This window comes from Massilia sp. LC238 (genome assembly GCF_000735635.1).
In the GTDB taxonomy this organism is placed as follows: Bacteria; Pseudomonadota; Gammaproteobacteria; order Burkholderiales; family Burkholderiaceae_D; genus Telluria; species Telluria varians.
On the sequence record NZ_JNNN01000080.1, the window covers coordinates 54,701 to 111,487 of the forward strand.

Below are 56,787 nucleotides of genomic sequence, written 5' to 3' on the forward strand. Positions count from 1 at the left end.
GATGTGGAAGATCGCCCAGATCGAGCCAGCAATCACGTGGCCGACGAAACCGAAGACAGTAGCGGTCGAGCCCAGCAGAGCGATCAATAGGAACAGCAGCTCGCCGGCGAACATGTTGCCGAACAGTCGCATACCGAGCGACACCATTTTTGCTGCGTATTCGATGATGTTCAGGAGCAAATTGAACGGCGCCATGGCGATGCCGAACGGTGCTGCGAACAGTTCGTGAATCCAGCCGCCCAGGCCCTTGACCTTGATGCTGTAGTAGAACATCAGGAGCAGCACGCCCAGCGAAATGCCGATGGTGCCGTTCAGGTCGGCGGTAGGAACGACGCGGTGATACGGGAAGATGTGCTCCACGCCCAGGGCGCTGAAGGCCAATGCGAACATGTCGACCGGCAGGAAGTCCAGCGAGTTCATCAGGGCGACCCAGACGAACACGGTGAGCGCCAGCGGGGCGATGAAGCTGCGGTCGCCGTGGACGATCGACTTCGACTGGTCTTCAACCATCTCGACCAGCATCTCGACGGCAGCCTGGAAGCGGCCCGGCACGCCCGAGGTGGCTTTACGCGCGGCCATCCACATGATCAGGCAGCCGAGAACGCCCATGGCGATCGACCAGAAAATCGTGTCGTAGTGCAGGATCGAGAAGTCGACCGGGCTGTCCTGGTGGTGGTTCGACAGATGCCCCAGGTGGTGCTTGATGTATTCTGAAGCGGTGGGCGCGTGCGCTGCGCCGTCGGTTGGAGTCGCCATTTTTCAGTGCCTAAATAATAAGAATATGTAACTTTTCAGCGCCACGACAAACCCGGCAAGTAGCGCCAGCCAGTTCAGATCGTGGTACAGCCACGCGGTAGCGCCCAAGAGCGCCAGCGTGAGAGCAATCTTTATAAATTCCCAGATGAAGAATGTTGCAGGACTGGCGCCTCCGGCCCGGTGGGCGTTGGCGAACAGCCTTATTGCCATGATTCCGTTGGGCACTACACAACACAAACCGCCCAGTACTGCCGAAAACATCGCAGACCATCCCCCCAGTAGAGCGGCGATGGCGCCTGCGACTACTGTTGCAATCAATTGCAGGGAGACGATGCGCAACATTTTTGTTCTGGTTTCTCGCCGCGCAATCGGACAGTTACGATGTGGTAATTACATGAATCAGCGGGATTATAAGTGGTTATACGGACGCGAGTCAAACGATTCCGCGCTTATAACTGCCTTGTAAAGATGTGATGGGAGCAACATGACGATTAATAGATTCCCCATATTTTCAAGTACTTAACCGGTGAGTCAGTACTGACTTTCGTAGGGTGGGCGGGTTCCCCGCCCACGCGTTCAAACACTCTTCGCACTGAGCAAACGTGGCATGCATACGTCACTTGAACGCGTGGGCGGGAGCCCCCCCCCGCCCTAGGAAAAACGTTAAATCGGGGGCACTGGTCAGCTGCGCAAGCGCGCCAGCACGCCGTCCAGGATGTCGAGGTCGGCAAAGTCGATGATCAGCTGCCCCTTGCCCTTCGCCCCCATCTTGAACATCACCGGCGTGGCAAGCTTGTCCGACAGCTCCTCTTCCAGGCGCACGATGTCGCCCGGCTTGTCCTTGGCGCGCGCCGGGGTTGCCGGGCTCGACTGCTCCTCGAGCGCGCGGGCCACCAGCTTCTCGGTCTCGCGCACCGACAGGCGCTTGGCGATCACGTGGTTGGCCAGGGTGATCTGGTTCGCGCTCTCCACCGCCAGCAGGGCACGGGCATGGCCCATGTCGATGTCGCCGGCCATCAGCATGGTCTGCACCGGCTGGGCCAGGTTGATCAGGCGCAGCAGGTTCGACACGGCGCTGCGCGAACGGCCGACGCTGGCTGCCGCCTGCTCGTGGGTGAAGTTGAAGTCGTTGATCAGGCGCTGGATGCCCTGCGCTTCTTCGAGCGGGTTCAGGTCTTCGCGCTGGATGTTCTCGATCAGGGCCATGGCCGCGGCCGACTGGTCGTCGACCTCGCGCACCAGCACCGGGATCTCGTCCAGGCCGGCCATCTGGGCGGCGCGGAAGCGGCGCTCGCCGGCGATGATCTCGTACGGCACCGGTGCGCCGTCGGGACTGGCGCCCGACTCCAGCGGACGCACCAGCACCGGCTGCATGATGCCCTGGGTCTTGATCGAGGCCGCCAGCTCGCTCAGCGAGGTTTCGTCCATGCGGGTACGCGGCTGGTACTTGCCGGCCTGGATCTGGGTGATCGGCAGCGACGAGGGCGCTTTACTAGGCGCCGGCTGGCTGTCGCCGCCGAGCAGTGCGTCGAGGCCGCGCCCCAAACCTTTGAGTTTTTTGGTTGCCATAGTTATGTCAGCTAGTTTTGTAATCACATGGTCTTGATGCGCTCGACCATCTCGGCACCGAAGGCGATGTACGCCTGCGCGCCCTTCGAGGACGGATCGAACACCACGCCCGGCATGCCATACGAGGGGGCCTCGGCCAGGCGCACGTTGCGCGGAATGATGGTCTTGAACACCTTGTCGCCGAAGTGCTGCTCGAGCTGGCTCGACACCTGCTGCGACAGCGTCATGCGCGGATCGAACATCACCCGTAGCAGGCCGATGATGCGCAGGTCGGTGTTCAGGTTGGCGTGCACCTTCTTGATCGTGTTGACCAGGTCGGACAGGCCCTCCAGCGCGTAGTACTCGCACTGCATCGGGATGATCACGCCGTGCGCCGCGCACAGGCCATTGAGCGTGAGCAGCGACAGCGCCGGCGGGCAGTCGACCAGGATGAAGTCGTAGTCCTTGTCCACCGCCGCCAGCGCCTCCTTCAGGCGGCGCTCGCGGTTCTCGAGCGCCACCATCTCGACTTCGGCGCCGGCCAGCTCGCGGTTGGCCGGCAGCACGTCGAAGCGCCCCGACTCGGAACGCAGGCGCGCCGTGGGCACATCGAGCTCACCCAGCAGCACCTGGTAGATCGATCCTTCGAGCGAGGCCTTGTTGATGCCCGCGCCCATGGTGGCATTGCCCTGCGGGTCGAGGTCGACCAGCAGCACGCGCTGGTCCAGCTTGGCCAGGCCTGCCGCCAGGTTCACACTGGTGGTGGTCTTGCCGACCCCGCCCTTCTGGTTCGCTACGCAAAAAATCTTCGCCATCTATTCTTGTCCGTGGAAGCCAAGGTGGTATATCGTTCATATCGTACAAACAATTTAAACGGTTTGTACTTTATAAACTATATAAACTGTTTATACGGTTTATTCTGTTTATGCCGATCTCTCGACAAGTATGAGGTGACGCTCCGCGCCCAGCCTTGGAACCTGCAATGGCTGTAAACCGCTTATTTTCCATTCCGCCGGTATGCGCTCCTGCTCTTCCGCCGGCGCCGTGCCTTTCAAGGCGATGAATTTTCCGCCCTCGGCCAGCAGGTGCCCTGACCAGTTCAGGAAATCCGTGAGGTCGGCAAACGCGCGGGAAGTAATCACGTCGAATTTGTCGCTCACTTCGAGTTCCTGCACCTTCATGGTGTGCACGGTGACGTTGGCCAGCTCGAGTTCCGCTTTCACCTGCTTGAGGAAGGCGGTTTTCTTGTGGACCGTGTCGATCATCGACAATTTCATGTCTGGCCTGCAGATGGCCAGCACCACGCCCGGCAATCCGCCCCCTGCCCCGACGTCCAGCACATTGCGGGCGTCCGTAAAGGCCGGCACCGCCGCGAGCGAATCGAGCAGGTGGTGGGTCACCATCTGCATCGGGTCGCGCAGCGAGGTCAGGTTGTAGACGCTGTTCCACTTGTTCATCAGCGCCAGGTAATCGAGCAGCTTGTCCTGCTGTGTTGCCGATACGTCGAGATGCATGTCCTTGATGCCGTCAGCCAGCACCTGCGCCAGGGCGGCGCGATCGAAATATTTCATTCAGCCTGCTCCGCCGGCGCGTTGGTAAAGCCCTTGGCGCCGCGCTTTTTCAGGTGCACCAGCAGCAGCGAGATCGCCGCCGGGGTGACGCCCGAAATGCGCGAAGCCTGGCCCAGGGTTTCCGGACGCTGCTTGTCGAGCTTCTGGCGCACCTCGAAGGACAGGGCCTGGATATCCAGGTAATTCAGGTTTTCCGGCAGCTTCAGGTTCTCGTAGTGGTCGTGACGCTCGACTTCGCGCGCCTGGCGGTCGATGTAGCCGGCGTACTTCAGCTGGATCTCGATCTGCTCCTTCACGGCCGGGTCTTCCACGCCGGGGCCGGCCAGCGCCTGGCCTTCGATCCCGGTCATGCTCATCAGGGTGTCATACTGTACGCCCGGGCGGCGCAGCAGGTCGGCCAGGTTGTACTCGCGTTCGATCGCCTGCCCCACCACACGCTCGGATTCGGCGGCGGCCAGGATGCGCGGGTTGACCCAGGTCGAGCGCAGGCGCTCGAGTTCGCGGGCCACCGATTCGCGCTTGTTCTCGAAGGCGGCCCATTGGGCGTCGCCGACGATGCCGAGCTTGCGGCCGATCTCGGTCAGGCGCATGTCGGCATTGTCCTCGCGCAGCGACAGGCGGTATTCCGCACGGCTGGTGAACATGCGATAAGGCTCGGCCACGCCCTGGGTGGTGAGGTCGTCGACCAGCACGCCGAGGTAGGCTTCCGAGCGGCCCGGCGTCCAGGCATCCTTGCCCTGGGTCTGCAGCGCGGCGTTCAAGCCGGCCAGCAGGCCTTGCGCGGCTGCTTCTTCGTAGCCGGTGGTGCCGTTGATCTGGCCGGCAAAAAACAGACCCTTGATCGCCCTGGTTTCCAGCGATGCCTTCAGGCCGCGCGGATCGTAGTAGTCGTACTCGATCGCATAGCCGGGGCGCAGGATGAAAGCGTTCTCCATGCCGCGCATCGAGCGCACCAGCTCCAGCTGCACGTCGAACGGCAGGCTGGTCGAGATTCCGTTCGGGTAGAACTCATTGGTCGTCAAGCCTTCCGGTTCCAGGAAGATCTGGTGCGACTCTTTCGAGGCGAAGCGGTGGATCTTGTCTTCGATCGACGGGCAGTAGCGCGGGCCCACGCCTTCGATCACGCCGGTGTACATCGGGCTGCGATCCAGGCCGTTGCGGATGATCTCGTGGGTCTTCTCGTTGGTGTGGGTAACCCAGCACGGCACCTGGCGCGGGTGCATGGCGGCGTTGCCCATGACCGAGAACACCGGCACCGGATCGAGGTCGCCCGGCTGTTCCGACAACACCGAGAAATCGATGCTGCGGCCGTCGATGCGCGGCGGCGTGCCGGTTTTCAGGCGGCCTTGCGGCAGCTTGAGTTCCTTCAGGCGGCTCGACAGCGAGACCGCGGGCGGATCGCCGGCGCGGCCGCCCGAGTAGTTCTGCAGGCCGACGTGGATCTTCCCGTCCAGGAAAGTGCCGGCGGTGAGGACCACGGCGCGGGCACGGAACTTCAGTCCGACCTGGGTGACGGCGCCGACCACGCGATCGCCTTCCAGCATCAGGTCTTCCACGGCCTGCTGGAACAGCCACAGGTTCGGCTGGTTTTCCAGGCGCGAGCGGATCGCCTGCTTGTACAGCATGCGGTCGGCCTGGGCGCGGGTGGCGCGCACGGCCGGGCCCTTGGACGAGTTCAGGATGCGGAATTGGATACCCGACTCGTCGGTGGCAATTGCCATGGCGCCGCTGAGGGCGTCGACTTCCTTGACGAGGTGGCCCTTGCCGATGCCGCCAATCGATGGATTGCACGACATGGCGCCGAGGGTTTCGATGTTGTGGGTCAGCAGCAGAGTCTTCTGACCCGTGCGTGCGGACGCAAGTGCGGCCTCGGTACCGGCATGGCCGCCGCCGACGACGATGACGTCGAATTCAGTAGGAAATAGCATGATGGAGAGTGAGGCGAGGAGTCTAATGCGCGATTATAGATTCTTTTTTCTTGCGGAAGCTTTTAGGGGGCTGAAAACGACAGATTTTGTTTCACGTGGAACATTCAGCCGGACCGTCGTCGGAGTGTTTCACGTGGAACAAAAACAAAAAGCCGGGGGCGAACCCGGCTTTGCTGTTTCACGTGGAACAATCACCAACCGATCTTGGTGAAGGCATCGTAAGCGGTTTTCAGGATCAGTCCCGACACGACAACCAGGAACAGCTTGCGGACAAACCCGCTGCCATGTTTCAGCGCCAGCCTGGTGCCGATCAGCGAACCGGCGACCTGGCACGCCGCCATCATCAATCCGAGCTGCCATAGCAGGTGACCGCTGTAGCCGAACCACAGCAGGGCCGAGAAGTTGCAGGCGACGTTGACGATCTTCGCCGCCGCGGACGCGCTCAGGAAATCGAAGCCGAAGAAGCGCACGAACAGGAAGATCAGGAAGCTGCCGGTGCCCGGTCCAAAGAAACCGTCATAGAAGCCGATCGCGGCGCCGATGCCGATGGCCCAGTAGCGCTCTGCGAGTCCGCTGTGCACCGGTGCATGCACCGAACCGAGGTCCTTCTTCTTGAAGGTGTAAACGGCCACCGCCACCAGGATGATCGGCAAGAGCGTACGTACAAAGTCCGCCGGCACTCGCGTCACGGTCCAGGCGCCGGCGAAGGACAGCGCGAAGGCCGCCAGCGCGGCCGGCGCTGCGGTGCTCCACGCCACCCTCACCCGCCGCGCGTAATTCACGGCGGCGGCACTGGTGCCGAAGATGCTAGCGAACTTGTTGGTTCCCAGCAGCGTCGCGGGAACCTCTTTCGGCAGTACGGAGAAAATTGCGGGAATCTGGATCAGGCCGCCGCCGCCGACGACGGCATCGACCAGCCCGGCGGTGAAGGCAGCAACGCCGAGCCAAGCAAAATCAATCATGGGGAAAACGTGGAGGAATGCTGAGGCTGCATTGTACGGCAGTGGAATGAGAATGGATGGGGTAAGCTTGTGCGATAAAAACACAGGAAACACGCCATGACCGCCTTCGCCTTCAGCACCGTCCCCAGCATCCTGTCCGAACCGGGCCTTACGCATCGTCTCGGCGCGATCATCGCGGAGCGCTTCCCGCAGGTCCGCCGCCCCTTCATCGTCAGCGACGCCGGCTTCCTGCGCACCGGCCTGCTCGCGCTGCCGACGCTCAGCCTGGAGCAGGAAAGCATGAGGTCCGCGATCTTCTCCGCCGTGGTCGCAGACCCGCCCGAGGCGGTGGTCCTGGACGCGGTCGACGCGGCACGCCGCCATGAAGCTGACCTCATCCTTGGTTTCGGCGGGGGCAGTTCAATGGATGTGGCCAAGCTCGTTGCGGTCCTGGCCGGCTCGCGGCAGCCAATCGGTGAGATCTATGGCATCGGCAAAGTCAGCGCTCAGCGCTTGCCCCTGGTGCAGGTACCGACCACGGCCGGCACCGGATCGGAGGTGACCAATATCGCCATCGTCACCACCGGCGCCACCACCAAGAGCGGGATCGTCGCACCCCAGCTGTACGCCGACCTCGCCATCCTCGATGCGGCCCTGACCCTGGGGCTGCCGCCGACGGTCACGGCCGCGACCGGCATCGATGCGATGGTGCATGCCATCGAGGCCTACACGAGCAGGCACAAGAAGAATCCGCTATCCGATGCGCTGGCCCGCGAAGCGCTGTCACTGCTGTCGCGAAACCTGCTGCGCGCCTGCGAGCAGGGCAGCGACATCGGCGCGCGGCAGGCCATGCTGCTCGGCGCCTGCCTGGCGGGCCAGGCCTTTTCGAACGCGCCAGTCGCCGCCGTGCATGCGCTGGCTTACCCGATCGGCGGCATTTTCCACGTGCCGCATGGCCTGTCGAATTCGCTCGTCCTGCCGCACATGCTGCGTTTTAACCTGCCTCAGGCGAGCCGGCTGTATGCCGAACTGGCGGGCATCGTTGTGCCCCATGCGAGCGGCAGCGAGGAAGCCCGGGCCGAAGCGCTCATTGTTGCGACGCAACAAATGGCCAAGATGACGGGGATCGAAACGAGCTTGCACCAGGTCGGCATCACGGAAGCCGACCTCGAGCGTCTGGCCGACGAGGCCATGCTGCAAACCAGACTGCTCGGCAACAACCCACGGGAAGTCACGCGCGCCGATGCGCGTGCCATCTACGCCGCTGCTTTATGAAGTCCGCAGGAAGTCGAGCAGCAGGGCGTTGAGGCGCTCCGTCGCCGACAGCTGCATCCAGTGCCCCGCCCCGCTCAGGCGCTCGTAGCGGAAGCCCGCGCGGCAGTGGTGAACCGAATCCAGCATCTGTTTCTCCCCCAGCGCCGGGTCGCGGTCGCTCCAGACGCCCATCACCGGCACTTCGACCGGACGCCAGTGGTGCGGGCGGCCCAGCTTGAGGTTGGCGCGGTAGTAGTTCAGCGCCGCCGTCAGGCGCCCTTCCGGCTCCAGCGCGGCCCGCCAGATCGCCACCTGTTCCGGACGGCGCGTCATCTGGCGCAGGAAGAACCAGTCGTTGGCGCGGATCGCGTGTTCGGCCACCACCGGCATCAGGAAACCCAGGATGTACCAGAAGCGCATCTGCTGGGTGACGCCGGCATTGGCGATCGCCGCCGGGTGTCCGGTGGACAGGGCGACGAAACGCTCGAAGCGCTGCGGCGCATTCATGCACAGCTGCCAGCCGACCAGCCCGCCCCAGTCGTGGCCCACGAGCGAGGCCTTGTCCAGGCCGAGCTGGTCCATCAGTCCGAGGATGTCGGCGCACAGGAATTCGATGGCGTAGGCGCCGGTAGCGGGCGGTGCGTCGGTCTTGCCGTAGCCGCGCATGTCGGGCGCGATGACCCGGAAACCCCTGGCCGCCAGCGCCGGGACCTGGAGCCGCCAGATCGCATGGGTGTCCGGAAAGCCGTGCATCAGGATCACGGCCGGGCCTTCGCCCGCACTGACGTAATGCATGCGCAGGCCGTGTACGTCGACGTAATGGGATTCCAGGTTCATGTCCGCTCCGCGTGCAATGGGCAGCCGCCCTTCCCTACGTGGCGACCTTGCGGCCACGCTCGAGCAGCGCACCTAGTTCCCCAACAATACCACGACGGAACAATAGAACACAGACAATGAAGATCAGGCCCGTCACCATCCCCACCGACTCGCCGAGCGTCCCGAACCAGGCCACGCCCGACTGTTCCGCCAGCCAGCTGCCGACGTCCCCCAGCTTGTTCTCCAGCGCGATGACGAGGAAGGCGCCGAGGATGGGCCCGGTCAGCGTTCCCATGCCGCCCACGAGCGTCATCAGGACCACCAGCCCCGACATGGTCCAGTGCACGTCGGTCAGCGTCTCGAAGCCCAGCACCACCGTCTTGGTGGCGCCCGCAAGCCCTGCCAGGCTTGCCGAGAGCACGAAGGCCAGCAGCTTGTAGCGGTCCACCTCGTAGCCCAGCGACACGGCGCGCGCCTCGTTTTCCTTGATCGCCTTGAGTACCTGCCCGAAGGGCGACCGGACGATACGAACGATGAGCAGGAAGCCGGCCACGGCGATCGCCAGCACCAGGTAGTACATCGCCAGGTCGTTCGACAGGTCCAGCAGGCCGAACAAGCGCCCGCGCGGCACGCCCTGCAACCCATCTTCGCCGTGGGTAAAGGGGGAACGCAGCGCCGCGAAATAGACCATCTGGGCCAGCGCCAGCGTGATCATCGAAAAGTAAATGCCCTGCCGGCGGATCGCCAGCGCGCCGATCACCAGGCCCAGCAGGCCCGAGGCCGCCACGCCCAGCACGATGCCGAGCTCGGTCGGCAGCCCCACGACCGCCAGCAGGTGCCCGGTCACATAGCCTGCGCTGCCGAAAAAAGCGGCATGGCCGAAGGACAGCAATCCGGTAAAACCGATCAGGAGATTGAAGGCGCAGGCGAACAGGGCGAAGCACAGCAGCTTCATCAGGAACACCGGATAGGCCAGGAAGGGCGCCGCCAGGAACAGCGCCAGCGCGAGGAGGTAAGCGATCTTCTTGTTCATCTCATCGTTCCTTGCCAAACAGTCCGGCCGGACGCAGCAGCAGGACGATCACCATCACGACGAACACCACCACTTCCGAGCCCTCCGGGTAGAACACGCGGGTCAGGCCTTCGATCACGCCGAGGACCAGGCCGGTCAGGATCGCGCCGAGGATCGAGCCCATGCCGCCGATGACGACCACCGCGAACACGACGATGATCAGGTTCGAGCCCATCAGCGGCGTGACGTTGATGACCGGCGCCGCCAGCACGCCCGCGAAGCCGGCCAGCGCCACGCCGAAGCCATAGGTGAGCGTGACCATCAGCGGCACGTTGATGCCGAAGGCTTCGACCAGCTTCGGGTTCTCGGTACCGGCGCGCAGGTAGGCCCCCAGGCGGGTCTTTTCGATCACGAACCAGGTGGACAGGCAGACGAACAGCGAGGCGGCGACCACCCAGGCGCGGTAGTTCGGCAGGATCATGAAGCCGAGGTCGGTGGCCCCGGCCAGTTGTTCCGGCACCTCCAGGGTCTGGCCCGAGACCCCGAAGAAGGAGCGGAACACGCCTTCCAGCAGCAGCGTGATGCCGAAGGTCAGCAGCAGGCCGTAGAGGTGGTCGAGCCGGTACAGCCAGCGCAGCATCGTGCGCTCGACCAGGATGCCGAACAGGCCGACCAGCAGCGGGGCGACCAGCAGCATCACCCAGTAGTTCAGGCCGAAACTGGTGACGCCGATGTAGGCGGCGAAGGCGCCCATCATGTACAGCGCGCCATGCGAGAAGTTGATGACGTTCAGCAGGCCGAAGATGACCGCCAGGCCCAGCGAGAGCATGGCGTAGAAGGAGCCGTTGACCAGGCCGAGCAGGAGCTGGCTCAGCAGGGCTTGGTGGGGGATGCCGAAGATGTCCATGTTTCGCTTTGTTCTAACGGGACATGTGACGACGCTTTACGTCAGTCCCGCGGCTACAAAACGTCGTTCCGGCGAAGGCCGGAACCCAATTTCGCAGCGCTGCCGGTACGCATGAAAAAATTGGAGCGAACAATGCCAGTGGCATTGTTCGCGCCTGCGCCGGGATGACGGTTTTTCGGCTAACGCAAAGAATTGCGTTAGCAAAATCTTGAACGTCTACTTCCACAGCGCGCACTTGGTCTCGGCCTTCTTCGTATAAGCCTGGTCCCCCGGAATGGTGGCCACCACCTTGTAGTAGTCCCACGCGCCCTTCGATTCCTGCGGCGTCTTCACCTGCATCAGGTACATGTCGTGCACCATGCGCCCATCCGGACGGATCGTGCCGTTCCTGGCAAACATGTCGTTGATCGGCGTGGTCTTCAGGTGCGCCATCACCTTCTCGGCATTGTCGGTACCCAGGGCTTTCACCGCATTCAAGTACTGCATGGTGGCCGAGTAGTCGCCGGCCTGCAGCATCGAGGGCTGCTTCTTCATCCTGGCAAAATAGCGCTTGGCCCAGGCGCGGGACTCCGGAGTGCGGTCCCAGTACCAGCCGTCGGTCAGGTACATGGCCTGCGTCGTGTTCAGGCCCAGGGTGTGCACGTCGTTGATGAACACCAGCAGGCCGGCCACCTTCATCTTCTTCGTCAGGCCGAACTCGTTGGCCGCCTTTACCGCATTGATCAGGTCACCGCCGGCATTGGCCATGCCCAGCACCTGCGCCCTGGAAGCCTGCGCCTGCAGCAGGAAGGACGAGAAATCCGAGGCCGACAGCGGGTGCTTGACGCTGCCCACCACGGTGCCGCCGCCTGCCTTGACGACGTCGGCCGTGTCCTTCTCGAGCGACTGGCCGAAGGCGTAGTCGGCGGTCAGGAAGTACCAGGACTTGCCGCCCTGCTTGAGCATGGCCGCGCCGGTGCCGCGCGCCAGCGCCACGGTGTCGTAGGCGTAGTGGACGGTGTAGGGCGTGCATTGTTCGTTGGTCAGCTGCGCGGTGCCGGAACCGATCGCGATGAACACCTTTTTCTTTTCCGCGGCCACCTTGGCCATCGCCAGGCTGGCGCCGGAATTGGTGCCGCCGATGAGCAGGTCGACGCCCTGCTGGTCGAACCATTCGCGCGCCTTGGAGGCGGCGATGTCCGGCTTGTTCTGGTGGTCCGCCACCACCAGCTGGATCTTCTTGCCGTTGATGGCACCTTTCACGTCGGCGATCGCCATGCGGATCGCTTCCGCCCCGCCGTTGCCGTCGACGTCCGAATACACGCCGGACAGGTCGGTGATGAAGCCGATCTTGACGACATCGCCCGAGATCTGGGCCTGGGCGGACATGGTGACAAAAGTGGCAGCGAGGGCAAGGGCGGTGCGTTTCATGTTGTCTCCGTTTGGTGTGTGCGGGTTATTCACATGTTCAGACGCCGAGCAGCTCTGTCAGCAGCGGCATCCGGTTGTCTAGTTCTGCGGCGCCGAAGGTCTCGACCACCTGGCCGTGCTCGACCACGTAGAAGCGGTCCGCGAGCGGCGCGGCGAAACGAAAATTCTGTTCGACCATGACGATCGTGTAGCCCTTCTCTTTCAGGGTCCTGATGGTGCGCGCCAGGCTCTGCACGATGACCGGCGCCAGCCCTTCGGAGATCTCGTCGAGCAGCAGCAGGCGCGCGCCGGTGCGCAGGATGCGGGCGACCGCCAGCATCTGCTGCTCGCCGCCCGACAGGCGCGTGCCCTGGCTATGGCGACGCTCGTACAGGTTGGGGAACATCGCGTAGATGTCGTCGACGCCCAATCCCGGCCCTGCCCCTTTCAGTTGCGGCGGCAGCAGCAGGTTTTCTTCCGCCGACAGCGAGGAAAAAATGCCGCGCTCCTCCGGGCAGTAGCCGATGCCGAGATGGGCGATAAGGTAGGTAGGCAGGCCGATCGACTCGACGCCGTTCACCCGGATCGCACCGCTGCGCCGGCCGGTCAAGCCCATGATGGCGCGCAGCAGCGTGGTGCGCCCGGCGCCGTTACGGCCCAACAGGGTCACCACTTCGCCCTGCGCCACGTCGAGGCTGATCCCATGCAGGATGTGCGATTCGCCGTACCAGGCGTGCAGGTCGCGGATCTCGAGGGCGGCGCTCAATGCTGCGCTCCCATGTAGGCTTCCACGACCAGCGGGTTACGCGACACCTCGGCATAGCTGCCTTCGGCCAGCACGGCGCCACGCTGCAGGACCGAGATGCGGTCGCAGATGCCGGCCGCCACGTTCATGTTGTGCTCGACCATCAGGATGGTGCGGCCCGCCGCCACCTTCTTGATCAGCTCGGTCACCCTGTGGACATCTTCGTGGCCCATGCCCTGGGTCGGCTCGTCCAGCAGCATCAGTTCCGGCTCCATGGCCAGCGTGGTGGCGATTTCCAGGGCGCGCTTGCGGCCGTATGGCAGGTCGGCGGTCATGCTGTCGGCAAAACTGTCCAGGCCGACTTCGGCCAGCAGACCGAGTGCGCGCTCGTTCAAGCGATCCAGCGAGCGGCTGCTGCGCCAGAAGTGAAAGCTGGTGCCGAGCTGGCGCTGCAGGCCGATGCGCACGTTCTCGAGCACCGTCATATGCGGAAAGACCGCGGAAATCTGGAAGGAACGGATGATGCCCATGCGCGCGATCCGGGCGGGCCGGGCGCCCGTGATGTCGCGCCCGTTGAAGAGGATCTGGCCGGACGTCGGCGCCAGGAAACGGGTGAGCAGGTTGAAGCAGGTGGTCTTGCCGGCCCCGTTCGGGCCGATCAGCGCGTGGATGTGGCCGCGTTCGACCTGGAGGCTGACCTCGCTGACTGCCGTGAATCCCTTGAACACCTTGGTGAGCTTGTTCGTCTCCAGGATGACATCCGCCATTGGGTCTCCGACACGCGATGCTGCAGATTGATAAAACTGCGAACAGAATTGCGAGGACTACTTGCCTGATGATACATACAAGCCCTGGCGCTCACAATACGGCCGGGCTGGCGTGCGGAGGTGAGATGCGCCATATCAGCGCAAGCCGGGTGTGCGTTTTTGCACGAGCCTGCTTCAAGCCTGGTCGCCGAGGATGTCCTGGGCGGCCTTTTCCGCAATCATGATGGTCGGGGAATTGGTGTTCCCGGAGGTGATGAAAGGCATGATCGAGGCATCGACGACGCGCAGTTTCCCCACGCCGCGCACCCGCAGGCGGCTGTCGACCACGGCCAGCGGATCGTTCTCCTTGCCCATGCGGCAGGTGCCGACCGGATGGAAAATCGTGGTGCCGACCAGCCCTGCCGCGTGCGCCAGTTCCTCCTCGCTCTGGTATTGCGGGCCGGGCATGAACTCTTCGGGGCGGTATTTCGCCAGGGCCGGCGCAGCCACGATGCGGCGCGTCAGCGCCAGCGCCGCGGCGGCGGTTGTGCGGTCGGCCTCGGTACTCAGGTAGTTCGGCGTGATCCTGGGCGGCGCGTAGCTGTCGCCGGAAGCGATGCGGACATGCCCGCGTGAAGTGGGCTGCAGGTTGCACACGCTGGCTGTAAAGGCCGGGAAGCGGTGCAGCGGATCGCCGAACTTGTCCAGCGACAGGGGCTGGACGTGGTACTGCAGATTCGGCGCCGCCAGGTCCGGCGACGACCTGGCGAAGGCGCCCAGTTGCGAGGGCGCCATCGACATCGGCCCGCTTCGAAAGAACGCATACTCCAGTCCAATGAGCGTCTTGCCGAACCAGTTGGTGGCGCGCGTGTTCAGGGTGCTCACGCCCTGGACCTTGAAGATCATGCTCAGCTGCAGGTGGTCCTGCAGGTTGGCGCCGACGCCTGGCAGGTCCGCCACCGGCGCGATGCCGTGGCGCTGGAGTTCCTCCGCTGCCCCGATGCCGGACAGCTGCAGGATCTGCGGCGAACCCACCGCCCCCGCCGCCAGCAGGGTTTCGCGGTGTGCCGTCGCCGTGTAGGCTTGTCCAGCGCCGGTGAACTGGACGCCGGTGCAGACCTTGCCCTGCGCCGTGTCTTCGCACAGCAGGCGCTCGACGTGGCAGCCGGTCATGATGGTCAGGTTGGGCCGTTTCGCCGCCGGTTTCAGGAAGGCTTTCGCCGTATTCAGGCGGATACCGCGCCGCTGGTTGACCTCGAAATAGGCCGAACCTTCGCCGCGGCCGGCGTTCAGATCATCGATCTTCGGAATGCCGGTTTCGGCTGCCGCTTCACGAAACGCGTCGAGGATCTGCCATGACAGCCGCTGCTTTTCGACACGCCATTCGCCGCCGGCGCCATGCAGTTCGCTCGCCCCCAGGTAGTGGTCTTCGCTGCGCTTGAACAGCGGCAGCACGCTCTTCCAGCGCCAGGAATCGTCGCCGGTCACGTCGCCCCAGCGCGCGTAATCCGCCGGCTGGCCGCGCATGTAGATCATGCCGTTGATCGATGAACTGCCGCCCAGCACCTTGCCCCGCGGGTAGATCAGCGCCCGTCCGTGCAGGCCGGGATCGGCCTCGGTGCGCAGCAGCCAGTCCGTGCGCGGATTGCCGATGCAATGCAGGTAGCCGACCGGGATGTGGATCCACATGTAATCGTCACGGCCGCCCGCCTCCACCAGCAGGACCTCGATCCTCGGGTTACGGCTCAGCCGGTTGGCCAGCACACAGCCGGACGTGCCGCCGCCGACGATGATGTAGTCGTACTCGCCGGCCGATTCCAAGGCTAGCGTTCCCGCACGCCGCTGCCATTGCCGCACTCGCCACGCTCCTCATGGCGGAGCGAACGCGAACCGCCGCACTTCGGCTCACGTGGCAAGGGCTTACGGGACAGCGCGTCGAGATCCACCAAGGCCTCCGTTCGTCATTCGTTGAGGCAAGCTTACCAGATCGTAAACGGAAGTCTAGGGCCCCCTGTGGATAAGCCTCTTGATATCCACAGGCCTGATTTGTGCAGAACCGGAGTGTCTAGGGGGTGGTCAAAAACTTGTCCAGTTTTCAGGCAGCCTTCGCGCGCGATTGATGCACTGCCTTATGCGCTCGCTAAACCAATGATTTTCCGGGCGTTAACCGTGTTGTCCACAAGCTGGGACCGTCGTTAACCACTACTACTACCGTTGTATACAAACTTTGGTTGTAAACCTGTAGAAATTTTTTCGAAATTTTTTTAGCCTGCATCGCCGTCTGCCGACAACCCCGAAACACAGTGACGGACATAGGCTCATGCCAGCTGAAGTCCTGAATGCAAAATCTGGTCGCAAGCTTCAACTGCGAACCTCGTTCAGCGCGAGACCACATCCCGGAAGCCACCTGCCGATCCTGCTGGCAGGTTCACGCGCATCGGCAGCCCGAAAACGCCCCAGACCACCTGGTTCGCCCTTCTGGCCTGCAAAATCCCCGATTTTTGAACTCATCTGTGGAAAACAGCTGGGATATCCACAGGATCGAATGTGCAGAACAGCCACTTAAGCCGGTCAGCCAACATTCTGTCCAAGTTTCCTCCAGTTCAAAAACAAGCCTTGTACAGCAGGTTAACGCGACCGTAAACCATTGACGTTGTGGAGAAAACCCTTGTTATCCACAATGGATTGCGCGTTTACTATTACTACCAGTTTGTATACAAACTTGTTTACTACAACAACAAAACCAGCAGCGCGAATCCAGCCGCGACAGCGCCGAGCCTGGAAACCTGTCGACAACCAGCACGGTTTGCCATTCGCTGGCCAACACCATCAGCCAGGATCGGTCCTGCACCACCGCTTGCTGCAAATTGCCTGCCAAACCGCTTCTCAAAGCAATGTTGACGACGCGACTGTGGAAAAGTCGATGTATATCCACAGGATCGGATGTGCAGAACGCTGCAATTCCTGCTTCGCCCAAAAACTGTCCACGTTTCGTTCAAACTCCACACAGCCTTTGTTCAGCCGGTAAACGCGTCTGCAAGTCATTGATGCTGTGGAGTAAACCTGAGTTATCAACAGAAGAGGCCGCGTTTACTATCTACTACCAGTTTGTATACAAACTTTAGTTAACTAATACCGTGAAGTGCTGCGCGCCCGGAAAAGCCGGTAAAACCAGGTTTTCACTGGCCTCTAGCTCGTAAGACAAGCAAAATGGACACTCAAGCGTAAGAATTGGCAGCCTCATGAGCTCGATCAAACCGTGTACAAGCCCTGAACAAGCCGGCTGGCTGCAGCTGCGCATGGCCTTATGGCCTGCGGATCGCGCTGTACACCTGCAGGAAATGCAGGAACTGTGTGCACAACCCGACCGTTATGCACAGTTCGTCGCGTATTCCAGCCTTGGAGAGCCCCAGGGACTGGTCGAAGTGGCGCTGCGCAGCGATTACGTGAACGGCACCGACTCGTCTCCTGTCGGCTTCCTGGAAGGCTTGTACGTCGCCCCAGGCTTCCGCCAGCAGGGCATCGCTGCCATGCTGGTGAACATTGCGCAGCGATGGGTCAAGGAACAGGGCTGCACCGAGATGGCGTCCGATGCCCTGCTCGACAATACGAGCAGCCATGCCATGCACCGTGCGCTTGGATTCGAGGAAACCGAGCGGGTGGTCTACTTCCGCAAGCTGCTTTCATAACAAAAACGCAATAAAAACAAGGAAAAACATGCGACTGGGGATCATCAGCGCGCTGTACGAAGAACAGCAGGGCCTCGTAGAAGCCATGCAAGGGCCCGCCAAGCTCATCCATGGCATGCGTGATTACTGGGCAGGGACGCTGTGGGAAATCGACGCTGTGTGCGTTCTATCGCGAATTGGCAAGGTTGCGGCTGCGATGACTGCCACAAGCCTTGTGGAAAAGTTCGGAGTTACCCACATCCTCTTTACCGGCGTGGCCGGCGCCGGGGACAAAACGGTGCAAGTCGGCGATATCGTGGTCGCGGAAGCCCTGGTCCAGCACGACATGGATGCGAGCCCGCTGTTTCCCCGTTTCGAGGTGCCGCTCACCGGCCTGACGCACTTCCAGCCGGACCTGCAGCTGTCGCTGCGCCTGTCGCGCGCCGCCCATGACTTCCTCGAGCAGGATCTGAACAGCGCGATCAGTGAGGGCGAGCGGCGGGAATTTCGCCTGGCGCAGCCGCGCGTGCACCGCGGCCTGGTGGCGAGCGGCGACCAGTTCATGAGCGAGCGCCTGCGCCTGAATGCGCTCAACGAGGCCCTTCCCGGCCTGGTGGCGGTCGAAATGGAAGGCGCCGCGGTGGCGCAGGTGTGCTACGAGCTGGGCGTGCCCTGCGCCGTGATACGCACCGTGTCCGACAACGCCAATGAAAACGCGGCCACCGATTTCATGCGATTCGTGAAATCGGTGGCCGCGCAGTACGCTTTCCATATCACCCGGCGGGTATGCCGGGACCTGGCGAGCAGGCCGCTCTAGCCCAGCAGCGATTCGGCCGGCACGTAGTCGTATTGCAGGTCCCGGGCCACGGCTTCGTAGGTGACCTTGCCCTGGCAGACATTCAGGCCGTTGCGCAGGTGGACGTCGTTCGACAGGGCCTGGCGCCAGCCCTTGGTGGCCAGCGCCACGGCGTGGCCGATGGTCGCGTTGTTGAGCGCGAAGGTGGAGGTGCGCGCCACCGCGCCCGGCATGTTCGCCACGCAGTAGTGGATCACGCCGTCGACGACAAAGGTCGGGTCGGCATGGGTGGTCGGGTGCGAGGTCTCGAAGCAGCCGCCCTGGTCGATCGCCACGTCCACTACCACCGCGCCCTTCTTCATGCGCGCGATCATGTCGCGGGTGACCAGCTTGGGCGCTGCGGCGCCCGGCACCAGCACGCCGCCGATCACCAGGTCGGCGTCCAGCACCGCTTCCTCGATCGCATGCGCGTTGGAATAGAGCGTGGAAATGCGGTTGCCGTAGACTAGGTCCAGCTGGCGCAGGCGGTCGACGTTCTTGTCGAGCACCGTCACGCGCGCGCCGGTGCCGACCGCCATCTGCAGCGCATTGGTGCCGACCACGCCGGCGCCGATGATCACCACGTGGCCTGCCGCCACACCCGGCACGCCGCCCAGCAGCAGGCCCATGCCGCCCCTGGATTTCTCCAGGTGCGTGGCGCCGGCCTGGATCGCCATGCGGCCGGCCACTTCGCTCATCGGCGCCAGCAGCGGCAGGCCGCCGCCCGGGCCGGTGATGGTTTCATAGGCGATGCAGACCGCGCCGGATTTCACCAGGGCGGCGGTCTGTTCGGGATCCGGCGCCAAGTGCAGGTAGGTGTAGAGGACCTGCCCTTCGCGCAGCATCGCGCACTCGAGAGGCTGCGGCTCCTTGACCTTGACGATCATGTCGGCACGCGCGAAGACTTCGCCGGCGCTGGCCACCATGCTGGCGCCGGCCGCCATGTACTGCTCGTCCGAAAGCCCGATCTGCTCGCCGGCGCCCTGCTGCACGATGACGCCGATGCCGCGTGACGTCAGCTCGCGCACCGAGGGTGGGGTCATCCCGACACGGTACTCGTGATTCTTGATTTCCTTTGGTACGCCAACAAGCATGTCTGCCTCCAAGATTTATAAGAATGTGAAGCTACGGCTACTACGCTACTCCTGCTGCAAAAAAAAGGGAGCTTGCGCTCCCTTGATGATTACACTCCCAGCGTCATCAGGCTTGCGTTGCCGCCAGCCGCGGTGGTGTTGACGCACACCGCCCTTTCCGCCACCAGCCGCCACAGGGCGACCGGCTCGCTGGCGCCCGTGTCGACAATGCCGACGATGGCCCCGGGCCGCGCCGCCAGCTTGCTGCGCAGCGAACCGACCAGGCCCGCTTCCAGCAGCGCGATCTGGAACTCGCTGGCGTCGATTTCATCGTCTCCGATGAAGCGCACGCGCTCCTTGACCAGGGCCGGCAGATTGGTCGGGATCAAATCCGGCGCGGCCAGCACCAGCGCGCGGTTGCCGTTGGCGAGGCTGGCCGCCAGCTGGTTGAGCAGGCCGGCAGCCGTCTTCGGCGCGCACAGCACGGTGCCGCGCGGCGTGAAGGCCAGGGTATTGCGCTCGCCGGTCGGACCCGGCAGGGCGATCTCGACACCGTTGAGCGCAGTGCGGCCGTAGCCTTGCGCCAGCGTTGCGACATCCGCATGGCCGTTGTTGCGCAGCCAGCCGAGCAAGGCATCCAGGCCCGCATCGAAGACACGGCTGTGTTCCATGAGCGGCGCCACCCGGCGTTGCAGGCGCTTCAGGTAGAGCGGACCGCCGGCCTTCGGACCGGTGCCCGATTTGCCTTCGCCGCCGAAGGGCTGCACGCCCACGACCGCGCCGACGATGTTGCGGTTCACGTAGATGTTGCCGACATGGGCGCGTGAGACGATGAAGTCGATGGTCTCGTCGATGCGCGAATGCACGCCCAGGGTCAGGCCGTAGCCGGTGGCGTTGATGGTGTCGACCACCTTCGGCAGGTCGGCACGGCGGTAGCGCACGATGTGCAGCACCGGGCCGAAGACTTCATGCTTGAGTTCGGCCATCGAGCCGATTTCCAGCACGGTCGGGGGCACGAAAGTGCCGGCATTGTTCACGCTGTCCGGCAGCTCGAGCGCGAAATGGCTGCGCGCGGTGGCGCGCATGCGTTCGATGTGGGCCAGCAGGTTGCGCTGGGCTTCGCTGTCGATCACCGGGCCGATGTCGGTGGCCAGGCGGTCCGGCGAGCCGACGCGCAGTTCCAGCATCGCGCCCTTGAGCATGGTGACGGTCTTGTCGGCGATGTCTTCCTGCAGGAACAGCACGCGCAGCGCCGAGCAGCGCTGGCCGGCCGAGTCGAAGGCCGAGGACAGCACGTCCTGCACCACCTGCTCCGGCAGCGCCGAGGAATCCACGATCAGCGCATTCTGGCCACCGGTTTCGGCCACCAGCGGAATATCGATGCCTTCCTGTTCGGCGCGCTTGGCGAGGGTACGGTTGATCAGCTGCGCCACTTCGGTGGAGCCGGTGAAGATCACGCCTTTCACACGCGAGTCCGAGGTCAGGGCGGCGCCGACCACTTCGCCGCGACCCGGCAGCAGCTGCAGCGCGGCGCGCGGGCAGCCGGCTTCCAGGAACAGCTCGACCGCGCGGTGCGCGATCAGCGGGGTCTGCTCGGCCGGCTTGGCCAGCACCACGTTGCCGGCCGCCAGCGCGGCGGCCACCTGGCCGGTGAAGATCGCCAGCGGGAAGTTCCATGGGCTGATGCACGTCACGGGACCGAGCGCACCTTCCGCTTTCGATGCGCGGATCTCGACCGCGTAATAGCGCAGGAAGTCGACCGCTTCGCGCAGTTCGGCGATCGCGTTCGGCAGCGATTTACCAGCTTCGCGCACGGCCAGCGCCATCAGTTCGGTGCCGTTCTGTTCGAACAGGTCGGCAGTACGCTCGAGGATCGCGGCACGGGTCTCGACACCTGTCGCTTCCCATTCGCCGGCGAAGGCGGCAGCCGCGGCCAGCGCGGTGTCGACATCGGCGCGCGTGGCTTCCTGCACCTGGCCGACGACGTCGCTCGACATGGCCGGGTTGACGACCTTGGCGGTGTCACTCGCTTCCACCGGGCCGGCGATCAGCGGCATCGCGTTGTGCTGGCGCTGCTTGGCCAGGCCTTCTGCGGTCGTGCTCAAGATGTGTTCGTTGACCAGGTCCAGGCCGCTCGAGTTCTTGCGCTCGGCGCCGAACAGCTGCAGCGGCAGGGCGATGGCCGGGTGCGGCTTGCCGCCGGCGGCGCGCGCCTGCTCGAAGGGATCGGCCAGCAGGGTGTCGATGGCCACCTTCTCGTCCACGATCTGGTTCACGAAGGACGAGTTGGCGCCGTTTTCCAGCAGGCGGCGCACCAGATAGGCCAGCAGGGTTTCGTGCGAGCCGACCGGCGCATAGATGCGGCAGGCCTTGTCCAGCTTGTCCGAGCCGACGACCTGGTCGTACAGGGTCTCGCCCATGCCGTGCAGGCACTGGAATTCGTAGTTCTTGACACCGTCGGCCTTGGCCCAGGTGTAGATCACCGACAGCGAGTGCGCATTGTGGGTGGCGAACTGCGGGTAGATGATGTCGCTCGCCGCCAGCAGCTTGCGCGCGCAGGTCAGGTAGGAGACGTCGGTATACACCTTGCGGGTGTAGACCGGATAGCCCGGCATGCCGTCGACCTGGGCGCGCTTGATCTCGGCGTCCCAATAGGCGCCCTTCACCAGGCGCACCATGAACTTGCGGCCGCTGCGCTTGGCCAGGTCGACCACGAAGTCGATCACGAAGGGGCAGCGCTTCTGGTAGGCCTGCACCACCAGGCCGATGCCCTCGAAGCCGGCCAGTTCAGGGTCGAAAGCGAGCGACTCGAGCATGTCGAGCGAGATCTCGAGGCGGTCGGCTTCTTCCGCGTCGATGTTGATGCCGATGTTGTACCCCTTGGCCAGCAAGACCAGGCTGCGCACGCGCGGCAGCAGCTCGCCCATCACGCGCGCGTACTGCGCGCGGCTGTAGCGTGGGTGCAGGGCCGACAGCTTGATCGAGATGCCCGGGCCGTCCTTGATGCCGCGGCCGTTCGAGGCCTTGCCGATCGCGTGGATCGCGCTCTCGTAGGAGGCATAGTAGTTCCTGGCGTCCGCTTCGGTGAGTGCGGCTTCGCCCAGCATGTCGTAGGAATAGCGGTAGCCGCGCGTTTCGTTCTCGCGGCTGTTCTTGAGGGCTTCCTCGATGGTCTGGCCGGTGACGAACTGGTTGCCCAGCATGCGCATGGCCATGTCGACGCCCTTGCGGATCAGGGGTTCGCCGCCCTTGGCGATCAGGCGGGTAAGCGCCGATCCCAGGTTCTTCTCGCTATTGGTCGAGACCAGCTTACCGGTGATGAGCAGGCCCCAGGTGGCCGCGTTCACGAACAGCGAAGGCGATTCGCCCAGGTGCTTCTTCCAGTCGCCGCGGCTGATCTTGTCGGCGATGAGGCGGTCGGCGGTTTCGCTGTCCGGGATGCGCAGCAGCGCCTCGGCCAGGCACATCAGCGCCACGCCTTCTTCCGACGACAGCGAGAACTCGTGCATCAGCGCGTCCACACCCGAGGAACGGGTGCGCTTCTCGCGCACGCTCGAGACCAGGCGGTGCGCCAGCATGTAGGCGTCGGCGTTGGCGCTTGCCCCCTGGGCCAGCAGCCACTGCACCGCCTCGGTTTCATCGCGGCGGTAGGCGGCGGTGATGGCGTCGCGCAGCGGGGTCTGGTCCTGCTTGACCTCGCGTTGGAGTGCATCGAAGGGAACGAAAGCGGAGGCCAGGGCGGCGTCAATGTGCATGGTGAGTCTTCTAAAAAGGAATCAAACGTAGGCTCGGCGCAGCAAAAAACGCCGCACCGCGAGAATGGCGGCCGGCGTACTGCGCAATACTTTGGAATGATTCGATTGTAGAAGGAAATCTTCTGGATTAATTCTGTTTTTACGACAGACTAGCAAAAGATAGTTTTTGGTGCGACAATCTGACCGAATAATATTTACATGGCTGGAGAGAGACCATGCTCGACAAGATCAGTAAGAAAATTCTGGCGGAACTCCAGAACGACGGGCGAATCAGCAACGTCGAGCTGGCGGCGCGTGTCAACCTGTCTCCTGCCGCCTGCCTGGAGCGTGTGCGCAAGCTGCACGAGTCCGGCTACATCATGGGCTACACCGCCCAGCTCAACCCGCAACTGCTGGATGTGTCGCTGCTGGTGTTCATCGAAGTGGTGCTTGATCGTACCACTCCCGAGGTGTTCGATGCATTCAAACAGAGCGTCCAGATGATTCCGGAAGTGCTGGAATGCCACATGGTGGCGGGCGGCTTCGACTACCTGGTCAAGGCGCGCGTCAAGGACATGGCGGCCTACCGGGAATTCCTCGGCAAGACCTTGCTGCAGAAGGGTGTGCGCGAGACGCACACCTATGCGGTGATGGAAGAGGTCAAGAACACGACCAAGCTGCCGATTCGCTGAACATGCGTTGGCCGGCACCGCCGGCCAACGCCGCTTACACGACCTTGCGCGCGCCGGTCTTGGGCGCCGCGCTCTCCGCCATACTTTCCAGGTTCTTGCGCAGCCAGCGGTGCGCCGGGCTGCGGCCGTCGCGCTCGTGCCAGAGCATGTCCAGGTGCACGGCCGGCAGCTGGAAGGGCAGTTCGCGCCAGACCAGCGCATCGGTCATGCCGGTCGAGACCATCAGGTGCTTCGGCAGCACCGTGATCAGGTCCGAGTTCGCCACTACCCGCCCCGCCGTGAAGAACTGGTTCACCGTCAGCAGGATGCGGCGCTCGCGGCCGATCTGGGCCAGCGCTTCGTCGACCAGGCCGTGCGCCCGCCCTGAGAAACTCACCAACAGGTGGTTGGCCTTGCAATAGGTGTCGAGGTCCAGCTTTTCCTTGGCCAGCGGGTGGTCCTTGCGCATCACGCACACGTAGACGCCCGAATACAGGCGCTCATGGCGGATCGGCGAACCCGTCTCGTACGACAGCTGGGCCGCCACGCCCGGGAAGAAGCCCACCGCCAGGTCGATGTCGCCGCGCAGCAGCATCGGCCGCGGTTCGCGCGTGGTCAGCGGCACCATGCGGATGTTCACGCCCGGCGCTTCGCGCTCGATCGAACGCATCAGCGAGGGCAGCCACAGGGCGGCGGTCGCGTCGGCCATCGCCATCCGGAAGGTCGCCTGGGCCTTCGACACGTCGAAGGTTTCCGGCATCACGGCCGCTTCCAGCGCGGCCAGCGCCTGGCGTACCGCCGGCCACAGCGCTTCCGCACGCGGCGTCGGCTTGACGCCGTAGGCGGTACGGATCAGGAGTTCGTCCCCGAGGCTTTCGCGCAGCCGCTTGATCGCGTTCGAGACCGCCGGCTGGGTCATGGCGAGGTGCCCGGCGGCGCGGGTGAGGTTTTGCTCGGTCATCACTGCGTCGAAGACGCGCAGCAGGTTCAGGTCAAGCGTCAGAAAGCTCATGGGAACTGGTTGATGGCAATACGGAAGGTGTTCCCAGTGTACCTCAAGTATTCACAGAATGCATAAGCGTCATCAGTGAACAGAATTAGATTTATATGTTGCATCGCACTATATTGTGCGCAACTGAACAATTTACACATCATGTCCGCCTCGTTGACCCTCATCCAGACCGCCGTTGCCGCCGTTCCCGTCGGCCAGGTCCTCCGCGCCGCCAGCGGCCTTGCGCTGCTGGGTGGCGTTGCCATGTTTTTCCGTCCGCTGCTCGTCGGTATCGGCCGCGCCGCCGTGTTGACCGTGCGCCCGCGCCCGCCGAAAGCCCATCTGGCCAAGCGCCACTGATCCAGTTTTCCTCCGTTTGAACGCGGCCTCCGATCCGGACGCCGCGTTTTTTTTCGTCCGTTCTCCCCGCCTCTCCCGCTTTCCGGGCCATTCCCGCATCGTTGCCGACCATCCGGCGTAGCGCGCCTGGTGACTCTTCGTCACCGAGGTTTTCTCGCGGTTTTGATTTAACAAAGTTCACGAAGAGTCAACAATAGAGAGAAAGAAGATTTTTGCAGGATTGAACAATGGGTGCACATAGAAGAAGTTAGCTTCGCAATATCGAGAGAAGAAGCAAGATATCCTCAAGCTCGGCATCAAGCGAAGCCTTGCATCGACACGGCCACAAAAGAGCAACTTGGCAGAGATTGGCTGCATAAAGTCAGCATATTGATGAGTGAAGTACGAGGTTCCACACAATTCAATTTCTATTACATGAAATGGATGAGTATTGGTAATAACACGTGCGAAAGCACGCCTGTCCCCGCCCCAGGGCGTTTTACGAGCCCTACGCAGTAAATTATTTCCGCTCGCAGTTGAGCTGCTCGGAGGACTCTTCGATGATGGACAGGACGGCTTCGGTATCGGTCGGTCTGGACAGTTCTTCGGCCTCGGGATCGGACTTGTTGCGGACGTTGGGCAGGTCGCGCCGCAGTTCTTCCAGCATGCGGATGATCTTGCTGTTCTTTTCTTCCGCCAGCAGGTTGACCTGCAGGTCGAGGTGGGAATGCTGGCTGGCGAGGGTGGACATGCGATTCTGGCGAATCAGCACGGTGGTGGAAATCACGAAGGCATTCAGGGCGATGAGCCCCTGCAGCCAGAAGAATGGCGGCTCGTCCCACTGGTCGAAGCCCAGCTCGGGCGCCGCCAGGTTCCAGGCGATCCAGAGCACGACGAACACCAGGTTGCCGACCACATAGCCCGGGCTTCCGAGGAAGAAGCTGATTCGCTCCACAGCCCGTTGTGCCGGAGACAGGTCCTGGTTATGCCGCGCATAGAATTCCGCCACCGTGCCCAGGTGTTCCTGGAAGGCGGAAGGGAGGGCGTCCTTGCTGTGGTCTGGCGTCTCCATCAAACCAGCATAGCACCGGCGGCGCGCGCCTTGCGTGCGCACGTTACCGGGGACTTACAGGAATAAAAAAAGCCGGCAGGACAGCCGGCTTGGGGATCAGGCCTCTGCCTTGGCGGCAGTCAGGCGTTCATATTTCGCGTGCAATTGCTCGCGCGTTTCACGCCACTCGGGATTGAGGGGAATGCAGGCGACCGGGCACAGCTCCGCGCAGGTCGGCTGTTCGAAATGGCCGACGCACTCGGTGCACTTGTGCGGGTCGATCTGGTAGAACTCGGCGCCCATCGAGATGGCGTCGTTGGGGCATTCGGGTTCGCAGACGTCGCAGTTGATGCAATCGTCGGTAATCATCAGTGCCATGGTCTTGCTCGTTCCTTGCTGCGGGTTATTGCTGGGTCAGGCCGCCGGCGCCGCCTTGATGGATGCAATCTTCTTCTGCAGCCAGCGGTCTACCGATGGGAAGACGAATTTCGAAACGTCGCCGCCCAACATGGCGATCTCGCGCACGATGGTGCCCGAGATAAACTGATATTGGTCGGAAGGGGTCAAAAACAAGGTTTCGACATCGGGAAGCAGGTAGCGGTTCATGCCCGCCATCTGGAACTCGTATTCGAAGTCGGACACCGCGCGCAGGCCGCGCACGATCACGCGCGCATCGTGCTGGCGCACGAAATCCTTGAGCAGGCCGGAGAAGCTTTCGACCTGCACGTTCGGATAATGGCCGAGCACTTCATTGGCGATTTCCAGGCGCTCGTCGAGCGAGAAGAAGGGTTTCTTGTTCTTGCTGTCGGCTACACCCACTACCAGGCGGTCGAACAAACCCGATGCACGGCGCACTAAGTCTTCGTGCCCGCGCGTGAGCGGATCGAAAGTACCTGGATATACGGCTACAACCATTGCGGCTCCCTGGAGAATCAGAGGGTATGAAAATTCCGCCACGGCGGCGTTGCCTCGTCTCGCCGTACTAGCGTACTGTCTTCGACTCGGCGCCTTGCCGTGCCGGTTTTTCACACCCTCGTTGTTAGAACGCGCATTATGCCTGAAAATCCGGCAGCCGCCCCAGCCTGGGGCGGCTTTTGCCCAATCTTTGTGCAGGTTTTGTTGCCGCAGGGCGCGTCAGGTATCGACCTGGTTCAATTTCAGCAGGTAGTAATAGACCATGCCGGCCTTGTCGGCGCGAATCGCATCCCAGCCGGCCAGCCATTCGGGCAGCTCGGCGTCCAGCGGCAAGGCTTCGCCCGTCTCCGCATAGACCAGGCCGCCTTCGTTCAGGATGGCCGGGCACAGCGGCAGGATCTGGGTGAGCAGGCCCAGCTGGTAAGGGGGATCGAGGAAGATCACGTCGAAGCGCTGGCCACGTGCGGCCAGGTCTTTCACCAGCGCCAGCGCGTCGGCGCGCAGCACTTTGACGTTGCCGGCCTTTAGCTTGTCGCGGTTCGCTTCCAGCTGGCGCGTTGCCGCGCCATGGCTGTCCACCATCGTGACCGAGGCCGCGCCGCGGCTGGCCGCTTCGAAGCCGAGGGCGCCGGAGCCGGCAAACAGGTCGAGGAAGCTGGCGCTGTCCCAGTCGCCGCCGAGCTGGTGGTTGATCCAGTTGAAGACGGTTTCGCGCACCCGGTCCGGGGTCGGACGCAGGCCTTCGGCATCGAGCACCGGCAGCAGGGCGCGCTTCCAGGCGCCGCCGATGATGCGCACCTGGCGCGGCGCCAGGCGGGGAGCCCCATGGGCTGGTTTGGAGGGTTTGGAGGACTTCTTTTGCATGGGCGGCACTATAGCACCCTGCCGCCCTGCCCGGCCTTCTCGGCTGCGCTACTTGCCGGAAGCCAGCGCCTGGAAGTCATTGATCCAGCCCTGCATGCGCTCATGCGCGTGCTTCTTCTGCGCCGGCGTGGCGATGTGGATCGCGGTGAGCATGAACTTCGTGGTCTGGTCGAGATAATTATCGTAGAAGGCCTTGCGTTCGGGCGACTCGGTGCGGTTGAAGAATTCGCGCTGCATCGCCGTGATCTGGGCTGCGGCCTGCTCGCGGTTCGGCTTTTCTTGCTGAAACTTGCGCAGCAGGGAGAGGATGCGGCGCTGGCGCCAGACGCGTTCTTCCAGCCAGATGTCGCTGTCGAGCGGGCGGGCATCGGACGCCTTGCGCAGGATGGCTTCCTGTTCGCTGTTGAAACCGCCGAACCACAGTTCGAGCTGGCTCATGGCCTTCTTGAAGCGTGCACGCTGGCGTTTTTCGGTGCTGCCCTCAATAAATTTCTTGCGATACTCTGTGTTTTTTGAAATGAATTTGCGCTCGATATCGGCGATCTGCTCCGGTTTGATGGACAGTGCGAGCGTGGTCATTTCCGGCACGGCGCGGGCCGCCAGCCGTTCGCCGCGGACACGGATTTCCTTGTAGATGCCGATCAGGTCGGCCTGGGTCGGGTTGCCGGCAAGTTCCTTCTGCATCGTGCCGAGCAGCGCCGCATAGTCGCGCAGCTGGGTCTGGCGGTGCCATTGGAACAGCTTGTCGATGTCGCGCTTGGCAATGTCGGCCTGCTGTCCTTCCAGATCGGCATAGGAATCCAGCCACCAATACAGTAAGGTATCGCCCTGGTTATAGGTGAAACGCACCGAGCTGCAGCCAGTAACGAAGGCGAACAGTACGATCAGGCATATGGTCATGGTGCGCCGGAACAAGGTATCCGGCGTGATAAAATTTTTCATATTATCAATTATTTGAGGACGGCTTTATGAACGTTGTAATCCTCGCCGCCGGCATGGGAAAGCGCATGCAATCCGCGCTGCCGAAAGTCTTGCATCCACTGGCGGGAAAACCGCTGTTGCGGCACGTCATCGATACGGCCAGCAGCTTATCGCCGAGTAAATTATGCGTCATTTACGGGCATGGAGGCGCAGCGGTGCCCGAGATGGTGGGCAAGCTGGCCGAGCAGACCGGCACCCAGATCGACACCGCCCTGCAGCAGCCGCAGCTCGGCACCGGTCATGCGGTGATGCAGGCCGTTCCCCAGCTGGACGAGAGCGTGCCGACCCTGGTGCTGTACGGCGACGTGCCACTGACGACGAGCGCGTCGCTCGGCCGCCTGGTCGAGGCCGCCGGTACGGACAAGCTCGCCATCCTGACGGTCGAGCAGGCCAATCCCTTCGGCCTGGGCCGCATCGTACGCGAGAACGGCAGCATCGTGCGCATCGTCGAAGAAAAGGACGCCAGCGAAGCCGAGCGTGCGATCCGCGAAATCAACAGCGGCATCATGTGCATCCCGACCGCCCACCTCAAGCGCTGGCTGGCGACGCTGTCGAACAACAATGCCCAGGGCGAGTACTACCTGACTGATATCGTGGCCCAGGCTGTCGCCGACGGCGTCCCGGTCGTCTCGGCCCAGCCTTCCGCCGAGTGGGAAGTGGCTGGCGTCAACAGCAAGGTGCAACTGGCCGAGCTCGAGCGCCGCCATCAGCTGAACATCGCCAATGCGCTGCTGGAAAAGGGTGTGACCCTGATGGATCCGGCCCGCATCGACGTGCGCGGTGAACTGGTCTGCGGCCGCGATGTCGTGATCGACGTCGGCTGCGTGTTCGAAGGCCGCGTGGAACTGGCGGACGGCGTGACGGTCGGCCCGCACTGCGTGCTGGTGAATGCGAAGATCGGCGCCGGCGCCCAGATCAAGCCCTTCTGCCACATCGAGGATGCGGTGGTTGGCGACAAGTCGCAGATCGGTCCCTACGCGCGCCTGCGCCCGGGCACCGAACTGGGCGAAGACGTCCATGTGGGTAACTTCGTCGAGATCAAGAACAGCCAGGTCGCCGCGCACAGCAAGGCCAACCATCTGGCCTACGTGGGCGACGCCACCGTCGGTTCGCGCGTCAACATCGGCGCCGGCACCATCACCTGCAACTACGACGGCGCCAACAAGTTCCGCACCGTGATCGAGGATGACGCCTTCATCGGCAGCGACAGCCAGCTGGTGGCGCCGGTCACGGTGGGCAAGGGCGCGACCCTGGGAGCGGGCACGACGCTGACCAAGGATGCGCCAGCGGGCAAGCTGACCATCTCGCGGCCGAAGCAGATGACGATCGAAGGCTGGTCGCGTCCGGTGAAAACGAAGAAGTAATCCACCGGGTCTCGACAGGCTAATCACAGGAAAGGCACAGGAAAAACACAGGCTAATCACATGCTTATCCTGTGGTTCTCCCGGTGTCAATCCACAAACTTATCCACAAGCCTTACACCGCGATCCGGGTGTCGAACTTGGAGCGGTGTGTGGAAAAGTAGGCTTTCACGTTGCGCACATTGGCGTGCGCCGTGAACAGGCGGTGCGCCAGCGCGTGATAGGCCGGCATGTCCGCAACCTGTACGATCAGCACGAAATCCGGCCCGGGGCTGACCCGGTAGCACTGCAGGACCGCGGCGTCCTGCGCCACCAGGGCCTCGAACTCGTCCATGCGCTCGGCGGCCTGCACGTCGAGGGTGATCTCGACGATGGCGCTCAGGCGGGCGCCGACCTTGGCCGGATCCACGATCGCCACCTGGCGTTCGATGATGCCGCTATCGGTCAGCTGTTTCACCCGGCGCAAACAAGTCGGCGGTGAGACGTGTACGAGTTCCGCCAACTCCGCATTCGTATGCGATGCATCAGCCTGCAGTGTATTCAGAATGCGACGATCTAGCTCATCAAGAAGTGGTTGATCTGACATCGAATGAAATAAAAATGAAGAAATCTGTGTGAAATGAAAGAATATTTCGCCATTAAAGGGTCATGAAATAATCTATCAAATCATGCGGAATTCTGAAAGCTTATTTCAACAGTGTTGCTCTACGATTCGTTTCATTGCAAATCTTTCAGATGAGGTCCAACCATGTGCGGTATCGTCGGCGCTGTCGCCAAGCGTAATATCACCCCAGTCCTGCTCGAGGGCCTGAAGCGTCTCGAATACCGGGGCTACGATTCCTGCGGCGTGGCCGTGCACCTGGATGGCAAACTCACCCGTGCGCGCAGCACCTCGCGCGTGGCCGAGCTCGAAGACCAGGTGCGCGAAGCCCATCTGGACGGCTTTACCGGCATCGCCCACACCCGCTGGGCCACCCACGGCGCGCCGGCCTCGCACAATGCGCACCCGCACTTCTCGCCGAGCGAAGACAATGCGCGCATTGCACTTGTCCACAACGGCATCATCGAAAACCACGACGAGCTGCGCAGCGAACTGAAGGGCCTGGGCTACGAGTTCACCAGCCAGACCGACACCGAAGTCATCGCCCACCTGGTCGACCACATGTACAACGGCGACCTGTTCGACACCGTCCAGCAGGCCGTCAAGCGCCTGCACGGCGCCTATGCCATCGCCGTGTTCTCGCGCGAAGAACCGCACCGCGTGGTCGCCGCGCGCCAGGGCTCGCCGCTGATCGTCGGCGTGGGCGAAAACGAGAACTTCGTGGCGTCGGATGCGATGGCGCTGGCCGGCACCACCAACCAGATCATCTACCTCGAAGAAGGCGACGTGGTCGACCTGCAGCTGGCGCGCTACTGGATCGTCGACGTCGACGGCCGTCCGGTCGAGCGCGAAGTGAAAACCGTGCACGCCCACACCGGCGCAGCCGAGCTGGGCCCGTACCGCCACTACATGCAGAAGGAAATCTTCGAACAGCCGCGCGTCATCGGCGACACCCTCGAGGGCGTCACCGGCATCATGCCGGAACTGTTCGGCGACGGCGCCTATGGCGTGTTCAAGGAAATCGACCGCGTGCTGATCCTGGCCTGCGGCACCAGCTACTACGCCGGCCTGACCGCGAAGTACTGGATCGAATGCATCGCCAAGGTTCCTGTCAACGTCGAGATCGCCAGCGAATACCGCTACCGCGACAGCGTCCCGCACCCGCAGACCCTGGTCGTGACCATCTCGCAGAGCGGCGAGACGGCCGACACCCTGGCTGCGCTGAAGCATGCGCGCAGTCTCGGCATGCCGCACACCCTGACCATCTGCAACGTCTCCACCAGCGCCATGGTGCGCGAGTGCAAGCTGGCCTACATCACCCGCGCCGGCGTCGAAGTGGGTGTGGCCTCGACCAAGGCCTTCACCACCCAGCTGGCCGCGCTGTTCCTCCTGACGCTGACCCTGGCGCAAGTGAACGGCCGCCTGAGCGACGCGGAAGAAGCCGAACACCTCAAGATGATGCGCCACCTGCCGGTCGCGCTGGGCTCGGTGCTGGCGCTGGAGCCGCAGATCATGGCCTGGGCCGAAGAATTCGCGCGCAAGGAAAACGCGCTGTTCCTGGGCCGCGGCATGCACTACCCGATCGCCCTGGAAGGCGCACTGAAGCTCAAGGAAATCTCGTACATCCACGCCGAAGCCTACCCGGCGGGTGAGCTGAAGCACGGCCCGCTGGCGCTGGTGACCGAAGAGATGCCGGTGGTCACGATCGCACCGAACGATGCGCTGCTGGAAAAGCTGAAGTCGAACATGCAGGAAGTGCGCGCCCGCGGCGGCCAGCTGTACGTGTTCGCCGACGTCGACTCGCGCATCACCTCGGGCGACGGCCTGCACGTGATCCGCCTGCCGGAGCACTACGGCGACCTGTCGCCGATCCTGCACGTGGCCGCGCTGCAGCTGCTGGCTTATCACACGGCACTGGCACGTGGGACCGATGTGGACAAGCCGCGTAACCTGGCGAAGTCGGTGACGGTGGAATAAGCAAGGCCGCTTATTTTTCCGGCATCATCGCCGGCGAACGGTGGCTCGTGATGAGCCACTTCGCACCAGCAACGGCGTCGCTCAAGCCGCCGTTGCCGCCGGATCCGGGGGAGTTGGGAAGCGTTCCTGAAGAATCCGCCGATATCCTTCATCCAGCGGCACTACCTGTCCCGTGCGTTGCCATGACTGCGACGACGCTGCAAAGCCGTGCTCATACGACCATTGCGCAACACGCAGTGTCGTCGGCTCATCGCAGACGAATTGCCCCTCCAGCTCCCTTTTCAGGGTGGCGCCCTGCACGACGTTCCTGTTTCGCCATCTCTCCAGGTGCTCGATCGCGGCCAGGAGGTCGCGCTTGTCACCGTTGCACCTTCTGTGTGCCAGCACAAAATTATGGCCGAGGTCGCGCGGGTATCGGGACCAGGCAATGAAATGGTCGACCTCGCCCATCTCGCCAAGTCGTCGCTGGCAATAGAAGCAGGTATCGCCTTGCAGGTCCTTGAGGATCGGTTTCACCAGTGCCAGCGATGCCCGGTCCGTTCCGAACAAGACTTCTTCGAGGTCGTCGCGATCGCCAAGCAGGGCAGCGTTCTTGGGGTTGCTGCGAATATGGCTGGTCCAGGCAGCACGGATGAGCTGTTGCAGCAGGCCATGAAAGCGCCGCAGGTTGAACATCACGCCCGGCAACAGCCTGATAAAGGGACCAGCGCCCGGAATATAGAGAAAGCGGCTTTCCTGGCGCCGCAAGATCTGCAGCCGCCAGAGCGGCATCTCTTTCAATAGCCTGACCGTTTCCCTGACTGCCACCCGCCATTCTTGAGAAGCGCGCGCCATGGGCAAGGTCCCATGACGGCCACGGATATCCTGCAACAGGACGATGACGGCGGCCTGCCTGCCTTTGTTCTGGATGAGTACGCCGCCCTCGTCGTTTGCCCGATAGGGAACGACTTGTCGCCAATACACTTCCAGGAACTTGTCCGCGATCTGGGAGTGAAACAGATCGAGCGTATCCCCGCTATCGGTGCCGAATTCGATTGCCAGTTCGGTTATCGCATGCAGCAGGGCGTACTTGTAGGTAGCAACGAATTCCCCTTCCTCGAACAGGCGCTGGATATGGTCGAGGAAAACCAGCTGCTCATGCGGTGACGGCGGCGGCAGCACTTAGGGTTTGCTCCAGTAATCGGCTTTTTCCGGAATGACCCATCTGACTCCGCCGCGCGGGTCCGCTACGTCGGCAGCAAAGCGCGGGATGAGATGCATGTGCAAATGGGGAACCGTCTGCCCGGCTGCAGCGCCATCGTTGATGCCGATGTTGTAGCCCGCCGGATGGAGCTCGGCCTTCAAGCCCGATGCGGCCTTGTCCAGGAGGCTCAGCATTGCGCTTCGTTCTTCCGATGTGATCTCGAAAAACGATGCCACGTGGCGCTTTGGAATGATTAATGTGTGCCCGGGCGAGATGGGATAAACGTCCCGGATCGTCATCGCCAATGCGTTGCTGTCGATGATTCGCTCTTGAGGGAGTGAGCAGAAAACGCAAGACGTCAAAGTGGACATGGATGTGCAGGGGCATAGGGAGGTGTTCATATACTACCCCGCAATTTTTCTCGTTAACAAGATAATCGTCGGCCGGCCAAACCATGAGCAAAAGTGTAACAAAATGTGTATGGTTCTGCTTTTCCAGTCCTGCGACCGTGCTTCACGAAGATACGCGTGAGCGGACGAAAAATGCCATGCGTTACTCCTCATCTGCCTGTCGCCATCCTGCCTGCAGAGCGAAACAACGGCCAGACCCTCATGCAGAAAGTTGCACTAAAGATTGTTAATAGTCGGCAAAATGTGTTCTTTTTTGGGTTATCTGTACGCTTCTTGCAGGCGCACGCAAGCGGGAATTCGGTTGACTTCCCAATTGAACAAACTTATCGTAATTTCATCGATGAGCATTCGGAACTGGTACTCATTTGATAATTTCCAATTCGTGCGGTGACGCAGAGAGGCATTGTGACTTCTCCTGGGAAGCGTTTGCGCGACGTTCCATGATCCTGTTGCCGCCTTGATGAACCCGATGACCGGGCCGCTGCCTCTTGGCGGAACCCGGCACTGACGCTCGCCGCGTCGTGCCGTCCGGCCGGTCGAATGGAGGACGCATGAATGTGTTAATGGTAGGTGCAGGCAATGCGGGATGCGCGCTCGGCGCGATCCTCGCACAGGACGGGCACCGGGTCGCCTTGCTGAAAACCTCGCACTCGCTGCACGACCAGAATTTCGATACCGTGCGCGAGACCCGCACGATCAAGCTCATCAGCAATCCCAAAGGCGGCGAAACCAGCACGGCGTCGATTGCCCTAGCCACGCGCGATGTCGGCGAAGCATTTGCCGAGACGCCGGACGCGATCATCATCACCACCCAGACCCAATGCCATGCCGAGATCGCCGAGCTGATCGGCCCCTACCTGAAGGCGCACCAGCTGGTGCTGCTGGCGCCGGGCTACATGGGATCCTGCTACTTCCTGCCCTACCAGCAGAAGGAAGGCTTCCTGCTGGCGGAAGGCGAAAGCCTGCCCTACGACGCGCGCATCGTCGAGCCGGGCGTCGTCAACGTCCTGTTCCGCAACACGCGTAATGCCCTGGCCTTCCTGCCGCGCGAGCGCGCCGCCGAAGGGCTGGAACGCGCCGCGCGCCTGTTCCCGACCTATGTCGCGACCCGGACCAATGTGGTCGAGTCCGCCATGCACAATCCGAACCTGATCGTGCACACCATCGGCACCCTGCTGTCGGCCAGCCGCATCGAGCATTCGGAAGGCGAATTCTGGATGTACCGCGAAGCCTTCACCCCTTCGGTGCTGAACCTGCTGTACAAGCTCGACGCCGAGAAGAACGCTGTCATCGCAGCCACCGGGGGCAAGCCCTCGCCCTATTTTGACGAGTGCAAGTTCCGCAACGAAGAAGACCTGTCGCAGCCCTCGATCTCCGTGTTCCGCCGCTATGCGCGCGAAGGCGGGCCGAAGGGCCCGGCCACCCTGCAGACGCGTTTCATCACCGAAGACGTGCCGATGGGCCTGGCGCTGCTGTCCTCGATCGGCCGCCTGATGAAGGTGCCGACGCCGACCGCCGACGCCCTGACCGTCATCGCCAGCGGCCTGCTGGACCGCGACTTTGCCGCCGAGGCCCGGACCCTGGACAAGCTGGGGCTGGGCGACAAGTCGCCGGAAGAGTTCAAGCGCGTACTCAACGGGTGAGGCCATGAGCATCCACGACCTGCTCGCCAAACCCTATTACGCCTGGCGCCGCTATATCCCGAGCCGTGTGTTGTACCACCCGGACTTCTTCAGCGTGCTCGACATGCTGTCGAAGGACAAACCTGCCATCAACGAACTGGCCCAGCAGCGCCTGCGCAAGATCCTCGTCCATGCCCTCGAGCACGTGCCTTATTACCAGCGCACCGTCAAACTGAGCATCGAGGAGGCCAAGAACGAACCGGTGCAGCACGTGCTGGCGGCATTCCCCTTCCTGGCCAAGGAAGAGGTGATGTCGCAGCAGCGCGATTTCCTCGACCGCCGGCTCGATCCGCAAAAGCTGATGTATGCGACCAGCGGCGGCTCGTCCGGACAGGGCATCGGCCTGTGGCGCACCAAGCGCCTGGCCGACATCGAGAAAGCCTTCTTTACGCATGAATGGGGCAAGCTCGGCTTTTCCTTCGACAAGTCGCGCATCCTGCGCATCGGCGCCGATGCGCGCCGCCTGGCGCACGAGGAACCGGCGCGCGTGGTAGGCAACCGGCTGATGCTGTCGCCCTATCACGTGCATGAGCAGCACAAGGCCGCCATCGTGGAAGCCATCAGGCACTTCCGGCCCGAGTACGTGCATGGCTATCCGAGTTCGGTGACGGCGCTGGCCGAGCTGGTCGACTCGCGCGAACTCGATGTGCAAGTAAAGGCGGTGCTGCTGGCTTCCGAACCGGCGACGCCGGCGCAGCTGGCGTCGATTCGCCGGCTGTTCCGTGCGCCGGTGTCGCTGAACTATGGGTTGTCCGAACGAACCAATCTGGCCTTCCTGCAGGTGGATGACCGCGGCACCTCGGATTACCAGTTCCAGCAGCTGTATGGCTGGAACGAGAACCGCATGGACGGCGATCGTCCCGAGATCGTCGGGACTTCGCTGTGGAACGATGTGATGCCGCTGATCCGCTACCGGACCAATGATTACGGCCTGATCGATGCGGATGGCCGCTGCCCGGGCATTGACGGCCGCGGCCACGAATACCTGGTCGACCGGTCGGGCAAGCGCATTCCCGGGCTGTCGATCGTCATCGACGAGGTCACCTGGGACTTCGTGCGCCTGTACCAGGTGCGGCAGAAGAAGGCGGGCGAGATCACGCTGGCGGTGGTGCCGCGCCATGGCAGCCTGAACGACGAACAGCGCGCCTTCGTGCTGGACGCCCAGCAGCGCCGCTGGGGTGGCTTCTTCGACATCTCGCTGCAGGAAGAAAGCGATATTCCGCTGGCGCCGAATGGCAAGCGCAAGCTGGTGGTGAATTCGCTCACGACCTGATGCGCGACCCCGGCGGCTTATGCCGGGGGACGCACCAGGGCGGCACTGCGCAGGTAAGGATCCTCGTTGCCGATGCAAAGGATCGGCGCGCCGCGCTCCAGCGCATAATGCCGTGCCAGTGCCAGTACCGTCACGAAGGGCACGGCCCCGCAGCTTCCACTGCCCAGACCGACGCGAATGATGTCGTCCGCGGCATCGACCTGCGGGATCGCCGGCGCGCTCAGGCCCATCAGCTCGAGCACGCGGTTGGGACGGTGCGCGGTGTCGGCGACGACCATAGTGATCTGGGAGATATCCACAGCCGCCGCCTTGCTTGCCTGCTCGACCAGCTCCAGCAGCAGGCTTGCATCGACGCGTTTGGTGTCGTCGGCCGAGGTGTCGCGACGGCGCTCGGTGACCGGGTCGAGCAATGTGAACTCGGCGCCGCAGGCATGGGCCAGTTCCAGGTCCGTCAACAGCAAGCCAGCAGCACCTTCGCCCGGAATCTGGCCACGGGCTTGCGAGGAGGTGAACAGGGACGACTGCGCAGCCAGGCGGTCGATGCTTTCCTGTCCGATCAGCGAAGCGCAGGCGATGACGAGGGCTAGCGTTGGGGCCTTGCTCGATGAGGTGCCCGACATGAGCTGCGTGATGATGGTCGCCGGTGAGACGTGCTCCTGTTCAGGGACGTCCGGGATGACGATGCTGGCTTCCGGCCAGCCGTATTGGCTCACCGTATGCTTGAGCCACGTCGTCGCCGCACGTCGGATGTCAGCAGGCCAGTCACCGGGGAGCATCAGCCTGAGCTGGAGCGTTGGCGGGCTTTCTTCGTAAGGCAGCAGGTTGCCGGCGGCGATGCTGGCGAGTTCGGCTGCTACGCCGCTGGCCAAAGTGATGGCACGCCATTGTTCTTCGGAGAAGTGGACCTGCAGGCCCTGGCTGGACAGCCAGTCGGCAATGTCGTCCTGCAGCGCTTCGTCGTGCGCATCGTCGCTGCGTGCGGTCATGACGGGGAAACCGTTGTCGTCGACCAGTTCCTTGTCCAGGTCGGCGCGCGCTTCGTTGTCGGCGATGGCGCAGGCGAGTTCTTCGGCAGAGGCGCCGTGTGGGGAGCGCAGTGCAGTGGCGACGATTGCCAGCACAGGCGTGCCAGGTACCGCATCGGCTCGCGATGTGGCAGAAGCCGGCTTGGCGGTGCTGGCAGGGATGGATACGGCACGGGCCATGATCGCTTTCTGGCTACCCCATAAAGCGAGCAGGACGCCCAAGGGGAAAACGAGCAGGGCCAGTGTCAGTTCGCCGGTTCCAGGATTCTGATCCGTCTGGTGCCAATACCACAGCGCGATTGCCCAGCAGACGATGAAGGTGGTGATAACGATGGCGCCTAGTTTGAACCACTCGGCAGGCAAACGTGCCGGTGTTGTTGTAGTTGTTGTCATGTCAGTCGCTCAGATGTTGTCTATCGTTGCCTGCTGGCCGGCTATCAGCGTGGCGCCGCAGGCGGTTTTGTCGCCGTGACGGGCTGCGGGTTTGCCGTCGATGATCAGGGTCGAGTCGCCGCTGATGATTGGGCTGGATCCGTGCTTGGGGCAGCTAGTCTTGTCGCCCATCCGAGCGATACCGACGCCACCGGTATCGCTATGCGTGGATGCTTCGACCACTACTCCTCCATGCGACGTTTTGTCACCAAGCTTGATCAGTGGACCTGCCATGATGTCTCCTTGAAAAGTCTTAACCCATTGAACAACGGCGTCTAATCCTGTTTTTCATCCAACTGCCATATCGTATTTCCGTAGCTAGAATCCAGTTTAGGGAAGACGTCGCCCTTGCCGAAAAAGCGGCGTGAACCTGGAGACGCTGGGCTGAAATAAAAGCCGCTCATCTCGCAATGCTCTCCTGCTTCAACGCGTTGCTGTTTACGTTCTATCTGATCAACCTCAGTATCGATTTCTTCAAATTCGCCTTCCAGACGTTCAACGTAAAACCACTTTGAAGGCGCGGATGTGAATGCATTACGCGCAACGAGACTTGGAGCAAGGTCTGGAGTAAAGTCTTCGGAGTAAAACGGATCTTCTTTTAATTGCGGGTCGTTCGCGTTTTTCCTGACGAATTCAAGCATTGCTTGACCATCTAGCCATAGTTTAGATCTGCCGACGTTGGCAAGGGCGCGTTGACCTAGATCGTTAAAGATGGAACACTCTAGAAGCTTTCCGTATTCATTACCGTTCCATGCAAATTGCATAGCGCCATTAGGAAACTCAGAGGATACATATACTCCGGTTTTTGGAGGAATATCTCCAGTTTCACAACTAATATCTTCGCGGATTCTAAACTTGGGCAGTTGCGAAAATCTTGATGCGTGTTTTTGCCATGCTAAAGTAAGACCAAAATCACGCCATCTGCCATCGATCTGTCCTTTTTCCATTGTTTGGTCAATGTAGCCAGCATATCTAGTAATTGAGGCAAACATTGCATCAAACTTTTCTTCCTCAGCTGGTAAAGCCCACTGCATGGAGAATTCTGCCATTCCCCGGCCACATTGATAAGCCCCGGTTACATGATAAATTTCAGATGCATGATCTGCTAAGTGTCTTGCCACTGATATTCCAAAATCCGCTAGAAACGACCATCCATGATTAGACCAATTTTCGCTTGTGTCACGGTTGCCCCATTGGGAATCTTTCAGAAAACGATCCCGGCCTTCTTCCTGGCTTTTGTCTAATAGCTGGTCGACAAATTTCTGAAGCTCACGAACGCGCTCATGAAGTCCTTTTAGGTATTCATCAGAAGCAAAAAAATAGAGCAGTGTAGCTTGCTTCTTTTGCCACGGCGTCAAAGGTTGTTCTGAAATCATTTTTTCTTCCAAGTTCAAATTAAAGACTATGGCTTAAAAGCGGTCACTTGCCCGGGTAAGGCAGGCAAACCAATTTTTTCCGAAAATCCAGTGCCATCAGAATCTGTATAACCCCATCCAGTTTCGAAAGGGCCACTTATGTTTGGATGAGTAATCTTTTGTCGAATCGCCAAGTATTCTTCTTGTTCTGATTTTGGCAATTTGTAAAATGCATCCTGAGTAATTGACTCCTGTAAAGTGTTTTTATCATTTTTCTTGTAATACCTCATTATGTCGTTGCGTCGATCGCTTCTTTCGACGTTGAATACTATTTGTTCTCCACCACCTTCCAAATGCCTGTCCGGTAATGCGTCCTTCTTCTGACTAGATGCTGGACCTCGCCATACCTTCAGTGTTTCGCCGGGTTTTACATCGTAAATGACAAATTGACCGTTCACGTTCCAGTCAGGCCAGACGGCTAGATACTTTCGCCAAGCAGCACGTGGATCGGGAGAATTTTGAATTTCATTAAAAACCTTTTCGCTAATCCAGCAATCGCTCATCGCTCGACTGTTAGGCGAAAGAATACGAATAAGACGTGCCGGTCCTTTTATTTCATCAGCAACTAATTTATGAAAAGATCGGATATTTTGTTCAGTTAATTTTGGCCATCCTTCTTTAACTTTTTTCGCTACTTTGTCAAAATAATCATCAGGTATTGCCTCAGCCCAACGGGGGTTACCTTCGCTAAGCCATTTTGGACACGGACGCGGCTTTCGCATCAACGTAACTGCAGTCGCTTCAGGTAACGCACCGCGATAATGCACATTGTTAAGATTGACAATCGCTTTCTTGCTTAGTGCCGTTTCGTCCAACAAGCGCAGAATGACTGCATCAAATATGGCGTCAATAGTAAGATTGACCTTTGCTATTCCTTCGGTCGCACGAGAGCGTACCCACATCACTTGCTCTAATGCTTGAGTGGCCTTAGGACCGACCACTGGAATATGAGCGACCTTGGCCGTAAGTTGTCGCAATGTTGCGATCGCGGAATCGAATGCTTTGATAAGTTCTGTAGCACCAGTCTTCGATTTGACTTTCTTGATTTCGTTAGCCAACCAAGAGAAAACATCATCGATTTTGTGTTCTCGCAGATATTTTTGAAAAACTCTTCGACGGAGCAGCGCTACAACCCATGTAATAGCCTTGTCCACGGCGCTTATAATGGCGTTTCCGCCGGCGCGTCGAATAAAGGCAAAGAAGATCTTTAAAACACCTTTCACAAAAGAACCGAGGAAAGGAACCAAGCCGATCAGCGTCAAAGCAAGCGCTACCCAAGACCATGTGTCGGACGTGTCTTCCTTGAGCTTCTTGCAATTGGCAATCAAGTCCCGTACATCGCAGATCTGGTCGACCAAAGGAATCATCGATATCGCCGCGTCGGCGACGATCTGCCCGGTAGAGCGGTTCTCATTGAAGTCCCCCTGAACCGCCTGCCAGAACCATTCCCATGGATTGGAACTTACCTCTTCCTCGGGGCGCTGCTCGTTCGTGGTCCAGGCGAGGGCATCACGCATCTGTGTCGTATTAATGTTAGGCATGGATTACTCCGACGAAGACAGTGGGCAGATGTCGCGATCAACCAAGTAACTTTTGCAAGGGGTCATGTGGTTTTTCGTCCTTCGGCTTGCGCGGTTTGTACACCACCTTTTTCACTGGCTTGTTGTCGACGTTCTCATGACGTGCTTTCCCGTTCGCGTCCAGTGTCCCCGTCAGCACGGGCCCCTTATCGAAATGGATTTCGTACTCCACGTCAGGGATGCCTTCCCCAACCTCAGCATCCAGGTAGTTGAGTGAAATCCAATTAGGCTCTTCTTTGCCCAGCTCACTCGGCAGGTTCTGGAGATTGGCAGTCTGGCGACCGCCCTTATCAAACACGTGCTGTCCCCCCTTCACCGAAAACGTCCCCGGACACGCAAACGTAATATCCCCACCCTCCAGCGTGATCGACGACTCCCCCGCCTGCAGCACGATCTTTTCCTTGGCCTTGATCTCGATGCAGTCATTCACCGAGATCACTGTGATCTCCTTGTCTGCCAGGATCTCCAATGCATCCGTATGCGCCTGCAAGGACACCGGCCCATTCGCCGCAATCGCCTGGATCCCGCCCGAATGCGTAAACAAACTGGTCGCCCCACCCGACACCGACGAAAACGTATGCCCCGCCGTCATGTGCAAATCCGACTGCGTGGTCCAGTGCAGATGCTTCCCCGCGTACAGCACCGTCGACGCCGGCGTCGCCCAGTTGATGCTGGCCGCAGAATCCATCAGCACGATCGGAGAGCCGAACTTCTCCACAGGCTGCGACGCATCGAGCTCGCGCGACCCCGGCTTGGCCTTGAGCGCCGGCTGCCCATTCACCGGCCCTTCGTACTTGCCCTTCGCTGCCGGATCGATCTGCTCGATGAAGGCCTCGTGCGCCTTCAAGGCATCCTTGCTGAACAAGGCCTGCTGCTGCGCCGCTGCTTCTGCCAGCTTGGTCGACAGCTCCTGCGCACGCTTGAACTGCGCCACCGCCTCCGCCACATCCATCTGCGTCGAGGTCACGCTGGGGCCCAATGCAGGCCGGGCGCGTGTGGATAACAACACACCTTCTCCACCCCGAATCACCGCCCACGCATCGGTGCGCAGTTCAAACCCGCTGCCGCGATACCCACCACGCTGTGAGGTCCCAGGCTCCTGATGGATCAGGTAGCCGAGATTGAGTTGACTAAGCCCGACACTGGTCGCCAGCCGCATGCGCAGCTGCCCGGTCGTGTCGTCGATCTGCCACTGGTTGTAGCCGCTGCCGTCGAAGTTGCGGGTATGGATCCCCGACAGCACGCCTGCATGGTTGGCGTTTGAGTCGACGCCGGCCGAGAACGGCGGCAGGTCCGACCCGTTATAAAGCTGCGCCACGATCACCGGGCGGTCGATATCGCCTTCGATGAAGTCGACCAGCACCTCGGTCCCGATACGCGGCGTGAACACCGTGCCCCAGTTCGGCCCGGCCAGCGCCTCGGCCACGCGCACCCAGGTGCCGGAGGTCTCGTTCCCCGGCGCGCAGCCCTTGTCGTCGGTGTTGTGCGCCATCCCGCCCGGGTTCGGGCGCGCGCCCCGCTGCCAGGCGAACTGGATCCGCACCTGGTGATCGCGGTTGGTGGTCGATACCGCATCCGCCAGCCCAACGACCAGGGCACACTGCGGCCCCGGCGCCGTGGTCCGGTGCGGCGCAAGCGTCAGGCGCGGCACGAGCGGCACCACTTCGCGCACGCAGGAAAACGTATTGCGGTAGGTCCCATGTTCGATACCGGACGAGACGGGGCCCGCCACCCCGGTCCGGAAGTTGTTGCGCGCCTCGTGCCGCACCGACAGCACTTTGAAGGCGTTCTCGCCGTCGGGATAGCGCTCATGCTGGCTCAGGTAAAAAGCATGCCCCGCCGCCAGCCTGCGCACCGCCCCGCTCCCGTCGAACACCTTGTTATGGAGTTCCAGCGCCTGCAGCATCAATTCGCTGTGCGTATCGGCGGCGCCGCGTTCGGTGGCGATGCGTTCCCCGCTGCCGTCGTAGAGGTGCAGCGGCGGCAGGTCCCCCGCATCGAGATGCGAAACGTGTTCGTACGCGGGCGCCAGCAGCTGCGCCGGATCCCAGCTGCTGATCGCGACGCTGTTGGCCTGCACGCTGCGGCGCGCCCAGAAGCCGTCGATGGCATCATCCTGCTCGGTAGCGCGCACGCCATGAAAGCGCAGGACCTCACCGCCCGGCGTGGCGGGCGCAATCGCCCTGCTGTCGAACATGATCAGCCGGTGCTTCCCCTGACCGTGCGCGCCATCTTCCGCATCCTCCGCCTGCTCATGCTCGAAGCGCCAGCTCAGGCCTTCCGAGGCCAGCAGCCGCGTGAAGAAATCCAGGTCGCTCTCCCGATATTGGGTGCAGACCGTGCGCGGCAGCAGTTCCTGCGTGATGTCGACATCAAAACGCAGCTGTGGATAATCCGCGAGTAATTCACAGACGATGTCGCGGACGTTCTTGTCCTGGAAGATGTAGCTGTCGCGCCGCAGCGCCAGCATCGATAGCGCCGGCTCCAGCCGCAGGCGGTAGCGCGCCACGCCGCCATCCGCTCCCAGCCAGGAGGCCGACGTACACAGTCCGTGCCAGATGCGCCGCGAACCGTCCGGCTGCAGCAGTCCGATGCTCAGCTCTTCGCCGATGAACAGTCCCAGGTCGAGGTCCGTCGAGGTGCTGAGCGCGTCCACGTCGAACGCGAACAGTGCATTGACCGCCTCGACCCCGCTGAACGCTTCCGCCACTAGGGATTCGGGCAGGCCGCTCTCCTGGCTGCTTGCCAGGGTGATGAGCCGTGCGTGCTGGCTCAGCCCCGTGCCGAAAATGCCCAGGGCGGGAAAATCAAGCGCTGCGTTCATGCGGCGACGGCCAGCAGCTCGAGCCGCAGTTCCTTCAGGCCGGCCGGGACGTAGATCGAGATCGATTGGGCCTTGAGCATGCGCTCGTACATCGGCCCTTTCGCCTCCAGCACGAAGTAGCAGGTCTCGGGACGCACCGGCACCGCCGCCGGCAGTTGCGGCGCGTACTGCAGCCGCACGCCCGGCAGCGCCGACAGCACGAACTTCTCGACGTCGTCCGGCGCGCCGACCTTGAAGCGCAGCGGCACCACGTCGACCAGCTCCACCGCGGGAATGGCGGCCGATACCGCGATGTAGAAGGTGGTCCGCTCGTCGATCTTGCCCGAGTCGAGCGCGCCGATGTGGTAGGACGGCCGCACCTCGCTGAGGGCGATGGCGAAGTATTTGGAAGAGATCACCGTGTCGAGCAGCTCGCGGATGATCGCATGCAGCTTGGTGAAGGACGGTCCCGGATCGTTGTGCTGGTAGGGCGGCAAATCTCCCAGGGTCCAGCTCTTGGAAAAGGTCATCAGGCCACCCGCCAGGTCGAGCAGCTGCTCGTACAGGCGCTCCGGATGCAGGGCTGGATGGTGGAAGTGGTGGGTCAGCGTCGCATACGCGGAACTGGCCGTGTGCAGCAGCCAGAACGAGGACATGTCGCCCAAGCGGAACTCCACCACGTTGCGGCTCGGCTCGCGCTGGTGCCCGTACAGGGCGGCGGTCTTGGCCTGCAGCGCGTCGAGCAGGCGGCGCAGCTGCTGGAACAGCACCGGCGCGGCGCCGGTCGACAGCGTCGGCGGCACGAAGCTCTCGTCCATCTCGAAGCCGCCGGTGGAGGCGCGCCGCAGCCGCAGCAGCGGGAAGTGGATGTAGGAGTCGCGCGGCTCCGCCTCCGACACCAGCCGCACCGCCTTCTTCAGGTAGGCCAGCTGCACCGGCGCGGCCTGGGTGTACAGGTCGGGCGTTTCCTGGTTCGCCTGCACGAAGCGCGCCGTGTTGCTGGCCTGCCCGGGTGGCGTGAAATTGCCGCTGAAGGGCTTCATGCCGGGCAGGGCGACGTAATAGGTGATGGTCTGCTGCGAGGGCGGCAGCAGGCTCAGGTCTACCGTCTCCGGCAGGGCGTCGACGTCCGGGGCGTCGACCAGTTCCCCGTCCTGGAAGCGCACCGCCAGGGCCAGCAGCCGCAGCATGCTGTTGGCCAGGGCTTCGCGGTCGACCTGCAAGGCCTCCACGCCCCAGGCATAGGGATGGACGGCCTTGATGCTCTTGTGGAGGCATTGTTCGTGATAGTGGTCTTGCCGCTGGAAGTGCTGTGGACGCAATAACAGGCCTTCGCCCCAGAGAACTTTGCTAGTCATCTCTGCCTTCCCTCAATGTTTGGTTTGATTTGGCGGAACCTACCCGAGAAACCATAACAACTGGAAAGGGTTGCCCATGTGAAGTTGATCAAACGTTGACGCTGCCCGGCATGGCAACATCGAATTTCGTTTTTTGCCGTCCACACGGCGGCACAAAGGGGAGTGCGATGAAGGGTTACACGCCAGGCTTGTTCGACCGCCTGCTGGGCATGCCGAGCCGCGGGCCGGGCAAGCCTGCCGCGCAAAGGCTGACGATCGACGAGCTGAAGGACACGGTGGCGCGTGACCTCGAGTCCCTGCTCAACACACGTTCCAGCATCCCGGACGGCGCGCTCAAGGCCTATCCCGAATGCAGCCGCTCGATGGTCACCTACGGCTTGAACGACTTCGCCGATCGCTGCCTGTCCAGCCCGACCGACCGCGCGTCCATCTGCGCCAGCATCGAGAAGACCATCGCCTGCCACGAGCCGCGCCTGCGCAACATACGGGCGAATCTCGACCTGCACGGCGAGTCGGTGAACCGCCTGAATTTTTCGATCACCGCCGTGCTGGTGGCCAGCGTGTCGCAGGAGCCGGTCAACTTCGACGCCGTCCTGACGCCATCGACCCTGCAGTACAGCATCAGCAAGGCCGGCAAGGCAGCGCGCGCCGCGGCGCCGGGGGCTTGAAGATGGACCAGATGCTGCCCTATTACGAGAGCGAACTCGGCTACCTGCGCCGCGACCTGCGCGAGTTCGCCGAGCGCTATCCACGGATCGCCGGGCGCCTCCTGATCAGCGGCGAGGTGTGCGAAGACCCGCATACCGAGCGCATGATCGAATCCTTTGCGCTGCTCAACGCACGCATCGCCAAGCGCCTCGACGACGACTACCCGGAGTTCACGGAAGCGCTGTTCGAGGTGCTGTATCCGCACTACCTGCGCCCCTTCCCTTCGTGCTCGATCGCGCGCATGGACTTCGGCGGCGCCGCCAAGCAGGCCGGCACCAGCACCATCGCGCGCGGCACCCAGCTGAACACGCGCCCGGTGCGCGGCGCGGCCTGCACCTTCCGCACGGTTTATCCGGTCACGGTGGCGCCGCTGGCGCTTGCCCGCGCCGCCTTCTCGTCCATCATCGACGCCCCCGACGCCGTGCGCCTGCCGGGGAATGCGTCTTCCAGCATCAGCCTCACCGTGTCCTCTACTTCCGAGCAGGGTTCGATCGCCCAGCTCGCGCTGCCGATGCTGCGCGTCTTCATCGACGGCGAGCCCTCGTTCTGCGCGGCCCTGCGCGATGCGCTCTTCATGCGCGGCGTCGCAGCGTATGTCGAAGCCGACAACAGCGGCCGCTGGACTGCGCTGCCCGCCATCCCGGTGCACCCCGCCGGCTTCGGCGAAGAGGAATCGCTGATCGACTTCCCGGCGCGCTCGCACGCTGCCTACCGCCTGCTGACCGAATACTTCTGCTTCCCCGAGAAGTTCAACTTCGTCGACATCGATCTGCAGGCGCTGGCCGCGCATGCGCCTCCCGGTGCGCGCACCCTGACCCTGCACCTGGCCTTGTCCAGTGTGCGTTCCGATTCGAACCTGGCGCGCATGCTCGGCACCCTGTCCACCAACAACGTGCTGCTGGGCTGCACCCCGGTGATCAACCTGTTCCGCCAGCGCGGCGAACCGATCCGCGTGACGCACACCAGCGCCAGCTATCCGGTGCTGGCCGACGCACGGCGCGCCTTTGCCTACGAGGTCTATGCGATCGAGTCCCTGAGCCTGATCCGCCAGACCCCGCAGGGCGAGAGCCTGGTGCAGTTCCGTCCCTTCTATGCGCTGAAGCACGCGCAGATGCCGGATGACGCCGGCCACTACTATGCGGTGCGGCGCGACGCATCGCTGGCGGACAGAAGCCCGGGCTTCGAAACCCAGGTGTCGATCGTCGACATCGACTTCGACCCGGGCGAGGTGGAAACCGACACCTTGAACATCGAACTCACCTGCACCAACCGCGACCTGCCGGCCAGCCTGAGCTATGGCCAGCAGGGCGGCGACCTGTTCCTGGAAGGCGGCTCGAGCGTGCGATCGATCGCCTTCCTGCGCAAGCCGACAAGCTCCCACCGCTTCGCCAGCGGACGCGGCGCACACTGGCGCCTGATCTCGCACCTGGCGCTGAACCACCTGTCGCTGGCCGACGGCGGCGTCGATGCCTTCCGCGAGATGCTGGCCCTGTACGACCTGCCCCGCTCGCCCTCCTCGCAGCGCCAGATCGGCGGCATCAAGGCGATCGCCCAGCGTCCCACCACCGCCTGGCTTGCCGGGAATCCCTTTTCCTGCCTGGTGCGAGGCGTCGAAGTCCGGCTCAGCATTGACGAAGAGGCCTTTGTCGGCAGCGGCATCCATGCCTTTGCCCAGGTGGTCGAGCGCTTCCTGGCGCTGTACGTGCATGCCAACAGCTTCACCCAGCTGGTGATCGCATCGAGCAAAACCGGAGAAGAGATATTGACATGCCAGCCCCGCAGCGGCGATTTGAGCCTGCTGTAATCGAGCGCCTGTTCCGCGAGCCCTACCGCTTCGAGTACGTCCAGGCGGTGCGCATGCTCGAGCTGTGGCTGCGCAGGCGCGGCAAGCCCTCGCGCGACCTGGTGGCGCAGTACCTGCGCTTCCAGAATTCGGTCTCGCTCGGTTTTCCGGCCAGCCAGCTCGAGGCGGTGCAGGCCGAGCCGCGCGACATCGATACCAGGCCTGCGGCGCTGGCCGCCGCGCTGGACGCGGGGGCGCTCAAGTACGTGCGCCTGACGCCATCCTTCATGGGCCTGCTGGGCGGCCACGGCGTGCTGCCGCTGCATTACACCGAGCGCATCGCCGAGCACCAGTCGCTGGAAAAGGGAGAATCGGAAGCCGAAGGCGCACGCGCCTTCCTCGACACCTTTTCCAACCGCACGCTGGCCCTGTTCTACGAAGCCTGGCGCAAGTACCGCCTGGCGCTGCAATACCAGCGCGACGGCCATGACGCCTTCCTGCCGCTGCTCCTGAGCCTGGCCGGACTGGGCAGCGGCGCGCTGCGGCAGCGCCTGGCCGGCAGCGAGGACGGGGCGGTGCTGGACGAGTCGATCGCCTACTTTGCCGGTGCGATGCGCCAGCGCCCGGCCTCGAGCGTGCAGCTGGGGCGGGTGTTGTCGGAATATTTTTGGCAGCGCGTCCATGCCGAGCAGTTCGTCGGCTGCTGGTACGAAGTGCCGCCAGGGCAGCAAACCATCCTGGGCAGCGACAATGCGGTGCTCGGTGGAGGCGCCATCGCCGGCGCGCGCGTCTGGCAGCGCGACCTGCGCCTGCGCCTGGTGGTGGGGCCGCTGGACCGGGCCGGCTTCAACGACTTCCTGCCGGGCGGGCTGGCCGCGCGGGCGCTGCGCAGCATGCTGGCGATGTTTACCGGGCTGTCGCTCGAATACGAGGTGGAACTGGTGCTGCTGGCGGCCGACGTGCGCAACGTGCGGCTGGAAGGGGATGAAGGCCGGCTGGGCTGGGATGCCTACCTGGTCGAGGGATTGCAGACCGAGGACCGGCGCGACGTGCGCTACGAACTGAATTTGTAGGGTGGGCGGCTCGTAATCCGGGCCACTGGCCCGGATTACCCCACGCGGTCAAGCGGCTGCAAGATCATCGTGCTCGTTTTTCTAATGCCAACTATCACCGCGTGGGCGGGAAACCCGCCCACCCTACCGCCGGCTCAGCTCGCGCTCCAGGTCCACCCGCAGCATAGTCGCGGTCGGCGTCAGGCCGCGGTCGCCCGGGGTGTAGAAAATGCCCGGCAATACCCCATCCTCTTCCAGCTGGGGCAGCAAATCGCTCATCAAGTCGTCCAGCGGAAAGGCTTGCGCCTCGTAGCCATCCCATTCGTATTCCGCGCACAGGTCGGCGAATTCGCTGGCCGGCCACATGGCGAACACCAGGGTGCCGTCGTCGGTCTTGGCCAGCGCCCAGCCGTCGCGGTACAGTCCCCATACTTCGCCCGACTCCGCCACCTGCTGCACGAAGCGCGTATAGCGCTGCCGGGCGGGCAGGGTGACCACGTCCGCCAGCTGCTGCGCGCCGAGCTTGATTGCTGAAAGTGTCTGCTCGCTCAAGGTATCCACCGCCAAAATAAATGCCGTCTTCGGGAGGATACGCCGGATCGCGAATCGGTGGCGCAGGCACCGGTCACCATTACCTGGCAGGTAATCGCCAGCCCCCGTTCGCCTGCGGAGAATGGTGCCTGTCGATACGACAGCACCCACAGGAGATGATCATGAACAACGCAAGCACGATTGCCCGCCAGTACCTGGCCGCCTGGAACGAAGCCGACAGCGCCGCGCGCCGCGCACACGTCCGCCAGCTGTTCACCGCCAACGCCCGCTACGTCGACCCGATGATGCAGGGCAGCGGCCACGAAGGCATCGAAACCCTGATCGCCGGCGCCCGGCTGCACTTCCCCGGCCACCGTTTCGAGCTGGCCGGTGTGCCGGACGGCCACAACAACGTGGTGCGCTTTTCGTGGACCCTGCGCGCCCCGGATGGCGACAGCGTGGCACATGGCACCGACATTGCCGTGGTGGCCGGCGACTGCCGCCTGGCCAGCGTCACCGGTTTCCTCGACAAGGCGTGAAGCCTGGGCCACAATCGGCCGCAATCCGGATCGGGAGGCAAGCCATGGATACCGCAGCGCGCGCAGTGGACAACCAGTACTTCAGCGATTTCGCCGCCGCGCTGCGCTATTGGCGCGGCAAGCGCGGGACCAGCCAGCTGAAACTGTCGGTCGATACCGGAATCTCGCAGCGCCACCTGAGCTTCCTGGAGACGGGCAGGGCGGCTCCCAGCCGCGAGCTGATCCTCAAGCTCGGCCTGGTGCTCGACATCCCGCTGCGCCAGCGTAATGCGATGCTGCTGGCGGCGGGCTTCGCGCCGGCCTACCGCGAGCGCAGCGTGTCGGACCCGGAGCTGGCGGCCGTGATGCAGGCGCTCGACTTCATGCTGGCCCAGCAGGCGCCCTATCCGGCCCTGGTGGTCGACCGCCTGTGGAACCTGGTGATGGCGAACGAGCCGGCCGCCCGCATGATGCGTTTTTTCCTCGGCATGCCGGCCCATGCCCCGATCCCGCGCGACGGCTCGGTCAACGTGCTCAAGCTGACGCTCGATCCGGACGGCCTGCGGCGCCATTTGCTGAACTGGGAAGACGTCTGCACCGACCTGCTGCAATGGGTGCAGCGCGAGGCGATGGGCGATGGGCCGGGCAGCGAGGCGAGTGCATTGCTGGACGAGCTGATGGCCTTTCCCGGCATTGCCGGGGCGGCCAGCCAGCCCAACCTGGACCGCCGCGCCCTGCCCTTCCTGCCGGTCCAGCTGCGCAAGGACGAGGTGACGCTGAACCTGTTCACCACCATCACCACACTGGGCACGCCGCACGACGTGACGGTGCACGAGCTGCGCCTGGAATCCTTCTTCCCGGCGGATGCGGCCAGCCGCGAATGGTTCGAGGCACAGGCGCTGTGCTGAACTGAGCTGAGGATAAGATGGGCGTTTTCCACAAGCGCGTCACTCCATGCCCTTCGATCTCCTGCCCTTCAGCCGCATGGCCGGCCTGTTTTTTGTCACCGCCATCGCCGAGCTGCTCGGCTGCTACCTGCCCTTGCTGTGGCTGACCGGGAAGGGCTCCGCCTGGCTGCTGGTTCCGGCGGCCCTCAGCCTGGCGGCCTTCGTCTGGCTCCTGACCCTGCACCCGGCCGCCAGCGGGCGCGTCTACGCCAGCTACGGCGCGGTCTACATCGCCACCGCGCTGGCCTGGTTGTGGATCGTGGACGGCATCAGGCCGGTGTGGAGCGACTATCTCGGCGTTGGGCTGGCGCTGGCGGGCGCCGCCTGCATCGCCCTGGGCCAGCGCCAGGCTTGAACCGTCAGGCGGCGAGCCTGGCCAGCAGGTCCTGCACCACGTCCAGCTGTACCGGCTTGGTCAGGTGTTGGTCGAAGCCGGCCTCGTTCGACTTGCGGCGGTCGCTTTCCGCGCCCCAGCCGGTCAGCGCCACCAGCCTGACGTCTTCCAGCCCTTCCAGCCTGCGCATCGCGCGTGCGGTCTCGTAGCCGTCCATGCCGGGCATGCCGATGTCGAGGAAGGCCACCTGCGGCCGGAAGGCCTGCGCGGCCGCCAGGGCCTCGATGCCGCCATGCGCCACCTGCGTCACGTAGCCGCAGGCTTCCAGGATCATCGACAGCGTCATTACCGCGTCGACGTTGTCGTCCACCACCAGGATCCGGGTGCCGCCGGCGGCGCCGTCCGCGGTCTCCGGGGCGGTCCGCTGCGGCGTATCCTGGGCGCCTTCGGCCAGCGGCAGGCGCACGGTGAAGGTACTGCCGGCGTGCGGCCCGCCGCTCGCTGCCGCCACCGACCCGCCGTGCATGTCCACCAGCCGCCGCACCAGCGACAGGCCGATCCCCAGCCCGCCCTGGGCGCGTTCCAGGTGGTGCCCGACCTGGCTGAACATCTCGAACACCGAGCTGAGTTCCTCCCGGGGGATGCCGATGCCGTTGTCCGATACCGCGATCAGCGCCTCGGGTCCTTCGATGCGCAAGGACAGGCCGATGCGCCCGCCGCTCGGGGTGTACTTGGCGGCGTTGTTGAGCAGGTTGGCCACCACCTGGGCGATGCGGGTCACGTCGGCCTCGACCGGCACCGCATGCGCAGGCACGTCCACTGACAGCTCGTGGCGGCCGGTCTCGATCAGCGGCAGGCTGGTCTCGACGGCGCTCGCGAGCACGCCGCGCAGGTCGGCGCGTTCCTTCTTGAGTTCCAGCTTGCCGCCGCTGATGCGGGCGATGTCGAGCAGGTCGTCGATCAGGTGCACCATGTGGCTGACCTGGCGTTCCATCATCTCGCGCACCCGCGCCACCGAGGCGGCGTTGTCGCCCTTCAGGCGCATGACCGACAGGCCGCTGCGGATCGGCGCCAGCGGGTTGCGCAGCTCGTGCGCCAGGGTGGCCAGGAACTCGGTCTTGCGCCGGTCGGCCTCTTCCAGGTCGCTGGCCAGCTTGCGCAGGGTTTCCTCGGACTGCTTGCGCGCCGTGATGTCGCTGAACAGCAGGGCCACCCGGCGGCTAGCCGGTCCGCCGAGGCGGGTGGCGTAGACGTCGAACCAGCGGCCCATCGCAGGGGCTTCGTTCTCGAAGCGCACCGGCTCGCCCGTTTGCGCGACCCGGCCGTAGGTCTCGAACCAGAACGCGTCGAGGGTCGGGATCATCTCGCGCGCCGTCCTGCCCACCGCGTCGTGCAGGCCGGTATGGGCCTCGAACATCGGATTCATCTCGAGGAAGCGGTAGTCGACCGGCCGGTCCTGCGCGTCGAAGATCATCTCGAAGATGCAGAAGCCCTGGTCGACCGATTCGAACAGGGTGCGATAGCGCTCCTCGCTGGCGCGCAGCTTCTCGGCGGCGCGCCGGCTTTCGGTGGTGTCGACCACGATTGCCACCAGGCCCTGGAATTCGCCGTTCGGGCCGCGTAGCGCGTTCACGCTGCTGGTGGCCGGCATCACGCTGCCGTCGCGGCGCAGGTATTCCTTCTCGACGACGACACCGGCCTCCCCCGCCGCCAGGCGCTGCACCGCGTCCAGTGTCACTGGCACCGAATCGGGTGCCGTGACGTCGAGCACGCTGGCGCCCAGCAGTTCCGATTCAAGGCGCTGCACCATCTCGCAGTACTTCTGGTTGACCAGGGTGATGCGGCCCTCGTGGTCCAGTTGCACCACGCCGGTGGCGGCCTGGCTGACGATCTTCTGGAAGCGTTCGCGGCTTTCGTACAGCTCGATCTCGGCGAGCTTGCGGTCGGTGACGTCGATGCCGTGTACCAGGATGCCCGTCACCCGGCCGGCGGGGTCGCGCAGCGGCATGTAGACCTGGTCGACGAAGCGGCGCTCCAGCGGCGTATCCGGGCGGCGCTGCAGCATCACCGGCACGTCGTTGCCGAACACCGGCTCGCCGCTGCGGTACACCCCGTCCAGCAGTTCGAGGAAACCCTGGCCGGCGATTTCCGGCAGCGCCTCGCGCAGGGGGATGCCGATGTTGGAGCGGCCGCCGACCAGCTGCAGGTAGCGTTCGTTTTCCAGCTCGAACACGTGATCGGGGCCGGTGAACACGCACATGAAGGCCGGCGCCTGGCGGAACACGTCTTCCATGCGCTGCTTGGCGCCGCGCAGCTGGGCCAGCAGGCCTTCGCGCTCGGCCTCGGCGCGCACTTGGCCGGTGATGTCGCGCGAGTTCGCCAGCAGGCCGTCGTGGCCGACCCGGCTGACCGTGACCTCCCACCATTTGACGGTGCCGCCAGCGGTCGGGCAGGGTGCGCGCAGGCGGCCGACGCCGGTGCTGCGCGCCGCCGCCATCGCGGCTTCGACCTCGGCACGGCTTGCCTCAGGCCACAAGTCGGACCAGGGCTGGCCGCGTACCGTTTCGATACCGTCGAGTTCGAGGGCGCGCAGGCCGTTGCTGTTCATCGCGACGATATGGCCGCTCCCATCGAGCAACTTGACGCAGTCGGGACTGGCTTCGAAGAGCTGGTGGCCTAGGATGGCCGGGTCGAGCGCCTGCAAGGCGGCGCGGCTGTCCTGCATAGTAGGGTCCTTGTTGGGTACCCGGCAGTATATCTGCATGCTCCTGGCATCGTCGCCAAATTCGGCAAATTTGTCACACAACTGTTATCGAATGGTCACAAGGAAGTCATCTTCGCTCCCTACCATGCACGGACTTTTCCTAACAACCAACAGGATTACCCGTGAACAAGCCGACCGACCTCGCCCGCATCCCTGTCGACCATGACGACATCGATACGAACGTTTCGTCGAACGAACACTTCAGCACCGTCCTCGAAGCCCGCCTGAGCCGCCGCAGCCTGCTGCGCGGCGGCGCCGCGACGGCTGCCTCCGCCCTGCTGGGCGCCATCGGCCTGAGCGGTTGCGGCGGTTCGGACAATGACATCGCCACCGCCCCCACGCCGCCAACGGGCAGCCCCCCGCCGCCGGCGACGGAAAAACTGCTCGGCTTCGGCGCCGTGTCCAAGAGCCTGGCCGACACGGTCGTCGTGCCGGCCGGCTACACCGCCAGCGTCCTGTATGCGCTGGGCGATCCGCTGACCGCGAACACCGCCGCCTACAAGAACGACGGCAGCGACGCCGACTTCGAGAACCGCGCCGGCGACCACCACGACGGCATGGAGTTCTTCCCGCTGTCCGGCACCGGCACCGCGTCGACCAGCGTCAACGACCGCGGCCTGCTGGCGATGAACCACGAAGCCACCACCGACGAAAAGCTGTCCTCGTTCTTCGTGCACGCGAACGGCGGCACCATGACCCTGCCGCGTCCGGCGGCGGAAGTAGACAAGGAAATGGCGCTGCACGGCCTGTCGGTGGTCGAAGTGCGCCAGAGCGGCGGCAAGTGGGCCTACCAGAAGGATTCGTCGTTCAACCGCCGCGTGCACCAGCAGACCGACGTCGAGATCTCGGGCCCGGTGCGCGGCAACGCGCTGGTGGTCACCAAGTACTCGACCAACGGGACGAAGATTCGCGGCACCCTGAACAACTGCGGCACCGGCAAGACCCCGTGGAATACCTACCTGTCGGGCGAAGAGAACTGGTCCGGCTACTTCACCCGCAGCGCTAGCGATGACGCGGCGCGCGGCGACAAGAGCGTGGCTTCGCTCAACCGCTATGGCCGCAGCCAGGGCGCGGCGTCGCGCCACGGCTGGGAAACCGGCGGCAGCGACGACAAATACCAGCGCTGGGACATCAGCAGGAAGGGCGCGTCGCTCGACGGCAGCGACGACTACCGCAACGAGATGAACGGCATGGGTTACATCGTCGAGATGGATGCCTACGACAAGACCAAATCGATCAAGAAGCGCACCGCGCTGGGCCGCTTCGCCCACGAAAGCGCCGTGTTCGGCAAGCCGGTCGCCGGCCAGCCGCTGGCCGTGTACATGGGCGACGATTCGCGCAACGAATACATCTTCAAGTTCGTCTCGAATGCCGTGTGGGCCGCCGCCGACGCGACACCGCTTGACCGCATCGCCACCGGCGACAAGTACCTCGACAGCGGCAAGCTGTACGTGGCGAAATTTGCCGCCGACGGCAGCGGCCAGTGGATCGAACTCTCGATCGGCAACCCGGCGATCGCCTCCTACGCCGGCTACAAGTTCGCCGACCAGGCCGACGTGCTGGTGAATGCTCGATTAGCCGGCGACGCAGTGGGCGCGACCAAGATGGACCGCCCGGAATGGTGCTCGGTGCACCCCGGCACCGGCGAGATCTACTTCACGCTGACCAACAACAGCAACCGCCGCGTCGAGCCGAGCGGCTCGAGCCAGGCCGCGCCGGACGCCGCCAACCCGCGCGTCTACACCGACATGAAGGGCACGACCGCGCAGCAGGGCAACCCGAACGGCCACATCATCCGCGTCAAGGAAGGCAGCGCCGGCTCCACCGCAACCGGCTTCACCTGGGACGTCTACCTGTTCGGCGCCGAGTCCGGCGCTCCGGCGGGCACCGTCAACCTGTCGGGCCTGACCGCCGACCAGGATTTCTCGAGCCCGGACGGCCTGGCCTTCAGCGCCTCCACCGGCATCTGCTGGATCCAGACCGACGACGGCGCCTACACCGACGTCACCAACTGCATGATGCTGGCCGGCGTGCCGGGACGCGTGGGCGACGGCAAGAAGGTCACCCTGAACTACCCGCGCGCCAACGGCAGCACCCTGAGCGTGGACACCTACGTCGGCCTGAACGCGACCCAGGATACCCTCAAGCGCTTCCTGGTGGGCCCGGTCGGTTCCGAGATCACCGGCATCGCCGAGACTCCGGACGGCAAGGCGCTGTTCGTGAACATCCAGCACCCGGGCGAGAACACCGCCTCCGCCAACATCGCCGATCCGGCTAAGTACACCAGCCAGTGGCCGGCAAACGCCGGCTACGGC

The 56,787-nt window shown here is 63.1% G+C and carries 50 protein-coding genes (2 of these 50 only partly in view); 17 read left to right on the top strand and 33 right to left on the bottom strand.

Annotated features, from left to right (window positions below; translation table 11 throughout):
• The 7 genes from atpB to FG94_RS23670 form a co-directional block, all read right to left on the bottom strand.
• A protein-coding gene (gene atpB, locus FG94_RS23640) for a F0F1 ATP synthase subunit A (protein WP_027864646.1) crosses the window boundary here: on the bottom strand, positions 1-756 show its 5' portion. It extends 78 nt beyond the left edge of the window; only the first 756 of its 834 coding nucleotides appear in the window; its start codon is at positions 754-756; its stop codon lies beyond the left edge, outside the window.
• A 3-nt stretch (positions 757-759) separates the two neighbouring features.
• Positions 760-1,098, bottom strand: a complete 339-nt coding sequence (locus tag FG94_RS23645; protein WP_036216825.1) for an ATP synthase subunit I — start codon at positions 1,096-1,098, stop codon at positions 760-762.
• A gap of 339 nt (positions 1,099-1,437) precedes the next feature.
• Entirely contained in the window at positions 1,438-2,325 is an 888-nt protein-coding gene (locus tag FG94_RS23650; protein WP_036216827.1) for a ParB/RepB/Spo0J family partition protein, read from the bottom strand.
• A gap of 23 nt (positions 2,326-2,348) precedes the next feature.
• Positions 2,349-3,119, bottom strand: a complete 771-nt coding sequence (locus FG94_RS23655) for a ParA family protein (RefSeq protein ID WP_027864649.1) — start codon at positions 3,117-3,119, stop codon at positions 2,349-2,351.
• 108 nt (positions 3,120-3,227) lie between these two features.
• Entirely contained in the window at positions 3,228-3,875 is a 648-nt protein-coding gene (gene rsmG / locus FG94_RS23660; protein ID WP_036216828.1) for a 16S rRNA (guanine(527)-N(7))-methyltransferase RsmG, read from the bottom strand.
• Positions 3,872-5,803 carry a tRNA uridine-5-carboxymethylaminomethyl(34) synthesis enzyme MnmG gene (mnmG, locus tag FG94_RS23665; protein WP_036216829.1) on the bottom strand — a complete coding sequence of 644 codons (1,932 nt, stop codon included), beginning with the start codon at positions 5,801-5,803 and terminating at the stop codon, positions 3,872-3,874. Before mnmG ends, rsmG begins: the two co-directional genes overlap by 4 nt.
• A 191-nt stretch (positions 5,804-5,994) precedes the next feature.
• Positions 5,995-6,765, bottom strand: coding sequence for a TSUP family transporter (locus tag FG94_RS23670; RefSeq protein ID WP_036216830.1), 771 nt, complete (start codon positions 6,763-6,765; stop codon positions 5,995-5,997).
• A gap of 96 nt (positions 6,766-6,861) precedes the next feature.
• Between FG94_RS23670 and FG94_RS23675 the strand changes: the two genes are divergently transcribed.
• Positions 6,862-8,019 (top strand): iron-containing alcohol dehydrogenase, encoded by a 1,158-nt coding sequence (locus FG94_RS23675; RefSeq protein WP_036216831.1) that lies wholly within the window; start codon positions 6,862-6,864, stop codon positions 8,017-8,019.
• On the opposite strand, the gene FG94_RS23680 is transcribed toward FG94_RS23675, so the two are convergent.
• The 7 genes from FG94_RS23680 to FG94_RS23710 all read right to left on the bottom strand — a co-directional run bounded on the left by FG94_RS23680 (position 8,014) and on the right by FG94_RS23710 (position 15,434).
• The gene (locus FG94_RS23680) at positions 8,014-8,835 is read right to left on the bottom strand and encodes an alpha/beta fold hydrolase (protein ID WP_036216833.1); all 822 of its coding nucleotides are present in this window, start codon (positions 8,833-8,835) and stop codon (positions 8,014-8,016) included. The two genes, FG94_RS23675 and FG94_RS23680, sit on opposite strands and share 6 nt — an antisense overlap.
• Positions 8,836-8,869: 34 nt before the next feature.
• A complete protein-coding gene (locus FG94_RS23685; protein ID WP_036216835.1) occupies positions 8,870-9,847 on the bottom strand; it encodes a branched-chain amino acid ABC transporter permease in 978 nt (325 codons plus the stop codon).
• Position 9,848: 1 nt separating this feature from the next.
• Positions 9,849-10,733 (bottom strand): branched-chain amino acid ABC transporter permease, encoded by an 885-nt coding sequence (locus tag FG94_RS23690; RefSeq protein WP_036216836.1) that lies wholly within the window; start codon positions 10,731-10,733, stop codon positions 9,849-9,851.
• A gap of 216 nt (positions 10,734-10,949) precedes the next feature.
• Positions 10,950-12,143, bottom strand: coding sequence for an ABC transporter substrate-binding protein (locus tag FG94_RS23695; RefSeq protein ID WP_036216838.1), 1,194 nt, complete (start codon positions 12,141-12,143; stop codon positions 10,950-10,952).
• 37 nt (positions 12,144-12,180) lie between these two features.
• A complete protein-coding gene (locus FG94_RS23700) occupies positions 12,181-12,888 on the bottom strand; it encodes an ABC transporter ATP-binding protein (protein WP_036216839.1) in 708 nt (235 codons plus the stop codon).
• Positions 12,885-13,634, bottom strand: a complete 750-nt coding sequence (locus FG94_RS23705; protein WP_036216841.1) for an ABC transporter ATP-binding protein — start codon at positions 13,632-13,634, stop codon at positions 12,885-12,887. Before FG94_RS23705 ends, FG94_RS23700 begins: the two co-directional genes overlap by 4 nt.
• 174 nt (positions 13,635-13,808) lie before the next feature.
• Positions 13,809-15,434: a GMC family oxidoreductase gene (locus tag FG94_RS23710; RefSeq protein ID WP_036216842.1), complete on the bottom strand. Its 1,626-nt coding sequence runs from the start codon at positions 15,432-15,434 to the stop codon at positions 13,809-13,811.
• A gap of 1,421 nt (positions 15,435-16,855) precedes the next feature.
• On the opposite strand from FG94_RS23710, the gene aac(6') reads away from it, so the two are divergent.
• Together aac(6') and FG94_RS23720 are read left to right on the top strand one after the other, a co-directional pair.
• Positions 16,856-17,302, top strand: a complete 447-nt coding sequence (aac(6'), locus tag FG94_RS23715) for an aminoglycoside 6'-N-acetyltransferase (protein ID WP_036216844.1) — start codon at positions 16,856-16,858, stop codon at positions 17,300-17,302.
• Between the two features lie 28 nt (positions 17,303-17,330).
• The gene (locus tag FG94_RS23720; RefSeq protein ID WP_036216845.1) at positions 17,331-18,098 is read left to right on the top strand and encodes a 5'-methylthioadenosine/adenosylhomocysteine nucleosidase; all 768 of its coding nucleotides are present in this window, start codon (positions 17,331-17,333) and stop codon (positions 18,096-18,098) included.
• Here the strand turns inward: FG94_RS23720 and ald are convergent.
• Both ald and putA read right to left on the bottom strand, forming a co-directional pair.
• Positions 18,095-19,210 (bottom strand): alanine dehydrogenase, encoded by a 1,116-nt coding sequence (gene ald / locus FG94_RS23725; RefSeq protein WP_036216846.1) that lies wholly within the window; start codon positions 19,208-19,210, stop codon positions 18,095-18,097. The genes FG94_RS23720 and ald overlap by 4 nt on opposite strands.
• Before the next feature lie 89 nt (positions 19,211-19,299).
• Positions 19,300-22,944, bottom strand: coding sequence for a trifunctional transcriptional regulator/proline dehydrogenase/L-glutamate gamma-semialdehyde dehydrogenase (gene putA / locus FG94_RS23730; RefSeq protein ID WP_036216848.1), 3,645 nt, complete (start codon positions 22,942-22,944; stop codon positions 19,300-19,302).
• A 215-nt stretch (positions 22,945-23,159) separates the two neighbouring features.
• Here putA and FG94_RS23735 point away from each other — a divergent pair, with 215 nt between their 5' ends.
• On the top strand, positions 23,160-23,615 hold the full coding sequence (locus tag FG94_RS23735; protein WP_005664065.1) for an Lrp/AsnC ligand binding domain-containing protein: 456 nt from the start codon (positions 23,160-23,162) through the stop codon (positions 23,613-23,615).
• A 34-nt stretch (positions 23,616-23,649) separates the two neighbouring features.
• Here the strand turns inward: FG94_RS23735 and FG94_RS23740 are convergent, their stop codons facing one another.
• Positions 23,650-24,606: a LysR family transcriptional regulator gene (locus FG94_RS23740; RefSeq protein ID WP_027864665.1), complete on the bottom strand. Its 957-nt coding sequence runs from the start codon at positions 24,604-24,606 to the stop codon at positions 23,650-23,652.
• A 141-nt stretch (positions 24,607-24,747) separates the two neighbouring features.
• On the opposite strand from FG94_RS23740, the gene FG94_RS23745 reads away from it, so the two are divergent.
• Entirely contained in the window at positions 24,748-24,945 is a 198-nt protein-coding gene (locus tag FG94_RS23745) for a hypothetical protein (protein WP_036216849.1), read from the top strand.
• A 499-nt stretch (positions 24,946-25,444) separates the two neighbouring features.
• On the opposite strand, the gene FG94_RS23750 is transcribed toward FG94_RS23745, so the two are convergent.
• The 5 genes from FG94_RS23750 to FG94_RS23770 all read right to left on the bottom strand — a co-directional run bounded on the left by FG94_RS23750 (position 25,445) and on the right by FG94_RS23770 (position 28,696).
• Entirely contained in the window at positions 25,445-25,996 is a 552-nt protein-coding gene (locus tag FG94_RS23750; RefSeq protein WP_051997045.1) for a DUF1003 domain-containing protein, read from the bottom strand.
• Between the two features lie 96 nt (positions 25,997-26,092).
• The gene (locus FG94_RS23755; RefSeq protein ID WP_036216851.1) at positions 26,093-26,353 is read right to left on the bottom strand and encodes a YfhL family 4Fe-4S dicluster ferredoxin; all 261 of its coding nucleotides are present in this window, start codon (positions 26,351-26,353) and stop codon (positions 26,093-26,095) included.
• A 36-nt stretch (positions 26,354-26,389) separates the two neighbouring features.
• Positions 26,390-26,890, bottom strand: a complete 501-nt coding sequence (coaD, locus tag FG94_RS23760) for a pantetheine-phosphate adenylyltransferase (RefSeq protein ID WP_036216852.1) — start codon at positions 26,888-26,890, stop codon at positions 26,390-26,392.
• 219 nt (positions 26,891-27,109) lie between these two features.
• A complete protein-coding gene (gene rsmD, locus FG94_RS23765; RefSeq protein WP_036216853.1) occupies positions 27,110-27,754 on the bottom strand; it encodes a 16S rRNA (guanine(966)-N(2))-methyltransferase RsmD in 645 nt (214 codons plus the stop codon).
• A 48-nt stretch (positions 27,755-27,802) separates the two neighbouring features.
• Positions 27,803-28,696 (bottom strand): DUF6279 family lipoprotein, encoded by an 894-nt coding sequence (locus FG94_RS23770; protein ID WP_081926158.1) that lies wholly within the window; start codon positions 28,694-28,696, stop codon positions 27,803-27,805.
• A 26-nt stretch (positions 28,697-28,722) separates the two neighbouring features.
• Here FG94_RS23770 and glmU point away from each other — a divergent pair, with 26 nt between their 5' ends.
• Positions 28,723-30,099, top strand: coding sequence for a bifunctional UDP-N-acetylglucosamine diphosphorylase/glucosamine-1-phosphate N-acetyltransferase GlmU (gene glmU / locus FG94_RS23775; protein ID WP_036216854.1), 1,377 nt, complete (start codon positions 28,723-28,725; stop codon positions 30,097-30,099).
• 112 nt (positions 30,100-30,211) lie between these two features.
• On the opposite strand, the gene FG94_RS23780 is transcribed toward glmU, so the two are convergent.
• Positions 30,212-30,682, bottom strand: a complete 471-nt coding sequence (locus tag FG94_RS23780; RefSeq protein WP_036216857.1) for an Lrp/AsnC family transcriptional regulator — start codon at positions 30,680-30,682, stop codon at positions 30,212-30,214.
• A gap of 162 nt (positions 30,683-30,844) precedes the next feature.
• Here FG94_RS23780 and glmS point away from each other — a divergent pair, with 162 nt between their 5' ends.
• Entirely contained in the window at positions 30,845-32,674 is a 1,830-nt protein-coding gene (glmS, locus tag FG94_RS23785) for a glutamine--fructose-6-phosphate transaminase (isomerizing) (protein WP_036216858.1), read from the top strand.
• A gap of 81 nt (positions 32,675-32,755) precedes the next feature.
• On the opposite strand, the gene FG94_RS23790 is transcribed toward glmS, so the two are convergent.
• Both FG94_RS23790 and FG94_RS23795 read right to left on the bottom strand, forming a co-directional pair.
• Complete coding sequence (locus FG94_RS23790) at positions 32,756-33,835, bottom strand: HNH endonuclease (protein ID WP_051997046.1); 1,080 nt, start codon at positions 33,833-33,835, stop codon at positions 32,756-32,758.
• A complete protein-coding gene (locus FG94_RS23795) occupies positions 33,836-34,228 on the bottom strand; it encodes an HIT family protein (RefSeq protein ID WP_036216859.1) in 393 nt (130 codons plus the stop codon).
• Between the two features lie 156 nt (positions 34,229-34,384).
• Here FG94_RS23795 and FG94_RS27475 point away from each other — a divergent pair, with 156 nt between their 5' ends.
• From FG94_RS27475 to FG94_RS23805, 3 genes are all read left to right on the top strand, one after another.
• Positions 34,385-34,636 carry a hypothetical protein gene (locus FG94_RS27475; RefSeq protein WP_152571092.1) on the top strand — a complete coding sequence of 84 codons (252 nt, stop codon included), beginning with the start codon at positions 34,385-34,387 and terminating at the stop codon, positions 34,634-34,636.
• Positions 34,637-34,818: 182 nt separating this feature from the next.
• Positions 34,819-35,910 (top strand): NAD/NADP-dependent octopine/nopaline dehydrogenase family protein, encoded by a 1,092-nt coding sequence (locus FG94_RS23800; RefSeq protein WP_027864674.1) that lies wholly within the window; start codon positions 34,819-34,821, stop codon positions 35,908-35,910.
• Between the two features lie 4 nt (positions 35,911-35,914).
• Positions 35,915-37,222, top strand: a complete 1,308-nt coding sequence (locus tag FG94_RS23805) for an AMP-binding protein (protein WP_036216861.1) — start codon at positions 35,915-35,917, stop codon at positions 37,220-37,222.
• A 17-nt stretch (positions 37,223-37,239) separates the two neighbouring features.
• Here FG94_RS23805 and FG94_RS23810 read toward each other — a convergent pair whose 3' ends face one another.
• Genes FG94_RS23810 through tssK form a run of 6 tightly spaced genes read right to left on the bottom strand, consistent with a single transcriptional unit; the run spans position 37,240 to position 45,835 of the window.
• Entirely contained in the window at positions 37,240-38,640 is a 1,401-nt protein-coding gene (locus tag FG94_RS23810) for a hypothetical protein (protein ID WP_152571093.1), read from the bottom strand.
• A gap of 9 nt (positions 38,641-38,649) precedes the next feature.
• The gene (locus FG94_RS23815; RefSeq protein ID WP_036216862.1) at positions 38,650-38,913 is read right to left on the bottom strand and encodes a PAAR domain-containing protein; all 264 of its coding nucleotides are present in this window, start codon (positions 38,911-38,913) and stop codon (positions 38,650-38,652) included.
• 41 nt (positions 38,914-38,954) lie between these two features.
• A complete protein-coding gene (locus tag FG94_RS27480) occupies positions 38,955-40,055 on the bottom strand; it encodes a hypothetical protein (protein ID WP_152571094.1) in 1,101 nt (366 codons plus the stop codon).
• Positions 40,056-40,081: 26 nt separating this feature from the next.
• Entirely contained in the window at positions 40,082-41,635 is a 1,554-nt protein-coding gene (locus tag FG94_RS26860; protein WP_081926159.1) for a hypothetical protein, read from the bottom strand.
• Positions 41,636-41,672: 37 nt separating this feature from the next.
• On the bottom strand, positions 41,673-44,498 hold the full coding sequence (locus FG94_RS23820; protein ID WP_036216863.1) for a type VI secretion system Vgr family protein: 2,826 nt from the start codon (positions 44,496-44,498) through the stop codon (positions 41,673-41,675).
• Entirely contained in the window at positions 44,495-45,835 is a 1,341-nt protein-coding gene (gene tssK, locus FG94_RS23825; RefSeq protein ID WP_036216865.1) for a type VI secretion system baseplate subunit TssK, read from the bottom strand. The genes FG94_RS23820 and tssK overlap by 4 nt, the downstream gene beginning before the upstream one ends.
• A 167-nt stretch (positions 45,836-46,002) precedes the next feature.
• Here tssK and tssE point away from each other — a divergent pair, with 167 nt between their 5' ends.
• Genes tssE through tssG form a run of 3 tightly spaced genes read left to right on the top strand, consistent with a single transcriptional unit; the run spans position 46,003 to position 49,399 of the window.
• Positions 46,003-46,503: a type VI secretion system baseplate subunit TssE gene (gene tssE / locus FG94_RS23830; RefSeq protein WP_036216867.1), complete on the top strand. Its 501-nt coding sequence runs from the start codon at positions 46,003-46,005 to the stop codon at positions 46,501-46,503.
• A gap of 2 nt (positions 46,504-46,505) precedes the next feature.
• Complete coding sequence (gene tssF / locus FG94_RS23835) at positions 46,506-48,347, top strand: type VI secretion system baseplate subunit TssF (RefSeq protein WP_036216869.1); 1,842 nt, start codon at positions 46,506-46,508, stop codon at positions 48,345-48,347.
• Positions 48,311-49,399, top strand: coding sequence for a type VI secretion system baseplate subunit TssG (tssG, locus tag FG94_RS23840; RefSeq protein WP_036216871.1), 1,089 nt, complete (start codon positions 48,311-48,313; stop codon positions 49,397-49,399). The genes tssF and tssG overlap by 37 nt, the downstream gene beginning before the upstream one ends.
• A gap of 123 nt (positions 49,400-49,522) precedes the next feature.
• Here tssG and FG94_RS23845 read toward each other — a convergent pair whose 3' ends face one another.
• A complete protein-coding gene (locus tag FG94_RS23845; protein ID WP_200880023.1) occupies positions 49,523-49,930 on the bottom strand; it encodes a DUF2750 domain-containing protein in 408 nt (135 codons plus the stop codon).
• A 161-nt stretch (positions 49,931-50,091) separates the two neighbouring features.
• Between FG94_RS23845 and FG94_RS23850 the strand changes: the two genes are divergently transcribed.
• From FG94_RS23850 to FG94_RS23860, 3 genes are read left to right on the top strand one after another with little or no spacing between them, the layout of a single operon-like run.
• The gene (locus tag FG94_RS23850; protein ID WP_036216980.1) at positions 50,092-50,448 is read left to right on the top strand and encodes a nuclear transport factor 2 family protein; all 357 of its coding nucleotides are present in this window, start codon (positions 50,092-50,094) and stop codon (positions 50,446-50,448) included.
• Between the two features lie 44 nt (positions 50,449-50,492).
• Complete coding sequence (locus FG94_RS23855; RefSeq protein WP_036216873.1) at positions 50,493-51,335, top strand: helix-turn-helix domain-containing protein; 843 nt, start codon at positions 50,493-50,495, stop codon at positions 51,333-51,335.
• Positions 51,336-51,381: 46 nt separating this feature from the next.
• Positions 51,382-51,729, top strand: coding sequence for a YnfA family protein (locus tag FG94_RS23860; RefSeq protein ID WP_081926160.1), 348 nt, complete (start codon positions 51,382-51,384; stop codon positions 51,727-51,729).
• Positions 51,730-51,733: 4 nt separating this feature from the next.
• Here the strand turns inward: FG94_RS23860 and FG94_RS23865 are convergent, their stop codons facing one another.
• Entirely contained in the window at positions 51,734-54,433 is a 2,700-nt protein-coding gene (locus tag FG94_RS23865) for a PAS domain-containing protein (protein ID WP_161783992.1), read from the bottom strand.
• A gap of 161 nt (positions 54,434-54,594) precedes the next feature.
• Here FG94_RS23865 and FG94_RS23870 point away from each other — a divergent pair, with 161 nt between their 5' ends.
• Positions 54,595-56,787, top strand: partial view of a PhoX family phosphatase gene (locus FG94_RS23870; protein ID WP_036216875.1) — the 5' portion only. The gene runs 69 nt beyond the window's last position; only the first 2,193 of its 2,262 coding nucleotides appear in the window; it begins with the start codon at positions 54,595-54,597; the stop codon falls past the right edge of the window.

Excerpts from the sequence above, each read along its gene's own strand:
- FG94_RS23680 (WP_036216833.1), bottom strand. The coding sequence starts at position 8,835 with ATGAACCTGGAATCCCATTACGTCGACGTACACGGCCTGCGCATGCAT.
- tssE (WP_036216867.1), top strand. The coding sequence starts at position 46,003 with ATGAAGGGTTACACGCCAGGCTTGTTCGACCGCCTGCTGGGCATGCCG.
- FG94_RS23670 (WP_036216830.1), bottom strand. The coding sequence starts at position 6,765 with ATGATTGATTTTGCTTGGCTCGGCGTTGCTGCCTTCACCGCCGGGCTG.
- FG94_RS23745 (WP_036216849.1), top strand. The coding sequence starts at position 24,748 with ATGTCCGCCTCGTTGACCCTCATCCAGACCGCCGTTGCCGCCGTTCCC.
- FG94_RS23720 (WP_036216845.1), top strand. The coding sequence starts at position 17,331 with ATGCGACTGGGGATCATCAGCGCGCTGTACGAAGAACAGCAGGGCCTC.
- tssK (WP_036216865.1), bottom strand. The coding sequence starts at position 45,835 with ATGACTAGCAAAGTTCTCTGGGGCGAAGGCCTGTTATTGCGTCCACAG.
- FG94_RS23780 (WP_036216857.1), bottom strand. The coding sequence starts at position 30,682 with ATGTCAGATCAACCACTTCTTGATGAGCTAGATCGTCGCATTCTGAAT.
- FG94_RS23750 (WP_051997045.1), bottom strand. The coding sequence starts at position 25,996 with ATGGAGACGCCAGACCACAGCAAGGACGCCCTCCCTTCCGCCTTCCAG.
- FG94_RS23815 (WP_036216862.1), bottom strand. The coding sequence starts at position 38,913 with ATGGCAGGTCCACTGATCAAGCTTGGTGACAAAACGTCGCATGGAGGA.
- FG94_RS23855 (WP_036216873.1), top strand. The coding sequence starts at position 50,493 with ATGGATACCGCAGCGCGCGCAGTGGACAACCAGTACTTCAGCGATTTC.
- coaD (WP_036216852.1), bottom strand. The coding sequence starts at position 26,890 with ATGGTTGTAGCCGTATATCCAGGTACTTTCGATCCGCTCACGCGCGGG.
- FG94_RS23705 (WP_036216841.1), bottom strand. The coding sequence starts at position 13,634 with ATGGCGGATGTCATCCTGGAGACGAACAAGCTCACCAAGGTGTTCAAG.
- FG94_RS23770 (WP_081926158.1), bottom strand. The coding sequence starts at position 28,696 with ATGAAAAATTTTATCACGCCGGATACCTTGTTCCGGCGCACCATGACC.
- FG94_RS27480 (WP_152571094.1), bottom strand. The coding sequence starts at position 40,055 with ATGATTTCAGAACAACCTTTGACGCCGTGGCAAAAGAAGCAAGCTACA.
- FG94_RS23655 (WP_027864649.1), bottom strand. The coding sequence starts at position 3,119 with ATGGCGAAGATTTTTTGCGTAGCGAACCAGAAGGGCGGGGTCGGCAAG.
- glmS (WP_036216858.1), top strand. The coding sequence starts at position 30,845 with ATGTGCGGTATCGTCGGCGCTGTCGCCAAGCGTAATATCACCCCAGTC.
- rsmG (WP_036216828.1), bottom strand. The coding sequence starts at position 3,875 with ATGAAATATTTCGATCGCGCCGCCCTGGCGCAGGTGCTGGCTGACGGC.
- FG94_RS23805 (WP_036216861.1), top strand. The coding sequence starts at position 35,915 with ATGAGCATCCACGACCTGCTCGCCAAACCCTATTACGCCTGGCGCCGC.
- FG94_RS23865 (WP_161783992.1), bottom strand. The coding sequence starts at position 54,433 with ATGCAGGACAGCCGCGCCGCCTTGCAGGCGCTCGACCCGGCCATCCTA.
- glmU (WP_036216854.1), top strand. The coding sequence starts at position 28,723 with ATGAACGTTGTAATCCTCGCCGCCGGCATGGGAAAGCGCATGCAATCC.
- FG94_RS23810 (WP_152571093.1), bottom strand. The coding sequence starts at position 38,640 with ATGACAACAACTACAACAACACCGGCACGTTTGCCTGCCGAGTGGTTC.
- FG94_RS23820 (WP_036216863.1), bottom strand. The coding sequence starts at position 44,498 with ATGAACGCAGCGCTTGATTTTCCCGCCCTGGGCATTTTCGGCACGGGG.
- FG94_RS23860 (WP_081926160.1), top strand. The coding sequence starts at position 51,382 with ATGCCCTTCGATCTCCTGCCCTTCAGCCGCATGGCCGGCCTGTTTTTT.
- FG94_RS23800 (WP_027864674.1), top strand. The coding sequence starts at position 34,819 with ATGAATGTGTTAATGGTAGGTGCAGGCAATGCGGGATGCGCGCTCGGC.
- tssG (WP_036216871.1), top strand. The coding sequence starts at position 48,311 with ATGCCAGCCCCGCAGCGGCGATTTGAGCCTGCTGTAATCGAGCGCCTG.
- FG94_RS23675 (WP_036216831.1), top strand. The coding sequence starts at position 6,862 with ATGACCGCCTTCGCCTTCAGCACCGTCCCCAGCATCCTGTCCGAACCG.
- FG94_RS26860 (WP_081926159.1), bottom strand. The coding sequence starts at position 41,635 with ATGCCTAACATTAATACGACACAGATGCGTGATGCCCTCGCCTGGACC.
- FG94_RS23755 (WP_036216851.1), bottom strand. The coding sequence starts at position 26,353 with ATGGCACTGATGATTACCGACGATTGCATCAACTGCGACGTCTGCGAA.
- FG94_RS23690 (WP_036216836.1), bottom strand. The coding sequence starts at position 10,733 with ATGGACATCTTCGGCATCCCCCACCAAGCCCTGCTGAGCCAGCTCCTG.
- FG94_RS23695 (WP_036216838.1), bottom strand. The coding sequence starts at position 12,143 with ATGAAACGCACCGCCCTTGCCCTCGCTGCCACTTTTGTCACCATGTCC.
- tssF (WP_036216869.1), top strand. The coding sequence starts at position 46,506 with ATGGACCAGATGCTGCCCTATTACGAGAGCGAACTCGGCTACCTGCGC.
- FG94_RS23735 (WP_005664065.1), top strand. The coding sequence starts at position 23,160 with ATGCTCGACAAGATCAGTAAGAAAATTCTGGCGGAACTCCAGAACGAC.
- mnmG (WP_036216829.1), bottom strand. The coding sequence starts at position 5,803 with ATGCTATTTCCTACTGAATTCGACGTCATCGTCGTCGGCGGCGGCCAT.
- FG94_RS23685 (WP_036216835.1), bottom strand. The coding sequence starts at position 9,847 with ATGAACAAGAAGATCGCTTACCTCCTCGCGCTGGCGCTGTTCCTGGCG.
- FG94_RS23740 (WP_027864665.1), bottom strand. The coding sequence starts at position 24,606 with ATGAGCTTTCTGACGCTTGACCTGAACCTGCTGCGCGTCTTCGACGCA.
- putA (WP_036216848.1), bottom strand. The coding sequence starts at position 22,944 with ATGCACATTGACGCCGCCCTGGCCTCCGCTTTCGTTCCCTTCGATGCA.
- FG94_RS23850 (WP_036216980.1), top strand. The coding sequence starts at position 50,092 with ATGAACAACGCAAGCACGATTGCCCGCCAGTACCTGGCCGCCTGGAAC.
- FG94_RS23645 (WP_036216825.1), bottom strand. The coding sequence starts at position 1,098 with ATGTTGCGCATCGTCTCCCTGCAATTGATTGCAACAGTAGTCGCAGGC.
- ald (WP_036216846.1), bottom strand. The coding sequence starts at position 19,210 with ATGCTTGTTGGCGTACCAAAGGAAATCAAGAATCACGAGTACCGTGTC.
- rsmD (WP_036216853.1), bottom strand. The coding sequence starts at position 27,754 with ATGCAAAAGAAGTCCTCCAAACCCTCCAAACCAGCCCATGGGGCTCCC.
- FG94_RS23795 (WP_036216859.1), bottom strand. The coding sequence starts at position 34,228 with ATGTCCACTTTGACGTCTTGCGTTTTCTGCTCACTCCCTCAAGAGCGA.
- FG94_RS23650 (WP_036216827.1), bottom strand. The coding sequence starts at position 2,325 with ATGGCAACCAAAAAACTCAAAGGTTTGGGGCGCGGCCTCGACGCACTG.